A 57,671-nucleotide genomic window follows, 5' to 3' on the forward strand; every position below is an offset into this window, starting at 1 on the left:
ACCTAGAAAGAAACACAAAGTATCCCTCAATACGTGCAAAAAACAACCACCGCGGGGTGGAGCAGCCCGGTAGCTCGTCAGGCTCATAACCTGAAGGCCGCAGGTTCAAATCCTGCCCCCGCAACCAAATCTCGCAACAATATGAATACCTTACGCCCCGCCTTCGCGCGGGGCTTTCTGCGTTCCGCCACCCGTGGAAGCACTGTGGAAGCAAGAGGGGCCGAAACCCCTCGCGCCATTGCGAAACGCAGTGCTCGATCCTGCTGGCGCTCCTCTCTCGCGCCGCCGCGGTTCGCCGAACCTAGCCGTTGAGCACTAATGATCGCTGGAGAATAACCCGCTTCGCGCCTATTCATTCTTCATGGATGACGAGGAAGCGAATCTAGAAGCGGGCACAAAGGGCGCTGAAAGTGCGACTCTCGGGCGCACAATCAGCAGTAACCAGGATCTGCTGGCGGCGATCATGGATTTCTATGCCCGCAACCCGAACGTCATCGGTGGCGGCGATATTCTTGCCATCGCCGGGAGCACGCCCGCCGCCCGCGTCGGCATGGTTGCTGCGTCGCTCGCCGGCATTTTGATCGAGGGCGACGAGCGCGCGATCCAACGCGTCGTAGTGGTGACTCCGTCTGGAGGGGATGTCGCGCAGGCAGACGGTCTTGTCTGGAGCAGCTTTGTACAATCCTTCGAATCGCTCGCCCGCCGGCCGCTTAGGCAGGACGAGGAGGCGTGGTTCCGGGATCGCCTGATTGTCCATGCCGCTCCAACCGGACGTCACGCCAACCTACTAGAGCTGGTTGCCGGTCAGGTTGAAAGGACCGCACTGATCGTAGTCGAGGCGGCCGGATACCGCGACGACACGATCGCACCGTTCGTGCCCTCTGGTGCGCCGAACCCTCTAATCCCGGAAGACGTCTGGGTGCCGCAGGTGCATGCGCTCGCGGTTGCAGTCGCGCCCTTAGCCTTGGAGCGGAAGCTCTACGTCGTCCTCGATATTAATGAGAGCTGGCGGATCCGACCAGAGCTTGGCGACCTCCTGCTCTCAATCGACGCATTCGGCGTAGTGGGATCGACGGCGGACGAAAGCGCAGAGGCCGTCATTACGCAACGCATTGATGATTGGGAGCGGTGGGTCGCACGAGGTCAAGCTGGCCGAGCCCTTGCCGACGTTGACGCGCTTCCACCCGTAGCAGATTCACAGAAGCCATTTCTCAAGGTCCAGCTGCTCCACAAGGCAGGTCTTCGCCTTGAGGCGTTGACCATGATCCGGACCGAGTTCCTCGCGCGACCCGACCTTGATCCGTCTACCCGTGTGCGGCTCGGCCGTATCGCCGAGGATGCTGGCGCAACGCGCCTCGCTGGCGAGCTCATTGGGTCTTGCATCGATGCGTTGGAGAGTCGTGAGGACCTCGAAGCCGCGCTCAGCACGTTCGAGCATTGCGACCAAGACCTTGCGGACCGCATCGCGGCACGGCTCGAGGCTCGGTTTCCTAATGCCCAAGGCGTCCGCCGCCATCAGCGTCAGCAACTTCTTCGTGCCCGCGATCACGCGGGTATCGCTGAGTTGCTGCGCGACGACAACCCTCCGCGATCCGCCTTCCATGCGCGCCTTGCCAAGGCGTTCGCTGGCAAAGGTGTCCCAGACTATGTCGAGCTCATCCGCTCTGGCGAGACGGCGCAGGTATCGGAAGACTACCGTCTGGCGAGCGTGCAGGACGCACTGGCGCGCGGACTTATCGTGCATGCCTTTGGCCTTATCGGCGCCATCCCTAAGTCCGATGCACAGGCTCATCGTTGGGAAGGGCTCGCGCTCCAGGTGCTCGAAGGGGGGTTCCTCTTGGCTGGGCCGGACGGCGAACCTGCCGCCGGTATCGACACAACTAAGGAGTTGCTTTCTCAGCTGATCGGGCGCCTCGCCGCCGATCCGATGAACGCGGGTCTGCGCTACGGCCTCATTGAGGTGCTCAAGCCAGAGGTCGCCGGCACGACGGGGCTGGCTCTGATAGCCAAGCTCGTCCTCGACCTTGCAGGTAGGCCCGTCGCCGTCGAAAAGAGCGCACTAGAGGTCTCGGCGAGCATGGACTGGCTGTTGGCGCACAAGCCATTCCTCCACCGCGCGCTCAACTGGCTCCAATCCGAGCAACCAATCATCATCGGTAAGCTGGCGCTGCCGACGGAGCTTTTAACCGAGAGCGCCGATGAGGCGATCTCGGCTCTGTCATCCTATATCGAGCGGGCGCCGATCTCTAATGACAGCGATATCCACGCACTACAGCTCTATCTCGTACTTGCAGCTGCCATCGCGCCGCATGCCGCAGACCCCGACATTGACCTCAGGCTCTACCGCCTGGCCGCTGGCAAGATCGCGACCAGCAACTTTGCGCAGACAGGCCGCGATCTCGTAGAGGCAGCGCTTCAGGCGGGAGTGGCGACGCCTAGACGCCGACGCTTGGCCTGGTTTGCCGTGGCTGACACCTATCATCGGACGCGTGATCATCTAACCGCGCTGGTGGCGCTTGCCTGCGCCTTTGCGGCGGACAATCGCGCTGACGAGGAGGAGCTCTGGCAGGAGGTCTACGGATTGACCCGCCTTCTTCGCGACATCGGCTTGCTAGACGCGGCGCTTACCATGGTCGACACCGGACGTGAACTGCTCGAGCGGATGGAGCTCGCCGAGGCATATGGCCATCGGCTTGAACTCCTGAGCCTACAGGTGCGACTGTCCCGACGGGACCGTGATGACCCAGCTGAGCTCGCGACCATGCTCGCCGAGGCCACCGCAATCGGGCGCGCTGTTCTTGATCGGCGCGACCAGACCGCGCCTAGCGGCATTGTCTTGGGGCAGCTCATCCGCGACGCGCGCGAGCGGGGCATCGAGGTGCCTCACGAGGCAGATGAGGTCTTCGCCGAACTCAACAAGTGGGCAGGTGGGGCTCTTGCAGCGATGATCGCCGCTACCGCCGCGCAGGTACCCACGCCCGCTCAACTTGCCGGTCTTGTCGCAGCCATGCCTCCAGCACGTTATGCGGAGGACGTTGGCTATGACATGGGGAATATCGCCACCCTCGCGCAGCGGTGCCTTGCGGATGAGGCAGTACTACATGTGGCTGAGGACGCGAGCTTCGTTTTGGAGCTTCTCGCAGACCGAGGAACAGCGCTTCCCAACTGGGACGAGGCGGCCGCACCACCAGCGCTTCTGGAGCAGGGCCAGCCGGCCGCAATCGCGCGCTCAATCTCTGCGGACGGGGTCGATGTCCTGCAGTTGGGTTTCGATGCCACGGGTCGATTGATCCGTCTCGCTACAAGCAATGGCGATCTGGGCAAGCCGACTGTGGAGGATGGCGACAAGTTCTCTCGCCCCGCGTTCCAGGCTGGTCTCAATCCTTCCCGTTTCGCTACGGCGTTGATGAAAGCCCAAACCTCTTCTACCGCACTACGGAATGTCTGCAGTTGGGATGGTCAGCCGCGCGCCCGACGATTGTCGCAGCATCGAGCGAGCTTCAGGCATTCCCGCCCACGATCCTCTATGACGGGACGGAGTTCTTGGGCCGAAAGGTTGCGTTAACCGCTGTACCATCTCTCGCCTGGCTGAGCGGGGCGCGCGAACGCGCCCATAAAGGCGATGGCCGCCGCGTCGCATGGATATCGACTGCGGAAGGCGAGGACGGGCGCTCCACCCTGACGCTGCTCGCGCAGCGCCTCGACGGACCGTTCACCGATCATGGCTTCGCGGTTGATAATGGTGGCGTCCTGCCAGAGCGCTTCGCCGGCGCTTCTATGGCGGTCCTGACGGCGCATGGTGGCGTTCACCCGGATGGACGCTTCTTCCAGTTGGTCTCCGACGAAGGCGTCCTCAAGGTCTCGGCGGCGGACCTTGCCGCGGCCGTTCGCAACGTGGGCGTCGTGGTCCTTTTCATCTGTAGCGGCGGCCGTGCGGACAAACATCCGATGGCCAACACCACCCTGGGCCTCGCTAAGCAGGTCCTCGACCGTGGCTGCAGTGCCGTGATCGCCTCGCCATGGCCGCTCGACTCTCAAGTGCCACCTCACTGGCTCGAGGCATTTCTCGCGCGGTGGGAGGGCGGCGACCGCTTGATGGACGCAGCTTTTGCGGCGAACCAAGTGGTCGACAAACGCTTTGCCCTGGATCCCGCGCGCGGTCTCGCGATGATGACCTACGGCGACGGACTTTTGACGAAGCCCTAAATGCCACTCTCGGCCAAAGTGTTACGATCAGCAGGCCGGAGGCGCTGGAGCGGGCGGTTCCGCATGCCGCAGCGAGGTTGAGTTCAATGGTTCCGACCGTGGCAGTGCTTGAACTTCTTTCCTGATCCACAGGGGCAGCGTTCATTGCCTCCAGTTTTTTTTCCGCCTGAACGCATAGCCGACGCTGCAACGGGCTCTGCTCCACCCATCTGCTTCGCGGCCTTAGCAAGAGAGCCTTGCGGAGGTAGCCGCTGCGGAGGGGGCCCATACCTCCGGAGATCTGCGATCAGCTCCCGCTGGCTCTCCAGTTCCTTTCGAACGAGGGGAGAAAGACCGGCCTTATAGGGCTCGAGACGGGCCATTTCAGCTTCAGCGTCGGAGAAGCGTCTGCAGTAGGCGAGTACGACCGCGTAATGAGAACGCACCGTGATCATGTAGTCGGCCGGCTTCCACTGGCTGAGTTGAGGCAGGATAATGGTGTCCATTATTTGCAACGCGCCTTGGAAGTCGCGCATGCTGATGAACTGATCGACAAGATCCTGCCCCACACGGAACAGGGATTCTGGTGCACGCGCCAAGTCGTAGAACTTCAGAGCATGGATGCGGGCGAGCGGTGAGGGCCTTCCCATGGCGTCGCTGGCTTTGGCGAGCACGTCGAGAGCGTCAGCGAGATGCTTGATATCGTCGACGTCTGTTCCCTCTTTCGTCATGCGCGCCAATTCTGGCGCATTATTCCCCATCACCTTGGCCGGTGTCAGGCCAATGAGCTCGTAATATTCTCGAATGACCGTTTGAACCCGTTTGGACGCAGCCTCCGGATCGCCCAGAGCGAGTTCGGCGCAAGCGACATTGTAACGAAATACGCGCTGATGACCCGGAGGAAGAGCCTCAACGATGGGGGTGAGCTCCGAAATCAGCCGCATCGCGACGCGACTGTCGCCGTCGCTGGCTAGGAAGTTCATCCGCTTCATGCCCACGCGAAGCCGTTCCTCAGCTCCCAGATCGTGGGCCGTGATCAAAGCGTCCATTCGGTCCAACCAGAATGCGGCCCGGTCGGAACCAGCTCTGATGTCAGCGAATGCCAGTGCATCGAGCGCCTTCATCTGCTGATCGGGAGGAATGGTGTCGTCCTGTGCACCGTGTACGAGGAAAGCTTCGACTTCGGGCCAGACACCCATTTCGTGGAAGAGCTCGTCGGTCCCCAACTCGACCAGAATATCTAGGCGCCCAACCTCACCGGTAAGCCGGAGAAAGAGGGATAGCTTTGCCGGGTGCCAGCTCTCCAGGAGGCTCTTCTGAACTACACTTCGCAGCGACTCCTGTCGCGCTTTCATGCTCTCAGCGCCCCGGAGAAGCAGCCGTCCCTTGCCTACGACGCGTGCTGCATCGTGGAGCTTGATCCGGTTGTCAGCGAAGACTTGGAGCAATCCGCGACCCATCAAGTGCCGGAGAGCGGCGTCGAAGACTGCCGGATTGGCATCTCCCGCTGCAGCAAGATAGGAGCGCACTTCCTCGCGTCTGAGTGGCGCATCGCATATGCTGAGTAACTCGGCGACGCCAGCCACTGCCACGGGCAACCGTTCGAAGATCCGTCCGAGAATGAGATCTTGCGCGATCTCCCTCGTGTGTGCTGAACGCGCGAGATCCGCACCCAGCCGCTTCAACGAACCATCGTAGTCCGATTTTGCAACCGAGATGGCGTTGAGAACGAATAGTGGTAGGCCGCCAGTGAGATCGATTAGCCGCTGGCAATCCGCGGCATCACCGTGGCAACCTTCACTATGGGCGGCGGCCGCCACCGTGTCGGGGGCCCATCCCAACAGGGACTCGCGCGGAACTCCCAGAATTGCCTCGAGGGTGGAGACTTCTCCTTCAGGACGTCCCAGAAGCACAAAACGTATTTCCCGGCCGGCCTCGATGACGCCCAAAATATCATCCGCCCGCAAATGGTGAACATTGTCGAGGGCGACGGTGACGGCTCTGCCCTGCTCGGCCAGACGACGAGACAAAACCCGGAGGATCTCTCGCCCGGAGGCGCCAGGGAGGAAAATCTCTCCAAGGCGGTAACCCGTTTCAAACATCCGACCCGCGACCTCGCGTGCGACCGCATTGGCGAGGGCAGAACCGGGTGTATCGGCGACGTCGAGGTAGACCAACGGTTCTAGGGCGTGCTGGGCTGACTGAGCCAGCCACGAGGTCTTGCCGGCCCCCGAGTAGCCGACGATCAATCGGACCCTCTCCCCAGTCAGCAGTTCTGGTTCCTGCTCCTGAACCCGGTAGGGAGATGGAGGTAGAGGCAGGTCCTGCAACTGCAGAACCATTTGCTCGAACAGGCTAGGAAGCTCTCCAACCTGAAAGGCATGGTCTAGGGCCTTATCTTCTCCGGTTGCCGCAAGCGATACGAGACCCGCCAGCTTCCAAACGAGCGTTTCCGGAGCGAGCGTTGCGAAAGGCAGGCCTTCCGCCATCTGGTAGGCCGCTTCAGCCGCTTCGAGAAGCGATGCTTGGGGAGCCGGAAGGATGCGGTCGTCGGGATCAGCCGCTGGCCAATCAATCCGCACATCGACCGGCCAATCGGCCGCGGCGAGCTTGGCGGCGAGTGGGCCGTTCGGTGCCGCGTTGCTGACGATCAGGAACGCGGCGTCTCCGTCGCGCTCTCCCCTTTCGTGAGCCGAGCGCAGTTCGCCAAAGCGCGTCAGGGCTTCCTCAATATCGTTCCATGCGAGCGGCTTTTTCCGGTGCTTCACCTGGATGTAGATGCAGCGCCCATCAAGTTGCACCTCGACATCTTCGTCGTTCTCAACCTCGACCCGCTGAACTGACAATGACGTTGCCGATAAGAGGCACTGCACTGTGTAGAGATGTTGAAACAGGAAGCCGCGATGCACGGCTTCGATACGAACGAGCTGGGCTGGATCCAGAACGTTGGCTCGATTCTGCGCCGCCGAGGTCAAATACAAGGTCTCCGGCTATCCGAGCGCTGTAGTCGACTGAATCCCCAGTCCATGAGGTTCTCTCGACCCGGAAGTGCAGATGACCGATGCGGTCCCCATATTATTAACCGTCATAGTATCTCCGTCAAAGTGGTTCCGTCCCGCGACTGAGGATGCTCAAGTAGTCGCTGTAGACATACATCCGGCCACGCTGCTTTCCCGTCACCTCCCGCACGATCCCGAGATCCTCGAGGTGTTGGATCGACTTCGCAATTGTCGGGGGCGAGATGCTCAGCCGCTGCGCCGCTGCGGGAATGCCGATGATCGGCTTCTGCTGAAGCAGCTGGTGCACCCGAAGGGCGGATGCGGCCGGGCGCCCGAGATCCTCGATCCGGTGCCGATCGGCTTCGAACAGCGCGAGGATCTCGCGCGCCGCCTCTGATGCCTGCAGAGCCGTCTCGGCGATGCCGTCTAGGAAGAACTCCAGCCATGTCTCCCAGTCGCCGTTCTCACGGACCTGCTGCAGCAGGTTGTAGTACTGGCGGCGATGCGTCTTGAAATAGAGACTGAGATAGAGGATCGGCTCCTTCAGGATGCCCTGCGTGCAGAGCAGGAACGTGATCAGCAGCCGACCGAGACGACCGTTTCCATCGAGAAACGGATGAATGGTCTCGAACTGCACGTGGACCAGCCCGGCCTTAATGAGGGTCGGCATTTCTGGCGTGTCGGCATGGATGAACGCTTCCAGGTCCGACATGAGGTCGAGGACGTGCTCGGGCGGTGGCGGGACGAAGAGGGCATTGCCTGGTCGCGTGCCACCGATCCAGTTCTGTGACCGTCGGAAGTCGCCTGGTTGCTTCGTGCTACCGCGGCCCTTTTCAAGAAGGATGGCGTGGATCTCCCGGATCAGGCGCAGGGAAAGCGGAAAGCCTTCGCGGATCCTGTCGAGGCCATGGTTCATGGCGGCGACGTAGTTGGAAACCTCCTGCACGTCGTCGAGCGGGACGCCCGGCGCTTCCTCACTCTCGAAGAGCAGCAGGTCGGAAAGCGACGACTGCGTGCCCTCGATCTGCGACGACAGCAGCGCCTCCTTGCGGACGTACATGTAAAGAAAGAGCGGGGTGTCGGGCAGGATGGAGGTCACGCCATCGAGTCGCCCGATCGCACGGTTCGCGCGCTCGAGGTGACGGTAGAGCCGTTCCATCCTGACTGGCGGAGACGGCGGCAAGGGTGGGGGCACGAACGCCTCTGCGCGCTCCCCCGCGGTCGAGATCGCTACAAGCTGTCCTAGGCGCGATGGCTCCGCTGCTAACGCCATGGTTGAAAAAGGATCCTTTCCTTGGCAGAGTGATTGCGAAAGGATAGCCCAAAATCCTTTCTTGGCCTTGTTTCTAACGGAAGGTTCCTTGGTTTGTCGAGCGCTCATTCCCCCAGTCCGCACCGGGTCCGGTTCGGGCGCACCCTCTAAGCCGGTGGCGCGATGGGACATCAGCGCCTCGGCAAACTCCCCACCCACCGATACCTGCCGGACATCGTCAGGTATCTGGTGACCGGTGGCGCACCCACCGCGCCGCTGGTGGAGCAGGTGACCGAAGTCAGTCGGGACGCGCTGAAGCGCGCGCTGAGGGACCCTGTCTTCGTGGAAGCGCTGTGGCTGCTCATCAGGTTGCCGCAGGCCGCCGCGTCGAAGGATTTCGGGGCGGCGCTCGCCGAGATTGGCATGGGAGCGCATCCGCCGACTTCGGGTGCCGAGCTGATGGTGGCCTACAACAATGCATTGGAGCGCGTGCAAAGGCGTGCCCATGCGGGATCAACGGACCTTGGCGACATCGCCCGCCAGGCGGGAGCTGCCGCGCTCGCCGAGGCCGTGGAGGCGGGCATGCCGATGTGGTCCCCAACCGCTGCCGATGTGCAGGCTTCGGTGGCGGCGCTGAGGTCACCGGAGAAATTCGGCGCCCTGGCCCACCATTTCCACGCGAACATCGTGGAACGCGTCATCCACTATTACGTCGATCGAAACTTGCACAAGCTCGTTGGCGCCGATCGCGTCGCGCGGTCTGTCCATGATCTCGCGACCTACAATTCCGCGATACGCCGTCACTGCATCGAGGCTGCGCTGATCATGCGCGCCTTCGCCAGGGACTGGCTTGGCAAGAACCAGTACCGAGACGGCAAGGACATATCGAGGGATGATGCCCGCCGCTTCTCGGCCTTCGCCGTTGAGAAGATTGGGAACGAACTCAAGAACAGGAAGAGGTCAAATTGAAACGGTGCCTGATCGAATGCGGCGTGCCGCAGGCATCCGAGGCTGATGCGCTCGCGATGAACGTCAGCGAGCCGGGCAAGAACGTCAATCTGAGGATCGACTACATCAGCCGCTCGATGATCGGAAACATTCCCGACCTGTTGATCGACCTCCTCGAAGTGGCGGCCTATGTGTACTGCGCCGATCAGCGCATTGCACGTGGGTCCGCCATGCTCACGAACTTCGGGGAAGACTGGCGCCGCAGTTTGACCTTCTCGATTCCCGTACGTCAACCTGAGGTCTGGCAGCGTGCAGATGTGCAGGAGCTCCTCCTCGATACGCTCGGGTTCTTGTCCGACGACAGCTATGAGATCAGTTTCCGCAAAGCGGAAGCGCCGGTGCAGCCGCGAGAGCTGTATTTTCCGGAGCTTCGCGACGCCTTCCAGGAAAACGATGAGGTGGCGCTCTTCTCCGGCGGTGTCGATTCCTATGCCGGCGCTGTCAACGACATCGTCACTCTCGGCAAGTCGGTAACCCTCGTCGGTCATTACTCGTCAACGAAAGTACGAAACGTTCAGGAAGAGCTTATCCGCGATCTGAGACAGCGCGGGTATGAAAGGCGGGTCTCCTACGTTCCCGTCTGGGTCTCGAATGAGGTCGCCAAGCCCGTCGAGTTCACCCAGCGGACCCGCTCGTTCCTGTTTGCCTGTCTCGGTCTCGTCGTGGCGCAGATGTCGGGCAAGAACGGGTTCAGCTTCTATGAGAATGGGGTTGTCAGCATCAACCCGCCCCTGGCGGGCGACGTGGTCGGCGGCCGGGCAACGCGTACGACGCATCCTAAGGTTCTCCGCGGGTTGGAGGCGCTGTTTTCGACCTTGCTCGACAGTGAGATTGAGATCCGCACTCCGCTTCAATGGCTGACCAAGAAAGAGGTCACACAGAAGATCGCCGATGCGGGCGTTGCAGACATGCTTGCCGCCACGGTGAGTTGCACGCGACCGCGCAGCTGGACGGTCAAGCAGAAGCACTGCGGGCTCTGTTCGCAGTGCATCGACAGGCGGTTTGCCATCTTGGCTGCAGGACTGGGACAGTATGAACCGTCGCAGAACTACAAGCGCGACCTCCTCCTCGGGGATCGCAGCGCGGACGATGAGTTGCGAATGGCTCTGAGCTATGTCGCGTTCTTTCGAGACGTCGCCGCGATGCCGAAGGCGCGTTTTCTTTCTGGGTTCCAGCAGGTCATTTCCGCGCTCGATCACTTTCCTGATCTGTCAGTCGACGAGGCAGGATCACGCCTGTTCGAGCTGTTTCAGCGGCATGCGCGCTCGGTAGAAGAAGTCATTGCCAAGGCGCTCATCGAGCATGGCGACCGGCTTTACAGGGGCGAGGTTCCGCCTGGTTCGCTTCTGGCGACTTGCTTCACTCGAGACCATGTCGTGATCGCGCCGGAGTCTGACTATGATCGGCAGGCCACCGATTTCGTCGACAAGCTCAGTGCTCCCATTCTCGAGTTCGCGGTGGATCACGATGCCGAGCAGGTGCTCTTCCATGGCGGGTATCTTCTCGAAGGTGCGAACTACCGCTTCGTGAACGCGCTGGTCGAGAATTTTCGGAAGGCCAAGCGGACGCGCTCGGAGGTCCAGTTCATGCCACCTCACGATGTGGCGGACAAAATCGGCGTATCCGAGCAGTCGATGCGCCAGCAACTGCGCAGGTTGCGAGACGCGCTCGACCCGCTGGCGGTGATGCTCGGGATCCCGCTGGATCAGGACAGTTTCATCGAGACCAAGGATCGCGCTGGCTACCGCCTCAACCCGGCATGCCGCGAGATCGCCCTCGGCGACATTCAGCCCGCGAATCCGGCTGCGTCACAGGAATAACGACCCGACGTCACAGGCCGCCGCGCACAACGTCACAATCTGCCAAGCGAAGCCCCGTTTTTCGCGGCTTTTTTCTTGTCTGCACGTCACAAGAAAGCCCGGGCGTGATCATTTCCCGCATGGTCCCAGGTCTCGCTGAGGAAGTCGCTGAGATCGGCCCAGACCTCCTCGCGGGCCGTGTCGCCCGCCAACACGACATGATCGACCAGCCAGTTCGTCGCGGCGGCGCGGGCGGTGCCGGCGGCGGTGCGGGCGCCGAGGTTCTGCGCAAGCACCCCGCGCTGCTTCGCCGGGTCGGTCTGGCTGTCCCACTGCGCATCGGCCTTGAGCGGGTCGATCGTGCCGTCCGCCTCGACGCTGATCCGGCCGCTGGCAATCGCCTTGCGCACCGCCATGTCGCTCACGCCGCGCATCGACGCGTATCTGCGGCGCGAGACGCCCATGGTCAGCTGTTCCTCAAAGCAGAAAATCCGCTAATCAATGCGGATGTAGGTGGAAAGTAGACGTGCTGCTGGCAGATCAGGGTGATCGAGATCCTCCGGCTACTCGTCTATTCCAAGGAGCGCCCTCAGCTGATCAACCTTTAGCCATGGCCTGATAGTATGGATGGCACGATGGCAGGTCGGACAAACCATTTTCAGATCTGACGGCTTAGTTTTCACACAATGTTCGGGGTTGGCCAGCCCTACATCGTGATGCGCTTCGATAATGCGATCCCGCAGCATTTCACTTCCGAAATATTCCGCCGGTTCGAAATCGCACGCTTCGCAAAAAAGACGTCCATGCTTGTGAATAAACTGCTCCTTAGCCTGTTTTACTACAACCCGGGATCGCTCACGCGATCTATGCAGCCTTTCTATTAGAAACCCTTCCGGGAAGCTCGGCTCCTCCTCCTGTTCGACAGATGAAACTGTGTCAGGAAGTAGAACCCGCCCCTTGAGGGCGATATACTGTTCTTTAGTCATCTTCAGCGGCAGGAAGCGCGGAGTGGTGACCTTGTAGATATCTGACGGCATCGGTACAGGTTGTGCGAGGATATATAGGTCCTGAGGCGCAAGTGAAACGCAGTAGTCGACAACCTCCTTCCTCAGCAGCTTAGAAAGTTGCGCAACGGATTTGCCGCCATATCGCGTTCCGAGACTTCTGACTTCGTTGAGCGCAAATAGCTCTTGAGCGCGCCTCCGGACAACCGACTCCGGCAGATCTGACACACCAAAGCTGGCGTTCTCAACGAAGCCGATAATCATCGGGTCGGGCCTAGCATGTACGCCAAGGACAAAGTTGAAAAGTCCGTTATCAAATCCCGCTGGAGTTTCTCTGAGATACAGATGGTAGCGCCCATCCACCCAAACATCCTTGGAGAAATTCCAATCCTCGTGTGCGAGACCTTCCTTGCCGAGGTAATCCTCGCCCCCCATACGTCCGCCATGGGGCCGAGTCCAGCCGAGTTCATTACCGGCCATCCGGATATATCTGAAGTTGCTCATGCTGGTCCCTCTGTTGTTCGTTGCAGCTGAGCTACCGACGCCATGCTCGTCAAGAGTAAGCGCGTCCATGTCGGACTGCATGCCAGGGAACTGAACTATCGAGCGATCCAATACTTGGAGTTCGAACTGTTCAGGTTCAACGAGGGGTCGCTGATTCAGTCAGGCGGGTACCGTTCGTCCGCCAGTGACTACCTCAAACACACGCCCATCCCTTTCCGGCACCGCCACCCCGCCTGTCAGGTTCTGCCATCGTGCCACGGCCACATCGACATAGGCGGGGTTCAGCTCGATCCCGTAGCAGACCCGACCGGTGTTCTCGGCGGCGATCAGCGTGGTGCCCGAGCCCATGAACGGCTCGTAAATTGCCTGCCCGGGGCTCGAGTTGTTCAGGATCGGCCGGCGCATGCATTCAACCGGCTTCTGCGTGCCGTGCGTGGTTTCGGCATCCTGATCCTTGTTGGCGATGTGCCAGAGGGTCGTCTGTTTGCGATCGCCGGCCCAGTGGCCCTTGCCGCCCTTGCGCACGGCGTACCAGCAGGGCTCGTGCTGCCAGTGGTAATCGCCGCGGCTGAGGACCAGCCGGTCCTTGGCCCAGATGATCTGCGAACGGACATTGAAGCCGCAGGCGATCAGGCTGTCGGCGACGGTGGTGGCATGCAGAGCACCGTGCCAGACATAGGCCACATCACCCGGAAACAGTGACCAAGCCTCGCGCCAATCGGCCCGATCGTCGTTCAGCACCTTGCCAGTTCGCTTGGTGGCGGAGGCGCCGGATTGATTGCGCCATGCCGGATCGTATTCCACGCCATAGGGCGGATCTGTGACCATCAGCATCGGCTTCACGCCGGCCAGCAGCTTCTCGACATCGGTGGCGACGGTCGAGTCGCCGCAGAGCAGGCGGTGGCTCCCCATGATCCAGACGTCGCCGGGGCGCGAGACCGGTTCGATTGGCGGTTCTGGCACCTCGTCTTCACCCTCGACCGCGCCATCGTCGCTGTCGCCGAGATCGCCCAGCAGCTCGTCCAATTCAGCTTCGGAAAAGCCGATGATGTCGAGATCGAAGTCGATGTCGCGCAGGCCTTCCAGCTCGAGGCGCAGCAGTTCCTCGTCCCAGCCGGCATTCTCAGCAATCTTGTTGTCGGCGATGACCAGCGCGCGGCGCTGCGCCTCGGTCAGGTGGTCGAGGACGATCACCGGGACGTCGGCCAGCCCGAGCTTCTGCGCCGCCATCAGCCGCCCATGGCCCGCGATGATGACGTCGTCGCCGCCGATCAGGATCGGGTTGGTGAAGCCGAACGCGGCAATTGAGGCGGCGATCTGCGCAATCTGGTCGTCGGAATGGGTGCGCGCATTGCGGGCGTAGGGAACGAGCCGCGGGGCGGGCATCATCTCGATCTGCAAGGCACGTCCTCCGTTCCCGCCCCTTCGGGTCATGAAAAACGCCGGGCGGTGGGACGCCCGGCGGCAGTGATCTGGCGGTCCGCGAACCTGCGAACCCAAAGGTGCGAACCCGGGGCGCGAACCCAGAATTTTGCCCTGACGCTAGAGGCTTAGCGTGCCTCTGCCCCCCCCGGATAGCGTTGCCGTTGCGGAGGAGCCAGAGCCGGGGGGAGGGGCGGCGGGCCGCGTTCCTGTCCCGATCTTATGGGCAATATGGCCTGTTTCGGCGGTACTTGTCGCGCCCGATGTTCGACCCATTCGCACCCTCACGGCGGCTCTTTCGCGGCCTCGCCGCGCGCCTTTGCGCCCGCCGCATCCCCGGTCGTTTTGGTGCTGTGCGGGCGGGCGCTGCTTTTCCTTTGCCTGTTCAACCGGTTGGCAATGGTCACCAGCGCCGCCGTCCAGCGCCGCCAGGCGGTGGACCGGACGCAGCCGACATGACGGCAGATGGTCTGCCAGCGATGCCCCTCGGCCCGCATCCAGACGATACGGCGGTTGTCGGCGGCATGCTGTTCGGACACGCCCCCGATCAGCGCCAGCCATTCCAGCGCCTCCTCCATGCGCTGGATCTCGCGGGCATTGGGGATCACCCGCATCGTTGCCTGCTCATAGCCATAGGCGTGTTTCGCCTCGTAGACGTAGTCCGGCCAGGAACGGCCATAGCCACGCGCCCCCGAATCGGGCGGGTTCGGCAGGCGCTTCAGCGTCAGCGCAGCTTCCTCGAAGCGGTCCTCGATCTCTCTGGGCGTGATCATGGCTGCTCCTTCATGGCCGGGACGGGGACTCCGCGCCGGGCGAGGCGCTCGACGCTCACCAGCCCGGCCGCCAGCAGGGCTTGCGCCATGGCATTGCTTATGGCGCTGGGCGGCAGGTAGCGATTGCCGTTCACCCAATCGGCATAAAAGCGCAGCTGTGGGCTTGCGCTGGTCTTCTCTGCGCCTTGCGGCCTTGCCGGTTGGCGAAGGCGTTGCTGATGGGCCGCGTGCACCGCATCGCTGAAGTAGGCCCAGGTCCGGATCGGGCTGATCCGGATATGGGTGGTCCGCGCCCGGATCACCGGCAGGATGTCAGCATCAAAGTCGATACCGTCCTGCAGCCAATCCGTGATCACCTGAACGGTCTTGATGATCTCGGCGCGTGAGGCGGGGCAGAGGCCGGGGCCGGGGCCGGCTGCGGCCAGGCAGCGGGCCTGCGGATCAGAGTTATCCACAGCTCGACCTTTGGGCGGTGGCGTAGTAGTAAGGTTCATAGGATGGTTTGGGTGAATCTGATTCACGGGTTGGGGTGAATCACCTTCACGGGTTACCCGTGCACCAGATTCACGGGGTGAACCCTGTTCACGGGTTGCAGTGGAGTTATCCACAGGCTGTCCTCGTGTCGAGGGCAGGTTATCCACAGCCTGCGGAACGATGGCATATTCGACCGTGAAGCCGTGTTTACAGTCGCGCTGGCCTGCCTCCAGAACCAACCCGTCACGGATCAGTTCCTGAATGGCGAGTTGTACCGCGCGCCGTGAAAGTTCCAGATCGCGGGCGATATTGGCCTTCGAGGTCCAGATGCCGCTGCCATTATCGGCAGCCTTGTCGGCCATGTAGAGCAGCACCGATTTGCGCGTGGCCGAGCCGACGGTGCGACGTTGCACCGAAGCCGAGATCAGATTGCTCATCCGGGCCTCCGTCGCTCTGCAAGCCGGGTGCGAAACCCGTGCGCTTTCAGCGCGTCCAGCGCATCCTCTGGCGAGCGCACCAGCGCCCATGCCAGCCCTGTGCCGCATCGCGAAACGCACTCTGCGCCGGGCTGAGGCGACCGCGCAGGCTTTTCACCTCCAGAAACAGCACCCGCCCTCCCTCGAGGATCTCCTCGATCGCGCGGGTCTCGAAGGCCGTGGGCGCGATGAAGCGCAGCACCGCGTCCCAATTGATCGCCGAGATCATCGCACTGAACAGCAGGCCGATCAGCATGGCGAGCATGATCAGCGCGAGCGCGAGCGCGAGCGCGAACACAATCCCCCAGATCAGCGCCACCCCGGGCTTGTCGTCGTGACCCCTCATCGCCCGGCCCGCCCACGGCCGGCGGTCTTGCGGGTCTCCTGCTCGAGCAGCCAGTCGCGCACCGCACCGCGCCGGTAGAGCACCTTGCGGCCGATGCGGATGCAGGGCGGGCCGATGCGCCGGGTCTCCCAGCGCTTCAGCGTATCGGAACTGACGCCGTTGATGCCGGCCAGCTCGCGCCGCGGCATCCAGTCGTCGAGAAGCCCCTGGGCGCTCTCGGATGTGATCATCGCCTGATCGATCATGGTACGGTCCTTTCCCCGTGATTGCAGGGCAAGCGAGAGCACGGGCGCGGGACCGGCGGCGCGGCGCGGACCGGCGCGGGAGGCGCCGCAATCGTGCCGGTCCCATTTTTCATGGGGTTTGCGGCACATTTGCGGGCGGGATCGGGGGCGAGCGGCGCGGTGCCACCGCGTGCGCGCCGGCCCTGATCGCCGAGGGTGCACGCTTCGGAGTAGTCAACCTGTGCGTGTGAGTGTGCCAGAGGCATCGGCCTGAAAGGCAAGCCTTTCAGGAACATCAACAATTCAGGAAATAATCGATGTCTTTACCGAAACGGGCGCTATTCACGCTGTCCGAAGCTGCTGCACGCTGGGGCTGCCAGGTTGCCGATATTGCCGAATGGGCACTGTCGGGCCATCTGGAAATCATGACGGTGATTCCGCTCACGCGCTTTGGTGACGCGGTTCTCTCAGACCGGGTGGTGATTGCGCCCGGCGATATCATGGCGGTGTTTCGCCGCTGCGGGACTGGCCCGCACCAGGGGATCATCCGTCGCGCCCGTGCGCTGGGCAGCAGTGAGTGGCGGAATGTTTCGCCGCCGGAATCCGGGTTGGCGATTACACGCGATGACCTGGTGCTGTCCGCCGCCTGCGTGGCGCGGTTCGAGGAGGAGCATGGCGTCTTCCGCCGGGTCAATCCCAATGCGAGTAAGGGCCACGATTGGGAGGGCTTTTACGGCGCCCTGATCCTGCATCTCTTCCAGCGCGGCCTGCCCGAAAAGCAGGCTGATCTCGTAGGCGAGATGCAGGACTGGTTCATCGCCAACAGCACGGATGGTGATGCGCCCGAAGAAAGCACCATCCGCAAGCGGGTCAGCCCGATCTTGCGGATGCTGCACGCGGAGGCGTGACCTCCTCGGCCGAGGCGGCGGAATGCACGAGCCTCGGCCGTATCCGCATCATGTTGGCCACCGCATCGACGCTGGCGCGCAGTGCCGAATCCATCAGATGCGCGTAGCGCATGGTGGTGCTGGACTGCGAATGGCCCAGCAGCTTGCCGATCATCTCGAGCGAAGCACCGCCGCTGACCAAGAGTGAGGCAAAGGTGTGCCGCAGATCATGGATGCGCACCCCGGGCAGCCCGGCCTGATCCTGAATGCCCCTCCAGAAGCGGCGGATTTCCTGAACCGGCTGGTCCTTGTCCGCGACATCACCGGGAAACAGCCAGTCGCAACCGACCGGCACGGCGGAAAGCCTTGTCCGCACCAGTGCCGCCGTGTCGGCCGAGATCGGCACCCTGTGGATCCGGCGCTGCTTGGTGTGGCCGCCGGCTTGACCCATGCGCAGCGCTCCAGATCGAAATGCTCGAACCGGGCCATGCGCACCTCGCCCAGCCGTGCCCCGGTCAGCATGCACATGCGGATGATGCCGGCGGCGCGCTGGTCTTCGGCGGCGCCCAGCGCATCGCCGAGCCGGGTGATCTCCTCCATGGAGAGATACCGCTCGCGCTCCACCTCGACCCGGCGGCGGAAGCCCACCGCCGGATTGTCGGGCCGCATCTTCCACTGGACGGCGAGGTTGAACAGCTTGCGCAGCATCTCGCCGGCACGGTTGGCGCGCACCGGGGTGGGGCGAGGGAACTTCAGCGGCTCACGCCGCTTGATCTTCGGTTTCTTCTTCGCGGGCCGCGATCGCCCTTGTGCAATCAGGTTCAGCACCCGCTCGACATCGGCAGCGTCGATGTCCGCCACCAGCCGGTGCTTCCAATGCGGCCCGATCAGCTTCTTCAGCATGGATTCCTGATCGGCGGCGTTGCGTGGGGCCAGATGGCTGGCATGTTCGCGCAGGTACCGCTCCACGAGATCCGGAAAGCGCGGCGCCTCGCGGGTCTCCTCGCGCTCGGCCAGCGGGTCCAGCCCGGCATCGACATCGCGGCGCAGAGCCTTGGCCCGCTCGCGCGCGGCGGTGACGTTCCATTCCGGCCAGCGCCCGATGGTCAGCCGCCGCTGTCGCCCGGTGGCTCGGTAGTCGAACATGAAGCTGCGGCTGCCCGATGCGTAGATGCAGATCGACAGCCCCAGCACGTCGGTGTCAAAAATCTGCCATGCCTTCGGGCGCGTCCCGGCCGCCCGGACCAGCTTCTCGGTTAATCTCTCTCGGCTTTTCAATGGATTGATCCTCGTCGTGCAGTCCGACACATGCGTAGATACGCCGGCTTATCAACAAGATGATTCACCAACCGGAATACAGGCGCGGACCGGCGCGGGAAGGGCAGGGAAGGGCGCCGGTCAGGTGCTTGGGGGCTGTCCAGCTGGCCATCCGCGCGTTGGCGGCGATCTCATATGGATTCAACTGCAACGGGCGGATAGGGTGAGCGGAAAGCCGCTTAAGCTGGCAACAGGGAACCACTCTCGGACAACATCTCACGGTCGAGCGTCAGGTCCGCCACGATCTTCTTCAGCCGTGCGTTCTCGTCCTCGAGCTGCTTCAAACGCTTCATCTCGGTCGGCAGAAGTCCGGCATACTTTTTCCTCCAGTTGAAATAGGTCGCCTGGCTGATCCCCGCTTTGCGGCAGATCTCCGCAACCGGCGTTCCGTCTTCGCCCTGCTTGATAATGAACGCCTTCTGCGCGTCCGAGAAATTGCTCGCCTTCATCCGATTCCGCTCCTCTCCCAGCCAGGAAAAGCGTAGCGGAAAACTCCAGCTTCAAACGGTCCAGTTTGCGGGGATCAGATCAAGGTTGGGCAGACTCTACATCACAGCGAGGGAACTTTCGGGGGGCAGGTCAGGTCTATCCCCGCGAGCGCGGGGGAGCCCAACTCCACCACTGGGCCAACGCCTGGGGAATGGGTCTATCCCCGCGAGCACGGGGGAGCCTGCGGCGGAACGTGGCGCAGGTGGACGGGGCGGGGTCTATCCCCGCGAGCACGGGGGAGCCCCGCGCTTGGCCCCCTGACCGTCGCGGCCGGGGGGTCTATCCCCGCGAGCACGGGGGAGCCCGACCATCCGCATTTCGTCGCCGTGCCAATAGGGGTCTATCCCCGCGAGCACGGGGGAGCCGGCCTCGGCCTGCGTTTTGGCGACGCGCTGGTGGGTCTATCCCCGCGAGCACGGGGGAGCCGACCTGACCCGCGGCCGCTTCCAGGAAGCCTGGGGTCTATCCCCGCGAGCACGGGGGAGCCCGGGCCGGTCGGTCTCATCCAGCGTGGTGAGGGGGTCTATCCCCGCGAGCACGGGGGAGCCCCTGAGCGACAGCGTCGGAGCCGCCGAGCCACGGGTCTATCCCCGCGAGCACGGGGGAGCCCGGGCCGGTCGGTCTCATCCAGCGTGGTGAGGGGGTCTATCCCCGCGAGCACGGGGGAGCCGGCCCCTCGTAGGCCACCACCTGCCCCGCGCTGGGTCTATCCCCGCGAGCACGGGGGAGCCCTCCGATTTGATGGATGCAGGCCCAGCCTGCGGGGTCTATCCCCGCGAGCACGGGGGAGCCGGACGATGTGCCGACCCTGACCGCCTTGGAGGGGGTCTATCCCCGCGAGCACGGGGGAGCCCTTTGCCGAATTGCGGGTCGGTCGCGCTGGTGGGGTCTATCCCCGCGAGCACGGGGGAGCCGCCCCCATCGTCACGCCAAGAGCATCCTGGACGGGTCTATCCCCGCGAGCACGGGGGAGCCCGAAAACGCTGGCCGGTCCAGTTGATCATCACGGGTCTATCCCCGCGAGCACGGGGGAGCCTTGTGTTCCGCACGAATGCGGCGCGCATCGCAGGGTCTATCCCCGCGAGCACGGGGGAGCCCTGGTGTCAGTATCGGCGTAATGAATCCAACGAGGGTCTATCCCCGCGAGCACGGGGGAGCCGCCCCCATCGTCACGCCAAGAGCATCCTGGACGGGTCTATCCCCGCGAGCACGGGGGAGCCCTGGTGTCAGTATCGGCGTAATGAATCCAACGAGGGTCTATCCCCGCGAGCACGGGGGAGCCGCGGTCAATCCGATGCTGCCGCAGGCGCTTGAGGGTCTATCCCCGCGAGCACGGGGGAGCCTCTATGATCCGGCAACTGCCGCGATCACCACCGGGTCTATCCCCGCGAGCACGGGGGAGCCCATCAATCCGGCCTCTCACGCGGTCGAAATTGGGGTCTATCCCCGCGAGCACGGGGGAGCCGCCTCGGCCCCGTCGATAAACACCCGCGTGCCGGGTCTATCCCCGCGAGCACGGGGGAGCCCGCGCCTGTTTTTTTCCGCGCAATGGCAGGTGGGGTCTATCCCCGCGAGCACGGGGGAGCCTGCTCAACCACCGTTCCGCTGACCCGGAAGCCGGGTCTATCCCCGCGAGCACGGGGGAGCCCCATGAATATCGCCTCCTTATTGCGCGACGAAGGGTCTATCCCCGCGAGCACGGGGGAGCCCGCTGACCGCTCATCCCACCATCCCGCCGGGCGGGTCTATCCCCGCGAGCACGGGGGAGCCTAGCCAAGCTGGACGGCGAAAGCGTCCGCACGGGGTCTATCCCCGCGAGCACGGGGGAGCCTCTGAGTAGCAATACCTGCCTGCGTCGTGGCCGGGTCTATCCCCGCGAGCACGGGGGAGCCGCCGGGCATTGCAAGATCGAGCCGCGAGTAGAGGGTCTATCCCCGCGAGCACGGGGGAGCCCACACCGTCAACCGGGGCGATATCATCGTCTGGGGTCTATCCCCGCGAGCACGGGGGAGCCTCCGCAGCGCCTTGTGAAACCCGGTCCAGAGCGGGTCTATCCCCGCGAGCACGGGGGAGCCCACGGCCGGAAATCGAAAAAGGCGCCTGGTCTGGGTCTATCCCCGCGAGCACGGGGGAGCCCCGCACGTCCGACAGGATCGCCGGCGGCAGCGGGGTCTATCCCCGCGAGCACGGGGGAGCCTGCGTTAGATAGGGGTTCCCCATGACTGATAGGGGTCTATCCCCGCGAGCACGGGGGAGCCCGACCATCCGAATTTCGTCGCCGTGCCAGTAGGGGTCTATCCCCGCGAGCACGGGGGAGCCGCGCCGACGAACATTTCCACAGACGCCCGATCGGGTCTATCCCCGCGAGCACGGGGGAGCCGGAAAGCTGCATTTTCTCAGGCTGCTCCTGCTGGGTCTATCCCCGCGAGCACGGGGGAGCCATTGCGCGGCCACACCCTCGCGAGCTCGGCGCGGGTCTATCCCCGCGAGCACGGGGGAGCCCGAATGTGAGGAGGTAGCGTGATGCCATGTCAGGGTCTATCCCCGCGAGCACGGGGGAGCCCCCAGTGTTTTCCCATGCCGGGGGTGACCGGGGGGTCTATCCCCGCGAGCACGGGGGAGCCGCTCAGAGAGACGCCAGCCTCACCCGCGGCAAGGGTCTATCCCCGCGAGCACGGGGGAGCCCTGCAGGGCCGCATGAATGAAGGTCCGCAACAGGGTCTATCCCCGCGAGCACGGGGGAGCCCTTTAGGCGCTCAAACCAATCGTCTGCCATGGGGGTCTATCCCCGCGAGCACGGGGGAGCCAGCCCATTGCCCGAGGCGGGCTGTCGCGAAGGGGGTCTATCCCCGCGAGCACGGGGGAGCCCGGGCGAAGTCTGCAAGATCGCCTTGCGGGAAAGGTCTATCCCCGCGAGCACGGGGGAGCCAAGCATAAGTACGGGTAGGAGAGGCTGGGATCGGGTCTATCCCCGCGAGCACGGGGGAGCCTCGGCACCGCCCCCGGATCTTCAAATATCGGGGGGTCTATCTCCGCGAGCACGGGGGAGCCTCCATAGCAAACCCAATTACATCAGCCCCGCAGGGTCTATCCCCGCGAGCACGGGGGAGCCGGGGACTGCAACGCCGCATAGAGTCTGGCAGCGGGTCTATCCCCGCGAGCACGGGGGAGCCCTATGACAAACCAGTCTCCGGTCCCGAACGCGGGGTCTATCCCCGCGAGCACGGGGGAGCCCGACCCCGGTCGTATGCCTGATAGATCACACCGGGTCTATCCCCGCGAGCACGGGGGAGCCGTGACGAGGCTGTAGGCGTCCAGCGGGCGCAGGGGTCTATCCCCGCGAGCACGGGGGAGCCTCCAACTTTGTCTAAACGCCATCAGATGTGTGGGGTCTATCCCCGCGAGCACGGGGGAGCCGAGATGTGCCCCCCTATGCTGTAGTTGGAGGCGGGTCTATCCCCGCGAGCACGGGGGAGCCTCAGCGCGGTGCGGCGATTCTGCGTCATGACCGGGTCTATCCCCGCGAGCACGGGGGAGCCCACCTGCGCAAATACGCGCTGATCCGCTGCCGGGGTCTATCCCCGCGAGCACGGGGGAGCCCGTGGGGTCAACACCCATCGAGGCAAGCCGGCGGGTCTATCCCCGCGAGCACGGGGGAGCCTCGTCTCCGATCGCGCCGCAGGGCTGGACGAAGGGTCTATCCCCGCGAGCACGGGGGAGCCTTGGCGGCGGCGGCCGTCAGGTAAAAGGCGGCGGGTCTATCCCCGCGAGCACGGGGGAGCCCGCGCAGGGGCGTCATGGTGGTGTCGTTGTTCGGGTCTATCCCCGCGAGCACGGGGGAGCCTCGGTCGTCGTTCCGGTGACTTCGAACGCCTTGGGTCTATCCCCGCGAGCACGGGGGAGCCTATTCCTCGGTGATCGTCACGCCCAGAAGCGGGGGTCTATCCCCGCGAGCACGGGGGAGCCTCAGCCATTGGTCACTCCATCAGGCTTTGAGGGGGTCTATCCCCGCGAGCACGGGGGAGCCTGCACCCGCCGCAACGTCGGGCAGACCCGACAGGGTCTATCCCCGCGAGCACGGGGGAGCCAGAGCGGCAGTCTCCAAAATTGCGCGTCCGGGGGGTCTATCCCCGCGAGCACGGGGGAGCCTTCATCGTCTATCTCCTGTCCGCCTTCACGCTGGGTCTATCCCCGCGAGCACGGGGGAGCCGCGCGCTGTCGGGAGTTGCTCGGGCGCTTGGCGGGTCTATCCCCGCGAGCACGGGGGAGCCGCTACCCGGCCGGTCAAGGCCGCGCTCGATCCGGGTCTATCCCCGCGAGCACGGGGGAGCCTCTAGCGCTTAATGGTTTGTTTTTACGTCGATGTCAAAGAGCGGGCAGGCGAGTGGATTTAATCCTGCTTTCGTTTAGCGAGTAGAACGCCGTCCGCGTCAACGATCGTCCGGGGCGGCTCACCGAGGTTCTCAATACGAAGGTGGCCTGCTGCCCTAGTGTCGCGCCACACGAGTGTGAGCGAGCCTCGACCGAGGGCTTCCCACCATTCCGTCATGACGTTCCAGACCCGCGTCCGGACGGCAGCAGACATTTCAGGCGCCACGTAGACGCCCGGTGCGATCTCGAGCATGACAGAGGTCAAGAAGCCCCGGTAGCGCATTTCGACGTCACGGGTGACAATGATCGTCAAGGGCATCAGAGGCTCCTGCCTTCGAAAAGGGCCTTGATGCGCTCGATCATCTCGGGAATCACACCTTGTCTGGCCAAGGCTTCACCTGTCATGCGGCGGGTCACCCGTTCAATATTCTCGGAGGGGCGTTCGTCCACAAGCTTCGCCGCCTTGAACGCGCAGGGGATGGTGAGACTGTCGCGATAGAGATCTGCCACGTCCAGGACGAAGCTCTGGCCCGGGTCTTCGTGGATGAAGCCCAATTGCGGGATCGTCGCGGTGGCACATACGGCGATGGCTGCCGCGGCCTCGACGGCACTTGATGCGTGGTTCAGCGCCTGATTGGGCAAGTCGGCCGCCATCGGATTGCCCCGGTCATAGCGGCGGCCATTCCATCTCACCCCGATCCGCTGGGCATGAAGGGCATAGGTCTCCTTCATCCGCGCCCCTTCGATGCCGCGCAGGACATTCAGGTCGGCATGGGGAAAGACTTCTCCCAAACGAAGGGCATACATCCGACGTGCGGTCATGACACGAAGATCGTCATCCGCCCAGATCCGCGCCTGAAGCCGGGCCAGGCCAGACCGGTCAGGGATCATCGGCGGAGCCGTATAGAGCCGCACCCCGTCTTCCCCCACCGCTGCGAGGGCTGTGCGTGCATGGGCGAGCAGGCGCAGGGCGTCATGGCTCACGGTTGACCCGGGCCCCAGCAGGATGATCGACACGCCCTGCAGCGGTATGGCGTAGTCGCCGGGATCCAGCGCATCGGCGAGTGTTCGTTCTCCTTGCAGAAATGCCAACGTGCCGTCGCGCGCTGAAAGCGCTCCGCGCGCGAGATAAAGGCATCCCGCCCGATCGGCATGGGGCACCTTGGCGCTGTCAATCCCCAGCCGTCCCTTGAGCATCACGGCATCCTCTGCGCCGGACGCAACAGGATCATTCCGTAGCCGTAGCTGCGATGTCTTCCGACACCGCGCGCCAGGAGATCCGCAAACGCCGCAGGATCAGAGATCGTCAGGGTGCCGTGCAGCACGGCGTCCGGCCCGTCGAGCCGTTTGCGATCGCGCTGAATACGCAACCGCTGGAAGCTGGCGAGGCGGGTTGCCGCGAGATCAAGGCTGGCGGCGGGCGTCAAGCGTTCCGCAAGCCAGTCGACATAAACCTTCTCGCGCGAGTTCTCCTTGCCCCGGAGGGCCGATGACAGAAAAGCGTCGATCTCGGCCCCCTTGCGGAAACTGACCTCGACGCCGTTCTCGTTGCGCCCTGTCAGCGCCGATGCGAGCCGAACGACCGGACGCAAACGCAGGTCGAAACCCAGCCGCTGTCCTGCCGCCCAGTGATACGCCGGGCGCGGCAGGCTGCGAAGGCGATCAAGTGCGATAACTTCGGCATGACCGGGCATCAGGCTGGTCAGCGCCTGCTGCCGTAGGGCCTCTGCATCCAGGCGGGCATAGGCGTAGATCGTGCCATGCTGCGCCCGGGGTGCCACCATGAGACGAAAGGGCTGCAGCACGGCCGGTCCGAACGTCTCTCCCAGCAGATGGTGCAGGGTAGACCCCTCATCGAAGGAGCCAGGTTTGCGCGCGCCGGCCCAGAGATGCAGCGCACGGAGCGAGAGGGGGAGTTCCACCAGATGCAGGCTCATGGCAACCGTCCTTCGCACACGCGCCGACTGCCGCCATGAAGGCCGGTGACCCAGTTACGCAGATCTGCCAGATCGCTGCCCGGTGCATCAAAGGTCATGGGCCACAACGCCCGGCCCGGCAGAGCAAGCGCCTTCAAGGCACCGAGTGCGTCTTCGGCCTCGACCCAACCGGCAAAAAGCGGACTGCTCGGAAGACACGGTTTGCGGCCGATGAAGAGCGGCCGGGCCGGGCGTTCCAAAGCAGCTGCCAGTGCGTCGAGATCGGGCCCCTCGCCCGGTGTCAGCCGCGCGACAACCCGGCAGTCGTGATCCGCGAGATAGTCACGTCGGCGGCGATGCGGACTGTCATAGGTCGCCCCTGCCCGTTCGTCCGGGCGTCCCCATGTTGTCCAGCCACGGTCATTCGCCTCGAGCTTGGCGTTCTGGGTGTCGGTCAACAGCCGGCCTTGCGCGACGATCAGCGCGCCGAAGACCAGTCGATCTTGAAGTGCCTGATGCAACGAACCCTGTTCCCGCCGCCACCCGATCGCATTGGCAAAGAGGCCCGTCAAGGCAGAGGCCGAGGGGAAATCCCGCGTCGGTCCGACATGGTCGATCGCGATACCGCCAAAGGCCATCAACGGCGCGTCGAGACGCAGATGGAGCCAGCGTTGCATCATGCCACCGGCTCGGCCAGCTGAGAGGGCAGACCTTTGGCGAAAGCGGCAAGATCGGCGAGCGTGCCACGCTCGGCGCCGGGCACTTCGGCATTGGCCAGGGACATCACCCGCCGGGTTTCGCCGGTGGCATAGGCATGATCGAGGGCGTCGAGATGTTCTGCCAACTGCGCCACCGCTACAGCAGTGCTTGCTGCGCACGGGGTGCGGAACGCCTCGGCCAGGGAGCGTGGCTGGCGATCACCGGCCTCTACCAGCAGGAAGGACGCCCGCGAATAGGGCGCGGTCGAGCCGAGTTTTGCACCAGGAGAGACTTCGGCGATCAGGTAAAGCAGGTTGTGCAACACGTCGCCGGCAAGCTGCGCATCGCCGCCGAGATTCTCGAGAAGGCCGGGCAGATCGACCACGACATAGCCATAGAAGAGGCCAGAGGTCAGCTCAGTCTCCTGAATGGTGTCGGCGCCTGTATCCTCATCCCGGGCCAGATCGTCGGCGGCAATGAAATAGTCGCTCTCGGCCTCTTCGGCATGAACCGTGAAGGCATGGGCAACATGGACGGGGGCGTCAATATTGGCCTTTGGGTCCGACGTCACCATGCGACCGAAAAGTGCACCCGTCAGGCCACCGGGCAGCTTGGCGCCTTCTCCCAGCGCTTTCAGATTCGCCTTGTGGGACTTGTGCCAATCCTTCGCCAGTTCGCCTGCGGCCTTTGCATCGCCGGCGGCCTCGGCCGCCAGCCGTTGCGCTTCCGCCTTGAGGTAATTTACCTCTGCCAAGCCCAGAAGCAGGGTCTGACGCGATTTCTTGTCGCCGCCCTTGTCGCCATAAACCGCGGTCAACATCGCTTCTCGGATCGGCTTCAGAACGACCTCGTCGATGTCTGTAGCCCAGTCGGCAAAGACCTTCCGGTCAATTGTCTCGCGCGAGCGATAGGCCGCGTCCGCGCCGTCAATTCGGTGCAGGCTGTGCGGATCGTCTGCCAGCCGCCAATGCCGCTTGAGGCATTGCGAGGATACCCGCGTGCGCAGGCTACCCCCATAGGGCAGCCGTTTTGCCAGTCCGGAATCGTCGCGGTTCAGAAGGGCGGCGGTATAGGGCGCAAGGAAATGGATTTGCAGGAAACGCGGATCAGCCATCTTGATGTTCCTTGAGGGTCGAATGATCGAGGTGTTGGTAATAGCTGCGCGCGAGGCGGCTGGTGTCTGCGGGCCAAAGGATGGCGCGGGCGAGGTCGATGACATCGAGCCGCTCCACCTTGCGAGCCATCATCCGGATTGCACGTTCGAGAGCGTCCGCGCGGGCAGGACCGCGGGCGGCCAAAAGCCGGGCGAAACGTTGCTCACTCAGCCCTGCCTCGGCCAGGGCGGCGCCAAGCGGGTGCTTGTCGGAATGGACCGATGTGTCTCGGCTGGCGGGTGTCATCAACGCGACAAGCCGCGTGAACTGGCGCCAGGCCTCCTCGTGGTCGCGGCCGATCCCCAGCCGCGCCGTCTGCCGCCAGAACAGCGCCGAGCCCGCAGGGCCCATACGCCGCGCCTCGGCCTTTTCGCCCGGGTCCGCGGCAGCAAGGGCGGCTGTGATCGCCAATGCCCGGCGGGCGGTTTCGTTCTCAGGCTTGAGCATCGGTCACCTCATGGTGCTTGAGATCGGCATCAGGATTTGCCCCAAGGTTAGCCATCGCGACATGCAGGCGGCGTTCCAGCGCCTGCCGTCCCCGCGCCTCGGCGCGTGGCCGCATGAGCGAGGCGCAGGGCATGGCTGGCAGCGCCCGGAAAAACTCATCCCGTGCAATTCCGGCGAGCGTCTCAAGGAACTTGCGTCGTAGGGGGGTGAAGCCGGCGTCCGTCGTCACTTCCATCCGCGCCCAGAGTTCCGGAAAGAACAGCTCGTCAGCCTGACGGCGCAGTGCCGCGCGGGCGGGCTGGGTCCGCCCGTAGTGGGGTTTTGCCACCTTCTCACGCGCACCCCCGGCCGCCACCGTTGCAAGGCCATTACGAAGTGCGAGATCCACGGATGCGATATCTGCCATGACGCCGTTTGCCAGGGCCACCGGTCTCTCGCCGAACATTTCTCGCACCATGGCCTTTGGCACCGGCACGATGCGGGACTTGAAACCGTCCGTCTTGGAGTTGCCGCGTGCGAAGGCTTCTGCCACCAGAAGCATTGGTTCTGATGCTTCGTCCGCGTGCTCGACCGCCAACCTGGGTTTGGCCCATTCTCCTTTTTCGCTGAAGAGGAGGCGAACAAGGAGGTCATGAGTCCAGTCCTGATCGCCAAGCGTCAGGCTCTTGCCCTCGGTGATATGCAACGGCGCCCAAGGATCACCGGTGTTTCCCTTGGCGTCCTTGGCGGCGATGCGTGCGGCCTTTGTGGTGCTGCGTTCGGCCCGTATGCGTTCGCCCGCCAGTATCAGACGGACGCGACGACAGACTTCTATGAACATCGCGTCCAGCTCGGAGAGTTCGAACGAGCGGCCTTCCGGCCAAGGCTCTACCCAGAGCAGGGTCTTGCCGCCGATACCTTTGCGCGATGTCAGCAACCGACGCACATCGCGCGCCCACCACGCCGAGGGGTCGATCTGTGTCGCCCCTGCGCGCGCGGGCGCCAGCCCCAGCAGCACTCTTGACGATGAACCGCCGTTCATCCGGGCTATGCCATAGTTTCCGGCACCGCCGAAACCTTCCATTGTCTGCAAGCTCACCAGTGCGAAGATCCAGTCCTGCGGCGCCGCCTGTCGGGCGATCTCGCGCTTCATGTCGTGGTTGCGGGACGTGATCAGCATGTCCAGAGCATCGGGCGTGGCAACGTCGGACCACTTCAGCCCGCCCGGATCGGCAGGTTGCAGGAAGGCGGGGCGGGCGCGGTCCTGGCCGATCAGATGCCACGGTTCGTCATCCGGAAAACCCGGCGTCAAGGCCCGCAGCGCCGCGCGCCAGCTGTCCTCATCCTGCGGCAGATCGCGCCGCCCGACCGCATCAAGCGCCATGACGGAGAGCTGCACCAGAAACATGTGCCACGCCGGGCGTTGATGTGGCCGCAGGGCGGGAAAGACCTGAACCTCACCGCGCGCCATGGAGGCGAGAAGTCCCGGAAGGCTGTGCCAGCCTGCGTCGGTCTGGATAAGCGGTTCGTGAAGCAGATCAAGTGCCATTGCCACCTCGTTGTCGCAGTCCTTCGGGACCATAGATCAGCACCATGTCAGAAACGGTCACCGTCATCGGTGGACCTTGATCCACGCTGACCGGTTCATCGCCCGTCAGTCCACGAGACCACTGCGCCGGCAATGCCAGCCGGTGAACGGGCGCGCCGAAAGCGCCAACTGTGCCTGCGGGGAGCGACAGGATCACGCCCTCTTCCCCAAGTCGTGTGCGGATCTTTTCATCATCGGGAAAGCATTCCAGCGGCGCGCTGCGGTCCAGAATACACAGATCCGCCGTGCGCATCTCTGCCAGGGCCTTGCCGGTCACGCGCTGGCGATAGGCTTGCCAGCCCCGCTCTTCCGCAAGCCTGTCCAGTGCCTCAGGATGTGTCGCCGCCTCAACCAGCGAGCGGTTCATCACCGGGATCTGCCAGACGGGATGCAACGTGATCTGCTCTAGCGTGGCGGCCAGCCCCGGCACATCGACATAGACGCCCGACAGGCTCGGCCCATTCGCAAAAGCACCCAGTCCGTTTTCGGCCGCGCGCGTCAAGGCGTCCAGCCCGCCAGGAGGGCACAGCACAACAGCCCGTGCCGCGGCAAAGCCATCCGGCCGGGCGCGCGTGTGGCGATGCAGCCGTCCGATGCGCTGCAACAACACATCCATCGGGCAGAGGTCCGTGATCAGCAGGTCGGCGCAGAGGTCCAGTGACTGTTCCAGCGTCTGCGTGCCGATGACGATGCGCCCGCCCAACGGGCTGTCCTTGCCGATCGCCTGCTCAACGGCCCGGTCCAGCAGCGCCCGATCCTCGGCTGCAAAACGGCTGTGATGGAGTGTCGGGATACCCGCAATCTGCAGCAACCAACCGGGCGCCCGTTCCCGGCAGGCGGCGAAGGTTTCCTGCGCACGGGCCACAGTGTTACGGATCACAAGCACCCGCGCGCCATGTGCTGACGCCTGAATTGCAAGATCGGCGGCATCGCTGCCTGACCATCCTGAATGGGCGTCGATCCGCACGGTCTTGCCGCCGCCCGGTTCCGATTGGATGGGGTGCAGCCCCCCGGAGGTCCAGACTGCCGGATAAGGAAGGCTTGCATCCTTTTCCAGATTGCCTGCCATCTCGTTTCGCCACCTTCGGCGTGCAGCAGCTCCCAGCGTCGCCGACATGAGAAGGACATGGCCACCAAGCCCCAGATGACTGCGCACAATGGCAAGCTGCGTTTCGGTCATGTAGGGGTCCGAGGCGTGCACCTCGTCTATGACCAGCAACGCGCGAGACAGGGCCGCGCCCCGCAGGTGCGCGAATTTCACCTGCAGCCCGGCAAGCGCCACCTGATCGACCGTCCCGACAGCGACACGCGCTGTCAGATACCGTGCTGCATGTTCGGCGGCCCAGCGTGCAGGCCTGACCTGCGTATCGTCCCAGACGACTTCGAAATCGGGAAGGCGCGTGCCTTTCGCCTCGCCTGCGAGGATCTGGCCGGGGATGGCAAGCACGGCCTCGGGGTGCACCGCGAACATTCGAGTCAGGGCATCGTTTACCCGGCCATGCAGCTGCCGCGCGGCGGCGCGGGTCGGGACCGCAAAGTAAAGCGCGTCCACCTCACCCGCCTCAAGGAGCTTTGCAAACCGCCAGAGCGCGGCCTCGGTCTTGCCTGAACCGGTCTCGGCCTCAAGCAGCACGAGGTGCTCCGTTGTTGGCAAGGCGCCCACCGCTCTCTGCGCGGGCCGTGGCTCGGTGTGATCTGATATCAGGTGCCACGCCGCGGGTTCTCGCAGGGTGGCGCTTTCGACCAGCTCAATTTCGGCAACTCTATTTTCGGCGCGATCCAGAGCTGTTTGCCAGTATGACGGTCTGAACTCTGCCTCGAAGGGAAATCCACGGCGATCGGATGCCACCCAGTCAGCCAGGTTCAGCAGTCCGCAAAAAAAATGCAGGAATGTCGGCTCAGGCGGCGGCGGGCAGGATGTCGTGATTTCGGGAAACCAGTTCAGCATGGCGCGGCCCAACACAGTTTCCTCTGCCTGCCAGTCGTAGCCCGGCAGCAATGGAAATGCCGAAAGGGCCTCACCTTCGCGTGGTCGCGGGACGGGGCGACCGTGGTGAGCAAACAGCGCCATCAACCAGTCAGCTATTCCGGGCCAGCGCGCGAGGTGCGTTACGGCACCTGCAAGCGCGTCCGCTCGTGGAAGGCCGGTCCAATGCCAGCCACATTGCAGATGGCCACGCAAAGCGAGACCGTGGTTTTCCGGCCAGCCCTTTGCCTGAAATCCCGGAGCGAGTTTTCCGATGTCATGCAAAAAGACCAATGCGGCAAGGCAGCGCGTTTCGGCTTCGGTAATCGGGTGGCCAAAGGCTGCTTCTGCGCGTGCGCGCCACACCCGTTGGCGCATAATGACGAGGAACACGGCTGCAACGTCGGCGGAGTGATGTGCGAGGTGGTGGGTTTCCGCGCCATTAGCTGCAGATTTGCCCCAAGCGCTACGACGGGTATCCGGGAAGTCTTCGCGGGCCATAAATCCACCAAGAGTTAACAGTTCAACTCTGGCGCGCATCGGCTCGCTGGATCAAGCATTATTGATGTAATCACCCGACAAACATGATTCCGGGGAATACCATGGAAGGACCCTGCTCTAACCGCGACCCTCATCCTGCATCAGATGGTGGACTTGTCGTCGGTCAGAGCAGCCGCGCGTGAGGAGAGCTTCTGAAATTGACGCGATTGGGTTCGTCGCAGACTTCGTCCAACAGATGCAGTGCTAACAGGGCGATGCGCCCTCGCTTCTGGCGGAGCAAGGCTAGACGAGATGCCCCACCTATCTCCGACTATTTCCGAAAGATGGTCCGCACCGCCGTCTGAGCCTGAGAAATCACGCCGTTGTCTGTATGGCCCGAGCTTCGCTTATCTGCGCATCAGCATTGTCGTCTTTTTAGTGCGGCCTGCAACCAAAGTCGCTCGTTGCGCTTAAAGTCCTTCAAACAGTGCCAAGAGCACTGGATTTCCTCCTGTCTGACAGGCTATTGTCGGAACCCATGTCTCGCGCAGGTGACCAGATTTTGTTGCTTCCGTTTCCTGTTGCACGCCGAGGAATTAGTCTGTCTCGACCACGGGTGCGAAACATGATTCAGTCAGGAACGAAGTTCACAGAGGCCACGCATCGGCAGCTTAAGCTGCAGAAGCACAGCGTCCGCCGTGCGCCTTGTGGCCGTCTACTGCGCCACTCTCGGGTCGCCAGCCACCAACTTTAGTTTGAGGCTGGAGCGCGCTGCTGCCTTTTCGGCCTTTGCTGTTTCCAGCCCTTGCCTCACCTTGCTTCCAGTTGCCGGCCCGCGCCATGCCGAACTTGCGCCACTCTCTCCCGGCCTGTCTCCCTCTTAGAAAAGGTCTGGTGATGACTAAACCGTCTGGCGCTTGCGCTACCTTGTGCATCTCCCTGCCTTGCGCCCTCATGGCCTCGAAAGCCGCAATTCCCGCAGCTCCCAGCATCGGATGTAAGCGGTCTGATGGCGACGCTTGTGATCGATGGGCAGCGTCCCGAGCCGAAACACTTACTGCATCCCGCGCTCGGGAAAGCGGCAGGCCAAGGTCGGTTCTGGAGTGACCGACCTGACCTCTCGTTCCCGTAGGCTGGCCCGTCCAGGCGCTGGAGCGGTCAACCGAAGCGGAGGTTCCAGTGCCGGATGGCTTCGGGCACTCGAGGCGACCCCATGTTCTAGCGCTGTGCCTTCTAGGACTTCCATATCGCGCGGTGGGTCGCGCACGAGCCATTCCTCCTCCCTGGGTTGAAGGTCGGGAGGCTTCATATTGTGCAAACGTCGCGCGGCCCGCTGTTGCTGGGCTGCAAGGTTGCGGCCACTTGATCTCCTGTCGGGCAGCGTTGTCTGTCCTGTTCGACAGACGTTTCCGCGCCGCGTGCGGCAGGGGCTCCCGTGCGAGCCATTCCCCGGAATTGACACACAACCCTGACGCTTCCGTCACGGGTCCTGACACCTGCGGCAACGGTTCACGCAGACGATAACCCTTGGCATACACGTGGCACGAGTCGTCGTGTGGCAGATCCTCGACCGGCAAATCATCGGAGGCGAACAGTTCGTGAATGAAAGGATGTGCGACGTGAATAATACTGTCCCCAGCTGCAACGTCCCTGAAGCGCGATTCGCCAATCGAACCTTCACCATCCTCGAACTGTTGTTCGCTCGCTAGCATCATCTGGTCCACGGCATCGGCGTCAATGTCGTTGCGCAGCGTATCGAATGGCTCTGCAGCGACCTCATCCCACAGATGCAGCATTTCCCGCGCGCGCCGGAGAGGGTCGCGTAAGGAGCCCATTCTCCACGGCTTCGTCTCATTTCGGCGCTCGCTGATGAGGTTCCAGCATCCCGCTGCGTTCAGATCTTCCACCAGTTGTCGTAGTGTCATGCTTTGACAATGCGGATGCCGCTCAAGATGATCGGCGATCCTCATCACCTTGGTGTTTCCGCGCAGCGCGTTCGCGATCGCACCCATGCGTTGCGCCACCGGAAGGTTTGTGCGGTTTCCGAGCCGTTTTCCGCTTTGCCTTGCCCGATCCAGGCTCGCACGAGTCGCGCCCTGGATTGCTTCGGCATGCGTCTGTGCCGTCACAACACCCCTGTGTAACTCTTCAGGTGTCACCTGCCGCCCGATTTCGATGCAGTAGATCGGAGGGCATTCCTCGCCAAGATACTGCAACAGACGCAGGTCGCGGCCGAGGCGGGAGAAATCCTTCACCAAGATGGCGCCATCGATCTCCCGCGCCCGACAGAGGGCTGCCTGCAGATCAGCGCGCCGGATGAGGCTGTCGTCGCCATAGCCCGACCCAGTATCGCCGTAAATCGCAAGAAGCTCGCCACCCATATCTGCAACAAAGCCGCGGATCGCGTCCGCCTGATGCTCGTGACCACGACCGTCCCGCTCCTGTCTCAGTGTCGAAACACGGGTGTAGCCGAGGAAGCGAGGGAGGCGAAGGAGCATGGCTGACGCCGCGAGGACATACAGTAAACATCATCTCACACTCTGCAACGGACGGCAATGAGATGCTGAAGGTCAAGGGCGGCGCAAGAGCGACTCCGCGCGCCGGCACTCCAGAGGTGTCGGGTTCTGAACAGAATGCCAAGATCACGAACCTGTGAAGTCATCCAGATGATCCCCCGCTATAACCCACCTGAAGTTCACCCCCCGAGTTGCCGATGTTTGACGTCCCCTTGCCTGATCTGCAAAAGATGCACCGAATGGCTGCGGCTCTGGTGCTTGCTGATCCGGTTTTTCTTCCGCTGTTCGAGCGCATCGAACGTGAGCTTGCCAGACAAGAGATGGCTGGCGCCACCCTCCGGCGCGCGCAGCAGGTGGTGGAACATTACAAGGCTATCGCCTGAACAGCCCGCTGCAGATGCGCAAGATCTGCACCCTTGCCATGGCGCTCCCGATCAAGTGTGTGTCCGAAGAGGTCGCGGCGGATCCGATCATCCACCTCGGCTGCCAGCATACGGTCTTCGAACGCGTGACGCAGTGAGTAGAGGCTGTGCTCGGGCGTCTCCAGCAAGCGGTTTTCGCGCAGGAACTTGTTCACGGCGCCGCTCAGACCCGCCTTGTCCCGGTATCGCGGGAAGCCTGCCGGAAAAGCCCTGAGTGCCTTGAGGCTCACTCCGCAGAGAGGGATGATGCGGCGTGCATAGGCGCTCTTGAGCTGGCGTCCCTCCGGCTCGATGGAAATGTGTGGTATGTCGTGCGACAGCCGGATACGTGCTTCCGAGAGATTGGCGATCTCTGACGGCCGGGCGCCAGTGTTGACCATCACGAGCAGGATGCCCCGCGCCTCCGGGTTCATCCCGTCTAATGCCCCGGGCGCCAGAAGCTTGTCCTTGATCCAGGGAACTGAGAAGGGCGGCCGTTGGCGCTTCTCTCCTTCCTTCAGCGCGAGGTCCGAGAGCGGCAGGGCCAGCCCCAGTCGCTTGAGCCGGTTCACCGTCCGAAGGATATCGCTCAGGTGGATGATGTCCTTGTTCGCCGAGTTGGCGGTTAGCGCCTCGGTCTCGATCCGTTCAATCCACCAGTCCCGGAACTCGAGCATGTCATCCGCAGTGATCTCGTCGATCGGCTTGTCTCCGACGATGGCGATGAAGTTCTTCACGGCTTTGATGCGCGGGTTCTTCCAGCGCCGGACCTGATCCTCTGACTTGCCCAGGATCTTCTCGCGCCCCAGTGACCAATACAGTTCCAGCGCGCGCGAGACGGCGATACCAGGTTCCTTCGCGCCCCCCAGAAGCGCCCTGGCCTCAGCCATGTCTGGCGCGGCTTTCGGGTCGTTGAAGCCCCCAACGCTGGCGAACCTGTCCCGCAGGTCACGCAGCGGAAGCTCCGCGACCTGCTCGGCCCGCAGATAGCGGAAGCCCTTCGCGGCGGCGAGGTCGCGCGCAGCGGCAAAGCGCTGCTCCGCATCGCCGTTATCGCCGGCAAGCTTCGCCTCCCACGCATCGACCATCTGCTGCCACACTGTCGCGGCCTTGGTATCTGCGACCGCTCGACTGTCAGTGTGGAGGCTGACCCAGACGAACTTGCGTGGCTCCACGCCTTCGTAACGTTTGGGCACCCGCTTGTAGAGCGAAAGGATACCCTTGGCAGAAGCTGAGCGAGCCTTGATAGCCATTCAACGATCCCCGTGCGCATGCTGAAGCTTGCACGATGTATGGCATATTGTAGTGCAAAATGTATAGCGGCTCATTGAGTAAAGACACGGCCAGCGCGCTTAATGTCAATGAAACAAGGATAGTCGTCTCTGCTCTATCGGGCGAAACTGGCGGAGAGAGAGGGATTCGAACCCTCGAGACGGTTTCCCGCCTACACACTTTCCAGGCGTGCGCCTTCGACCACTCGGCCACCTCTCCACAGCGAGAAGTGTCTATCCTGACCCGAACAGGTTGCGCAAGGGGGGGCGGCGATAATATGCGCGAGGAGAATGGCCCGTCTGCCTCACATGGGGCTTTTGTGGACCGAATGATCAGGCACCTTTTTCTCGTGCCCGAGCCGGCATAACCGGCGCCAGGCGAGATCGCGTTGAACTTCCTGACAAGGATGCCGCTCTGACCGCAGCCCCATGACATAGCCGATCAGAAGCATCCGGATCATGAGCTTCGGATCGAACGAAGGCGGTCCGGCGTGGCTGAAGAAGCCGCGCACCGGGCTGCTCATCCAGCGCATGAAGGAAGGCGGCGATGGTTGAATTGGCCAGGGCAGCTGCCCGAAGGGGATGGCAGCGTTTGCATGCGCGGTGGCCCACCTCGATGCATTCCCCGATCGTGGCGAAGAAGGTGCAGTTTTCCGCCTTCGGCCTTCGCGCGTGGCAGGTCAGCCGGCAGAACACGCCAGGGGAGAGACGCAAGACGAAGGCTTGCCCGTCGAAGAGTCGGCGCGGGCCAGAAACGCGGCATAGAGGGCTGGCGGTCAGGAAGATCAAACAATATGCAGCGACTCTATCCTGATGATGCGCCGCGTCGCCGCTTTTCGGGTGTCTATTCTACTTTTCACCAGAAACAACGGCAGCTTCGTCGCGCAAAGCCGAAGCCAGTGTGCCGCGGCGGCGTCTGCATGGAGGGGCCAAAGCGGCAGATGCTGGGTTTTGCGTGCAGGTCAGTTCCCATGCTGGTCTTCTCGCCCAGGCTCACTTTGGTCGTTTGAAAACAGCGCAACCTTGTTGCCATACGGGTCGCGAAGGTAGCCGACATAAAAGTGCGGGCCATACAACGCCCGGAAGCCAGGCTGCCCCTCGTCGGAGCCGCCTGCGGCCAGCGCAGCGCCATGAAGGACACGGACCTGCTTTTGCGATAGCGCCTGAAACGCAACCATGACGCCATTTCCTGCCGATGCAGATTGCCCGTCGAAGGGCAACTTGACGTAGAAATCCGGCTGAAGGGGGCGCTGTCCTGGCTCGACGGGCAAGATGTAGCTCAAGTCCCCATGGTATGTTTCAAGCCTATAGCCAAGTGCTGGGAGGAACGCCGAGTAAAAACGCTCTGCCTTCGAAATATTGTCGGCTCCAACAGTAACGTATGCGATCATGATGTGGGTTCCCTCCAATAGTCCTTGCGATGACGGCAGGGTTGCCATGCGGTGAAAGATTACCCTAGTCGCAAGCAATCGTCAGTGTCCCTGCTCTGCCCCTGAGAACCGGATCGTTTAAGCTGGAGTTCTCGGCTTAGCTTTCCTGGCTGGGGAAGGAGCTGAGAACGATGAAGGCTTCGATATTCACCGAAGCACAGAAGGCGTTCATTCTGAAGCAGGTCGAGAAAGGCACGCCAGTTGCCGAGATCTGCCGCAAGGCCGGTATCGGGCAGTCAAGCTACTTTGCCTGAAAGAAGAAGTATGGCGACCTGTTGCCTGACGCGATGCGGCGGCTGAAGCGGATCGTGAAGCAGAGGTCCTGGGCCGATCAACAGCCGAGTGCCGGTCTGGACGACTGATGTTCGACCGATTGACGCGCGTGGTTCCGGAGCTGCAGAGAGCCACTCTCGACAGGGTGACAGGGCGGCACCGCAACACCGGAGCCGATGCCTTCCCGGTAATCGGCGCAGGTGAAGGATCGAGATCCCAATCCCTGTCCTCGCCATCCGAAACCACGGGTGACGAAAAGCCGGCGAAGGGCTGGTTTCAGATCCGCAGCCTGTTGCAAAGGGAGGGTTCAGCGAGACCCCGGCGGCAACAGGGTCGTGCCGCGGGTGCTGTAGTCGTTAATCGGGAAGTCGTGACAGGGTTCTTTGCCGCCGCGCGGCGACCTCGGACAGGAAGGATGGATGCTCGCGCCGGAAGCGCTCGGCGAACTCTGCGTTCTTCTGTGTGCCGAGCTTGGCATGTGACAAGGCGCCTGGCGGGTGGTTCAGCGGCGGCAGGCCAAGATGGCCCGTTATCTCGTCCAGTGTTGGCCCCGGTCCTTGAGTGGTGATCTGTTCGTAACACAGCCGCCTCGGGGCCAGATCATAGGCCTCGAACCAGTCTTCGCAGGCTTCCTCGGCCACGAGGATGTGCAACAGCCATTGCTTGATCAGCTTGGCGTCATAATCGAAGCCGCGTTCGGCCTCTTGCAGGCGCTGGGCATCGAGGCCCGGCGTATGGGCGACACTGGTCGTGACCATCTTGGCAAGCGATACCGCCTGCGCGACAATGTCCTTGCGCGTCAGCCAGAAGCTCGTGACATCTGGAAAGAAGCGGTGGAAGCCCTCATAGCTTCCGAACACCGCATTCATCTGATGGGCGGTAATCTCGACCCCATAGATGCCCCCTGTATTGAAGCGCCGCAGCAGAAGCGCGATGTAGTCTTCCATCGTTGCGGCGCCGAGGGCCTGGGCGATCCTCGGGATGAAATTCGGGTTGAAGGCTTCATTTGCCGCGCTGAGCTGCCCGGTGCGGGAAATGACCTCGGTCAGCCAGGAACTGCCGGACCGGGGCGTGAAGTGGATGACATAGGTCCTGGTCGCGGCGGGTTGGCGCATCAGCTGCGCCTTCCGGTTTTCGTCGACCGTCACATCGTGAAAGAAACGGGCGGTCACCCTGCAAGTCCTCGGTCGATGATTGTCTGCACGTCGCCTTGCCTCGTGATCCTGCCCATCCTGGGGGCAGGGGCAGAAACTAGGCCCGGCAGAAAGGATGGTCAACCCGAGGCTAGAACCGGCGTCGGGCGCGAAGTGCGGCTGTGATCGTTCCGTCGTCCAGATAATCAAGCTCGCCGCCGATGGGCACACCCTGGGCAAGCGAGGTGAGCGTCGCGCCGGTGCCTGCGAGTGCCTCGGCAATGTAATGCGCAGTGGTCTGGCCATCGACCGTCGCATTCAGGGCAAGGATGACCTCGGTTATGCCCTCCTCACGCACCCTGCGCAGAAGCTGGGGGATCCGCAACTCATCCGGTCCGATCGCGTCCAGTGCTGACAGTGTTCCGCCCAGAACGTGATAGCGCCCGCGAAATCCCCCCGCTCGCTCCATCGCCCACAGGTCGGCCACATCCTCGACCACGCACAGTTCGCCCGTGGCACGTTCCGGGTTGCTGCAGATGGGGCAGATTTCAGAGGTGGAGACATTGCCGCAGGCCAGGCAGTCCCGCGCAGTTTCCGCCACAAGACGCAGCGCATCGGCCAAGGGCAACATCAGTGCCCCGCGTTTGCGCAGAAGGTGCAGCACCGCGCGCCGGGCCGACCGGGGACCAAGCCCCGGCAGCCGCGCCAGCGTCTCGATGAGCGCCTCGATCTCGCGCGGAGAATCGGACACGTCAGAACGGCAGGTTCATGCCGGGTGGCAGGCCGAGCCCTTCGGACAGTTGGCGCATTTCCTGCTGGGCGCGCTCGGTCGCCTTGGCCTGGGCATCCTTGACTGCGGCGAGGATCAGGTCCTCGACCACCTCCTTGTCATCAGCGTTGAAGATCGACGGATCAATGGACAGGCCGGTCAGCTCACCCTTGGCGGTGGCCATCGCCTTGACAAGGCCCGCGCCGCTTTCACCGGTGACGGTGATCTTCGCCAGATCATCCTGAAGCGCGGCCATCTTGCCCTGCATGTCCTGCGCGGCCTTCATCATCTTGGCCATGTCGCCAAGTCCACCCAATCCCTTGATCATCTTGCTACTCCTGTTCGAAAGGGTCCCATTCGTCCTCGACTTCGGGCAGGGCCTCGGTGGCGGCCTGCGCGGCCCGCGCGTCGGGGGTGCGGATATCGGTGATGCGGGCCTGCGGGAAGGCCTGAAGCACGGCCTGAACCAGCGGGTGCTGGCGGGCCTCGGCTTCCATGGCAAGTCGCTCGGCATCGCGGCTTTCGGCGATGGTCGCCCCGCCCCCTTCGTTCACAAGCGTGATGGCCCAGCGGTGCTGTGTCAGCGACTGCAGCCGCTGCGCAAGCCGGGCGGCCAGATCGGGCGGTGCCTCGGCCGTGGGCTGGAACTCGATCCGGCCGGGGCTGTAGCGCGCAAGGCGCAGGTGGGTTTCGACCTCGACCAACAGCTTCATGTCGCGGCTGTCACGGATCAGGGCGACGACATGTTCGAAGCTCGGATAACCGGCAAGTCCGGCCTGCGGGGCGAGCGCGCGGGCCGTGGCAGCCCCGTGCATCGTGGCGCCGCGACCGACGGCCGGTCCGCCGCCGCCCATGGGGGCCTGTGGTGCTGGGGGCTGCGCGCCGCCGCCGCCCCCAGACGGCGGGGGCGGCAGAGTCTGCAGCCTGCGGACCAGTTCCTCGGGCGAAGGCAGTTCGGCGACGTGGGTCAGGCGGATGATCGCCATCTCGGCGGCCATCATGGCGTTCGGCGCCTGCGCGACCTCTTCCAGCGCCTTGAGCAGCATCTGCCACATCCGGGTCAGAACCCGCATCGGCAGCGCCTCGGCCATCTTGAGGCCGCGGCTGCGTTCGTCCGGCGGAACTGTAGGATCTTCCGCTGCCTGCGGCGTGATCTTGATGACGCTGATCCAGTGCGTGACCTCGGCCAGATCGCGCAAGACGGCCATCGGATCGGCGCCGTCGGCATATTGTGCAGAAAGCTCGGCCAGCGCCTCGGCGGCCGCGCCCTGCATGATGAGGTCGAAAAGATCAAGCACGCGGCCACGATCTGCCAACCCCAGCATGGCGCGCACCTGATCGGCGGTGGTTTCGCCCGCGCCATGGGCAATCGCCTGATCCATCAGGCTCATGGCATCGCGGACGGATCCTTCGGCGGCGCGGGTGATCAGCGCCAGCGCATCGGGCGCGATCTGCGCGCCCTCCAGCCCGGCCACGCGCGCCAGATGGGCCATCATCACCTCGGGCTCGATCCGGCGCAGATCGAAGCGCTGGCAACGCGACAGAACGGTGACGGGCACCTTGCGGATTTCGGTCGTGGCGAAGATGAACTTCACATGCGCCGGCGGTTCTTCAAGCGTCTTGAGCAGCGCGTTGAACGCGTTGTTCGACAGCATGTGAACTTCGTCGATGATGTAGATCTTGTAGCGCGCGCTGGCCGCCCGGTAATGCACCGAATCGATGATCTCGCGGATGTCGCCGACCCCGGTGCGCGAGGCGGCGTCCATCTCCATCACATCCACATGCCGCCCGTCGGTGATCGCCCGGCAATGTTCGCAGGTGCCGCATGGTTCGGTCGTGGGGGCGCCGGTGCCGTCGGGGCCGATGCAGTTCAGGCCCTTGGCGATGATCCGTGCGGTGGTGGTCTTGCCGACGCCCCGCACGCCGGTCATCACGAAGGCATGGGCGATCCGGTCGGCGGCAAAGGCGTTCTTCAGCGTGCGCACCATCGCTTCCTGGCCGATCAGATCGGCAAAGGTGGCGGGGCGGTACTTGCGGGCAAGAACCTGATAGGCGGCAGCGTCTGACATGGGCACCCTTTTCGTCTCGGCCCCAAGCTAATGCGGGGCGGACGGAATTGCCAGCGGGTTCGGGAATGGGGTGAGAGGCTGGACAACGACCCAAGCGGGGCTCGTTACGGCTGCTTCCTTCCGGACCTGACCGGGTTGGCGAGGCGCCTGCCCGCGCCAACCTCTCACCGCCCATATAGACGCCCGGGCCGGGCTTCGCAAGGGTCAGGTCGGGCTGCGTTCGGCCCAGCCGGCAAAGATCTTCTCCAGCAGCACCACGCCATAATACAGCACGATCCCGAGGAAGGCCAAGGCGATCAGCACGGCGAACATCAGCGGGTAGTCGGCGCTGATCCGGCCGCTGTCGAACAGATGTCCCAGACCCCGGCCATGGGGTTCGACGATTTCCATCAGGTTGGTGCCGATGAAGGCAAGCGTGACCGCGACTTTCAGCGCGCCAAAGAACTCGGGCAGGGTCTTGGGCAGGGCGATCTTCCAGAAGATCGTGAATCGTGATGCGCCCAGCGACCGCAGAATGTCGCGGTATTCCGGCTCCAGCGTCGAAAGCCCGATGGCCACCGAGACCGAGATGGGAAAGAACGAAATCAGAAACGCGATCAGCACCGTGTTGAAGTCATGCTGCCCGACGAACATCAGCGCGATCACGGGAACCACCGTGGCCTTGGGAATGGCGTTGAAGCCGACCAGAAGCGGATAAAGGGCATCGCGCATGGTGCGCGAGAAGCCCATGATCATGCCAAAGGCGGTTCCCACCACCACGGCAAGACCAAGGCCCACCATCGTGCGCCACAGCGTCTGCCAGCCGTATTCCAGGAACATGTGCCGGAAGCGCCAGAAAGCGGGCCAGACATCGGAAGGGGCGGCCATCTTGTAGCGGGGCCATTGCATGAACCAGACCAGCCATTCCCACGCGAGAAGGAAGATCAGGATCGCGGCAAGCGGCACGGCGACCTTGCGCCAGTTGCGGGCAATCATCGCGCGTCCTCCTGCGCTGCCGTCCTGACGGGCGCGCGGCCCTGGGCGATCTCGATCTGGTCGCGCAGCGTCGCAAGCCATTCCACCGATTGCGCAGAGTAGAGCATGCCGAGCGGGCGTGGCCCGGGCAGGGGAATGTCCAGCCGGTACTGCGCCCGCGCCGGGCGCCCCGACAGAACCAGAACCTGATCGGCAAGATAGACGCTTTCCCGAAGGTCATGGGTGATGAGCAGCGCCGTGAAGGGTTCTTCCGCGCGCAGCTTGTGCATCAGCTGCCACAGATCCTCACGGGTAAAGGCATCAAGCGCCCCGAACGGTTCGTCCATGATCAGGATCTCGGGCTTGTGCACGATGGCGCGGCACAGGGACGCCCGCTGGCGCATCCCGCCGGAGAGTTCGGACGGACGCTTGTCCTCGAACCCCTCAAGCCCGACCAGCGCAAGCAGGTCCCGCGCGCGCGCTTCCTTCTGCGCGCGCGGCATCCGCGGCGCCACGATCTCCAGCGGCAGGATCACGTTCTGCAGGATGGTGCGCCATTCAAGAAGCACCGGGTTCTGAAAGGCCATGCCCACGGTCGCGCGCGGCGATTTCACCAGTTCGCCATGCAGCCAGACCTCGCCGCTGTCGGGGCGCATCAGCCCCGCGATCAGCCGGGTCAGCGTGGACTTGCCACACCCCGAGGGCCCGACCACGGCGCAGAACGTGCCCTCGGCGATCGAGACATTCAGATCGTCCAGAACCGGAAGTGGCCCTGCGGCGGTGGCGTAGGCGTGAGTAACGCCTTTTATTTCAATGAGATTGGTCATGAGGTCTTTCACAAGCATGCCCCCTCCCGGTGGCCGGGAAGGGGCGGGGCGGACGGGCGCTTATTCGAAGCTCAGGCTACCGTCGTCGGGCAGATAGGCGTCGGTGAAATACAGGCTCGCCTCGGGTTCGTTCTGGAACTCGTAGGTTTCACGGATCTGCTCGATCGAGCGGGCGAAACGGTCGCTGTCGATGTTGCCAAGCCCGTTCTCGCGCACCCAGTCGGTGATGATGTTCTGATCCAGTGCCATCTGCAGCCGCTCCAGCTCCAGTTCTGTATCGGCGGCGGGGTTGCGTTCGACCAGCATCGCGATGCCGGCTTCTGGATCGGCCACCACATCCTTCAGGCCGCGTGCAACCGCGCGCAGGAAGCCGGTCACGGCTTGCGGGTTGGCCTCGGCAAAGTCAGTGTTGACGATGATCGCATTGCCGTAAAGCTCAAGCCCGTGGTCGGCCATCAGGATGACCGACAGATCATCGGCGGGCACGCCAAGCCGGGTCAGGTTCAGGAACGAGGTGAAGGAGAACCCTGTGATAGCATCGACACGGTTTTCCGCCAGCATCGGTTCGCGGGTCGGGAAGCCGACCGGCTCGATCGTGATGTTGTCGACGTTGATCCCGTTTGCGCTGGCAAAAGCCGGGAACTGCGCCCATGCGCCGTCGGGCGGCGGCGCGCCAAGGATCTTGCCTTCCAGATCCTCCGGTCCTTCGACGCCGCGGCTGATCCGGCCCACGATTGCGAAGGCGGGCTTGTCATACATCATCATGACGGCCGTGACGGGTGCGCCCGGGTTCTGGTCAAGGAACTTGATGAGGCTTGCCATATCGGCAAAGCCCACCGGATAGGCGCCAGTCGCAACTTTGGGGATCGCGTCCAGGCTACCTTGGCCGGCGGTGATCTCGACCTCGATGCCTTCCGCCGCGAAATGGCCGTTGTCGATCGCGGCGAAATAGGGCGCAGCGGGGCCCTCGAACCGCCAGTCGAGCGTGAAGGGCATTGAAACGGTCTGGGCGTAGGCCGGAGCGCCAAGGGCAAGCGCCGCAAGCGCGACAGTGAAAGTGCGGTGCAACACGGAAAGTGCCTCCTTCTTGATACAGGCGGACCCTGCTTCAGCCTGGGTATTTCAGGGAGAGGATTAACGCGATTCTCGCCGCGTGATGACATCTCGCCGCAGGCTGATGCTTATTACTCAAGCATGCTGTGCATGAAAGCTCAGAAAGCAGGCATTCAAGAGTCACAGATGCAGGCGAACTTCGGCAAAGCCATCGTCATTTTCGCCCAGATATTCAGCAACCAGGGGCAGTTCCCCAAGATGGTGCACAGCTTGTGGGCTGGTGCGGAAGGTCACCGTCGCGCCAGGCATCGGCCGGAATCGCCAGACCTTCGGTGCCGCCGGTGCAAGAGGGCCCCTTGCGGTGACATGACCACGCAGGATATCCCGCACCGGACGGCGCGAACTGTAGATCACTTCGGCATCGTTCAGGATCCCACCGCTGCCAGCCGCCCGGTAATCGTTGGTTGCAACGATGAATTGCTCTGACGGGGACACCAGCCGGCCCCTGTAGCGCAGGTTCGTGATCCGGCCCGTGCCGGCGCCGGGCGCTTCCTGATCGTCGAGCGGTGGTCGGCTCAGGTCGATGTCATAGGTCAGGCCCAGGATCGTGTCGAAGTTGTAGCAGGGAAAATCCGGCTCGATCAGGGGTATATCGCGTGCCCCCGGGCTGATGGTGCGAAAGAAGGCGGCGCTGCGTTCAAGCCAGCGGCGAAGGCCCGCGCCGGTGACCCGCACGGCCTGCAAGGTGTTGGGATAGGTGTAGATATCCGAAAGACTACGCAGCGCGAGTGTTCCGGGCGAAATATGGCTGAAGTAACCGGGGCCGCTGCGGCCGCCGGCCTTGAAGGTTGATACAGCCGAGAGAACCGGAAGCAGGGCCAGTTCGGTATCTGCCAGCGCGGCCTCCACGTCCTCCCTTTGGGCCTCTCCGACAAGGCCAAGCGCCGGCGTCGCCATGACGGATGCAAAATAGCTGTGCAGCGGCACCTTGAGCAAGCCCACGGGTTCCCGGATGTAGGCAAGTGTCCCGGCGTGGGCCGGCGCCGCGGCCGCAACCACGGCCGGGTGCTGCGCAAGAGGGGGGTGTTGCGGTGCCTGTCTGACGGGCGCGACCCGCACCAGATAATCGGCGATCCGCCATCCGCACCGCAGACGTTCCAGCACCAGATCGATCACCCCGACATGCGACCCCCCTGAACCGGCCATCACGGCGGGCTTGCCGGCAAGCGTTCCAAGCTCTGCATCGACGCCGGCAACCCCCGCAAAGCAGGGGGAGGGAAAGGTGAGATGACTGTGACCGATCAGCAGCGCATCGATTCCCGCCACAGCAGCAAGGGGAAGGGCGGCGTCTTCGGCGCGATGTTCCGGCTGATCGGCTGCGATGCCGGAGTGGCAGAGGGCCAGAACGATATCCGCCCCCGCACGCTTCATCTCAGGAACCCAGAATCGGGCCGACTGGACGATGTCGCGGGTCACGATGCATCCCTGAAGCTGCGCCTTGTCCCACGTGTCGATCTGCGGCGGTGCAAAGCCGATCACCCCGATGCGCAGGGGGTGGGGCCGCCCCGCCTCATCCAGAACCTGCCGATCCAGAATCCTGTAGGGAGCGACAAGGGGTATATCCTCTGACGGGGTTACCCCGGCATGCGTCAGCACGTTGGCGCAGACCAGCGGGAAGGCAGCCTCGGCAAGTGCTGCCTGCAGGAAGGGAAGCCCATAGTTGAATTCGTGATTGCCCAACGTGGCGGCGTCATAGCCGATGGCGTTCATCGCCGCGATGGCTGGATGGATCTCTCCCGGGCGGGGTCCGACGTTCTGGGCAACATAATCGCCCATCGGCGTGCCTTGCAGAAAGTCGCCGTTGTCGAACAGGAGGCTGTTCGACACCTCCTTGCGCAACTGCGCGATCAGCGTTGCAGCCTGTGCCAGGCTGAAGCTGTCATGGGGCCGGTTGGTATAGTAATCGAACGGCAGCAGATTGAGATGCAGGTCCGTGGTCTCCAGCACGCGAAGCTGCACAAGCGGGGCGTCGGATCGCCCTGAGATGAGGGAACGGTTCGTCACGGTCTTCTGCACCCGAGTGAATCCGGTCGTCTGGAACGGCTCCACATTATCGGGCGCGCAGCCTCTTTTGCCATCAAGACAAAAGCCACTGACAATAAACACAACCAAAAGTTGCAAAATGGAAACGCTTGCGGGCGGCGCCAGACACACGCTAGGGACAGGTGAGGTTCGGAGGGCGACATGCGACAGGCGGAAACGGTGACCTTTGGCGGCGCGGGATCCGATCGTCACAGCGGGCTGCGCGCCGATCCTGCCCGGGTTGCCGCCTTGCTGGCGGATCCGGCAGCGCGGGTTCTGCCCCTGTGGCGCGGCAAGCCTCTGGTCGCGGGGCCAGCGCGCGATCACCTTGGCTGGTTGCAGCCGGGCTGCGAGGCGCTGGATCTGGCCGACCCGCCGGTGCTGCTGGGCCTTTCTCCCGAAGGACCGCGCTTTGCGGCCGACCTGTCGCGCTGGCAACCTGCGGAAACCGATGCCGCGGCACTTGCCGCCTTCTTTGACCCCAGCGAGCAATATCATCCCGCGCTGCCCACCGACCACCTGTTCGCCGAGTTGCGCGGCGTCATGACCCGGCTTTCGCCGGCCGAAGCGGAGTATGCGGCGACGGCGCGCGCCATCCTAGGCTGGCACCGCACCCACGGTTTTTGCGCAGCCTGCGGCGCGCCGACCGAACTGACGATGGCGGGCTGGCAGCGCCGCTGCCCGTCATGCGGCGCCCACCACTTTCCGCGCACCGATCCGGTGGTGATCATGCTGGTCACGCGGGGCAACTCGGTTCTTCTGGGCCGGTCGCCGGGATGGCCGGAGCGCATGTATTCGCTCCTTGCCGGCTTCATGGAGCCAGGCGAGACGATCGAAGCCGCCGTCCGCCGCGAGGTTCGGGAAGAAACCGGCGTGCAGGTCGGGGCAGTCAGCTACCTTGCCAGCCAACCCTGGCCGTTCCCCGCGTCGCTCATGATCGGTTGCCGCGGCATCGCGCTGAGTGAAGCGCTCGCGCTGGATCCGGTCGAGATCGAGGATGCGCTGTGGTTGCCGCGGGAAGAGCTTGCCACAGTCTTTGCCGATGCCCATCCCGCCATCGCCGCGCCGCGCCGCGGCGCCATCGCGCATTTCCTGTTGCGCAACTGGCTTGCAGACCGTCTTGACTGACGGCAAAGCTGAACAACGTTCGAACAGCAAAGGGTAGGCGATGGACTTTGTGACCACTGAGGATCTGGAGGCGCCGATCGCCTCTGTCTTTTCGGCGCTGACCGATTTCGATGCCTTCGAGAAGATGGCCGCCCGGCGCGGTGTCCAGACCCGCCGGACAGATGGGCTGCCCGGGGCCGGCGCAGGAATGGCGTGGCAGCTTGATTTTCGCTACCGCGGCAAGCCGCGCCGCATGACGCTGCTGCTTGCAGATCATCAGCCGCCCGAGCAGATGCGGCTCACGGGCGATTCCCGGGCTGTGGCCGGGGAACTGCTGATCGAGTTGATCGAGCTTGCGCGAAACCGGACCCGTGTGCGCGTGGTCCTTCAGGTCGCGCCGAAGACGATTCCGGCAAAGCTGCTGGTGCAGTCGCTGCGCCTGGCGCGGGCGCGGGTAAATGAGCGCTACGAGGCGCGGGTGCGCAGTTTCCTGAAGGATCTGGAGACGCGGCTGCAGCGCGCCTGACCGGGTTCAGTGGCGGCGCGGGTCGGCGGGATACACCCCGAGGATGCTGAGCGAGGAGGTGAAATACCCCAGCTCATCCAGCGCGCGCTGCACGCTCTCGTCTTCAGGATGGCCCTCGACCTCGGCAAAGAATTGCGTCGCCGTGAAGGAACCGCCCACCATGTAGCTTTCCAGCTTGGTCATGTTGACGCCGTTGGTGGCAAAGCCGCCCATGGCCTTGTAAAGCGCGGCCGGAATGTTGCGGACACGGAACACGAACGAGGTCATCATTCCGGAACTGCCACGCCGGGACATGTCGGCCTCGCGCGACATCACGAAGAACCGGGTGGTGTTGTTCGACTGGTCCTCGATATGGCGCGCCAGCACATCAAGGCCGTAGATCTCGCCCGCCAGTTCCGACGCAAGCGCGGCAAGGGCCGGATCGGCTTTTTCGGCAACGGCGCGGGCCGAACCGGCAGTGTCTGCCCCGGTGATGCCATGGATGCCATGGGCGCGCAGGAAATCGCGGCACTGGCCCAGAAGCACCGTATGGCTCATGGCATGGGTGATACGTTCAAGGGGGGTGCCCGGCAGCGCAAGAAGGTTGATATGGACCCTCACGAAGGCTTCGTCGACGATATGAAGCCCGGATGACGGCAGAAGCTGGTGGATATCGGCAACACGTCCATAGGTGCTGTTCTCGACCGGCAGCATCCCCAGATCGGCGGTCCTGTTGCGCACGGCCTCGATCACATCTTCGAAGGTCCGGCAGGGAAGTACATCATGGTCGGGGCGAGCCTGGCGGCAGGCTTCGTGCGAATAGGCGCCCGGCTCTCCCTGAAACGCGATGATTTTCGTCATTTTCGTCCCTCCGGCGTCATGCGCGCGGCATTTGCGCGATTGGTCGCGGTAACTACACCTTGAAAACCGTCGGGGGAAGCGGATAGATACAGCCAACTCCGGCCAAGCCATGGGACGCGACATGTTCGACACGATGACCTTCACCAAGACCATGGGCGCACTCTGCGGCGCTCTCCTCATCTTTCTGCTGGGGAAATGGGCGGCAGAGGAACTTTATCACACCGATGGTCCGCACAGCGCGCGTGAACAGGCCTATGTGATCGATACCGGCGCCGACGCTGATACCGATGTCGGCGACGTGGCAGAAGTCGATTTCTCCCTGCTGCTGGCCGAAGCTGATCCGTCGCGGGGTGAGCGTCTGTGGCGCCAGTGCGCGGCCTGCCATTCGCTTGAAGACGGCCGCAATGGCACTGGCCCGCATCTTTACGGGATCGTCGGTCGTGGCAAGGGAGACGTCGAAGGCTATGGCTTCTCGGACGTCTTCGCCGACAACCCGGATATCTGGACTCCGGAAAACCTGAATGCCTTCCTTGAAAACCCGCGCGGCTATGCGCCTGGCACCAAGATGGCCTATGCAGGCATGCGGGCAGTCGAAGATCGTGCGGCGCTGATCGCCTATCTTGACACGGTTGATGAGTGATCTTGCGGTCACTGCACCTTGGAACCGCCCCTCGGGGCGGTTTTTTCTTGTCTCGGGCAAGCCTTGCGCCGGACAAACCTTGTCCGGATCACGGATAATCGACTTGAATGCGGCAAGTTCCGCGCTTTAGCCTTGTGGCCTGAAACCTTGGCAGGAGGACCGCGAATGCCCCGACCGCTCCCACGCAGCCGCGCCCATGTCGTCCGGATGGCGCCCGCGCGCCTGGCCCTGGCGATGTTGACGTCGTTGATGGTGCTTCTGGGTTGGGCCACGATGCTGCATGCACAGGATCTTCAGCCGATCCCGATCGAAGCCGATGCGGACGGGATCATTCGCACCCACGGCTATTCCTACTACGGAACCCTGCACTATCCCGCTGATTTTCAGCATTTTTCCTATGTGAACCCTGATGCTCCGAAAGGGGGAGAGTTCTCTACCTGGGCGTCCGGCACCTTCGATTCGATGAACCCCTATGCACAGCGCGGCAGCGCCGGGGCCTATGCCCAGATGGTTTACGAAAGCCTGCTGGGCGAAGAGCCAGCCGGCGGGGCGGCCCCGGCAGATGTCTATGGCGAATACTACGGATTGCTGGCGGAGAGCCTGGAATACCCCGAGGGCCGCGAATGGGTGATCTTCCACATGCGCCCCGAGGCACGTTTTTCCGACGGCACGCCGGTAACTGCGCATGATGTGGTGTTCAGCCACAATCTGTTTCTGGATCAGGGGCTGGCCTCGTATGCCGCAGCGGTCCGTCAGGTGATCCTCTCGGCCGAGGCGCTGGACGATCACACTGTCAAGTTCACCTTTGCCGATGGTATACCCCGCCGCAGCCTGATCGAGCAGGTCGGCTTCGTCACCGTCTTTCCGCAAAAATGGTTCGAGGAAACCGGAGCGCGCCTGGATGAGCCACGTCTGGATGCTCCGCCCGGATCAGGCCCCTATATGCTGGACAGCTACGACATCAACCGGCGGATCGTCTATCGCCGGAACCCCGATTACTGGGGCGCGGATCTGCCGATCAACCGCGGGCGTCACAATTTCGATCGCATTCGCATCGAGTATTTTGCTGACGATACGGCCGCATTCGAAGCCTTCAAGATCGGCGATTATACCTTCCGGGCCGAAACGAATTCGCGGCAGTGGGCCACGGGCTACGGTTTTCCGGCGGCGCGGCAGGGCCATGTCGTGCGTGAAGTCCTGCCGAACGGCACACCGCCCAATGCCTCTGGCCTGATCTTCAACCTCGGGCGCGAGATCTTCGCCGACAAGCGTGTGCGCGAGGCGATCTCGCTGGCCTATAACTTCGAATGGTCGAACGCGACCTATCAGCACGGCCTTTTCAAGCAGCGCAATTCATTCTCGCAGGGTTCCCCGCTCGAGGCGCAGGGCGTCCCCGAGGGGGAGGAGCTGGCCTTTCTGCAGGCGCTGGGTGATCTGGTGCCGCCGGAACTTCTGAGCGAACCTGCCGTCATGGCGCATCAGTCCTCGGTGGGTGGGCTGGCCGATCGCGGCAACCTGCGGCGCGCAGGGCGGTTGCTGGATGAAGCCGGCTGGGAAGTGGGCAGTGACGGCATTCGTCGCAACAGCGCCGGGCAACCACTGCGGATCGAGTTTCCGCTGAACTCCTCAAGCTCTCCTGTGGCCGAGGCGATCGTCAGCAGCTTTGGCCAGAACCTGCGCAGCCTTGGTGTTGATCTGCGCATGGTCAAGATGGACCCGGCGCAATACACCCTTCGTACCCGCGACCGGAACTATGACATGGTTCTTGCCGCCTACCGGTCGTTCCTGGATGCGGGCACGGGCCTCTGGCAATCCTTCGGATCGCGCGAAGCAGATGTGGCCAGCAGTTTCAACCCGGCGCATCTGGCAAGCCCGTTGGTGGATCGCGTGATCGAGCTTGCCCTCGAAACGACCACGACCGAGGAGCGCGACGTGGCGATGCGGGTTCTTGACCGTGTTCTGCGGTTCGAACGCATCATGGTCCCGCTCTGGTATACCGACGAATCCTGGGTCGCCTACTGGGACATCTACGAACGCCCCGAAACGCTTCCGCCCTATTCCGATGGCGAGATGGATTTCTGGTGGGTCAACCCCGACAAGGTTCAGGCGTTGCGCGCCGCCGGCGCCCTGCGGTAACGGTCACAGAGCATGGGAACATATATCCTTCGCAGGCTCGCGCTCGTGATCCCGACACTGATCGGGATCATGATCATCAATTTCACCCTGGTCCAGTTCGTTCCTGGCGGCCCGGTCGAACAGATGATCGCCCGGATCGAAGGGCAGGGCGATGTGTTCGGCGGCTTTGCCGGCGCGGGCAGCGACATGCGGATCGAGGCGGCGGGGGGGAGCGACGCCTATCTGGGCTCGCGCGGCCTTCCTCCCGAATTCATCGCCGAGCTTGAACGTCAGTTCGGGTTTGACCGGCCGCCGCTGGAGCGGTTCCTGAAGATGATGTGGGATTATATGCGCCTTGATTTCGGCCAGAGCTATTTCCGGTCGATCAGTGTGATCGACCTTGTTCTGGAGAAGATGCCGGTGTCGATCTCGCTTGGGCTCTGGTCGACGCTGATCGCCTATATGGTGTCGATCCCGCTGGGGATCCGCAAGGCGGTGCGGGACGGGTCGCGCTTTGATACCTGGACCAGCGGTGCGATCATCGCAGGCTATGCCATTCCGGGTTTTCTGTTCGCCATCCTGCTTCTGGTGCTGTTTGCCGGCGGGTCCTACTGGCGGATCTTCCCCTTGCGGGGCCTGACCTCGGACAACTGGCATGATCTGACTCTGGTGGGCAAGGTTCTTGATTACCTCTGGCATATCACCCTGCCGGTTCTGGCGACGACGATCTCGTCCTTCGCGACCTTGACGCTTCTGACCAAGAACAGTTTTCTGGACGAGGTGAAGAAGCAATATGTCATGACCGCACGTGCCAAGGGGCTTGCCGAGCGCCGTGTGCTTTACGGCCATGTGTTCCGCAATGCGATGCTGATCGTCATTGCCGGCTTTCCGGCGGTGTTCGTCGGCGTCTTCTTCGGCAGCAGCCTGATCATCGAGACGATCTTCTCGCTTGACGGGTTGGGGCGGCTGGGGTTCGAGGCGGCGGTCGCGCGGGATTATCCGGTGATCTTCGGCACGCTGTTCGTTCTGGGCCTGATCGGGCTTGTGGTCGGCATCCTGTCGGACCTCATGTATGTCTGGATCGATCCCCGTATCGACTTTGAGACGCGCAACACGTGATGCAGCTTTCCCCCCTCAATCAGCGCCGCTGGCGCAATTTTCGTGCGAACCGCCGTGCCTTCTGGTCGCTTGTGGTCTTTGCCATCCTGTTCGGAACGTCGCTCTTCGCCGAGTTTCTGGCCAATGACCGGCCGCTGCTGGTCAAGTATCGCGGCGAGTTCTATACGCCGGTGTTCAACTTCTATCCCGAGACCACCTTTGGCGGCGATTTCCGCACCGAGGCTGTCTATCGCGACCCCGAGGTGCAGTGCCTGATCCGCACCGGCGGGGCCGAACTGTGCATCGATGATCCAGCAGCCGCGCTGGCCGAGGCCGAAACCGGCAGCATCGAGGGCGTGCCGGTGGTCGAAGGTTGGATGATCTGGCCGCCGATCCCCTATTCGTACAACACCGTCAACGATATTCAGGGCGCGGCCCCTTCGGCCCCTGATGGAAACCACTGGCTTGGCACCGATGACACGGCCCGCGACGTGCTGGCGCGGGTCATCTACGGGTTCCGTCTGTCGGTGATGTTCGCGCTGATCGTGACGGCGCTGACCTCGGTCATCGGCATCGCGGCGGGCGCGATCCAGGGTTACTTCGGGGGCCTGACGGACCTTCTGTTTCAGCGCGTGATCGAGATCTGGGGCGCGACCCCGAGCCTTTACATCATCATCATCGTCGCCGCGATCTTCCAGATGAACTTCTGGCTGCTGGTCGGCCTGATGACACTTTTCGGCTGGACCGCCCTTGTGGGCGTGGTGCGTGCCGAGTTCCTGCGGGCGCGAAACTTCGAATATGTGCGGGCCGCGCGCGCGCTTGGTGTTTCCAACGCCGCCATCATGTTCCGCCACGTCCTGCCCAATGCCATGGTCGCGACGCTGACCATGCTGCCCTTCATCGTCACCGGCACCATCGGTTCGCTTGCCGCGCTGGATTTCCTTGGCTTCGGCCTGCCGTCCTCGGCACCCAGCCTGGGCGAGATGACCCTGCAGGCCAAGCAGAACCTGCAGGCGCCGTGGCTGGCCTTCACCGCCTTCTTCACCTTCGCGGTCATGCTGTCGCTGCTGGTGTTCATCTTTGAAGGCGTGCGGGATGCCTTTGATCCAAGAAAGACCTTCCGATGACCCCTGTGCTTGAGGTGCGCGATCTGACGATCCGGTTTCGTCAGGACGGCCAGGTGACCGAGGCCGCGCGGAACCTGTCCTTCACCGTCGCCAAGGGGGAAACCGTCGCGCTGGTGGGTGAAAGCGGCTCGGGCAAGTCGATTACGGCGCTTTCGACGGTATCGCTTCTGCCCGATGCGGCCGAGGTCAGCGGTTCGGTCACCTATCTGGGACAGGAGATGATCGGCGCCTCCGAGGAAAAGCTGCGCCAGGTTCGCGGCAATGACATCAGCTTCATCTTTCAGGAGCCGATGACGAGCCTCAACCCGCTGCACACGATCGAACGTCAGATGCGCGAAAGCCTTTCGCTGCATCAGGGTCTGAATGGTTCGGCCGCACGGGCGCGCACGATCGAACTGCTGGAACAGGTGGGTATCCGCGACGCCGAAAGCCGACTGGATGCCTATCCGCACCAGCTTTCGGGTGGGCAGCGGCAGCGTGTGATGATCGCCATGGCACTTGCCAACGGGCCCGAGCTTCTGGTGGCGGACGAGCCGACGACCGCGCTTGACGTGACCATCCAGGCGCAGATCCTTGAACTTCTCGCCGATCTCAAGCGCAGCGTGGGGATGAGCATGCTGTTCATTACCCATGACCTGGGCATCGTGCGCCGGATTGCCGACAGGGTCTGCGTGATGAAGGCGGGCGAGATCGTGGAACAGGGCACGGTTGCCCAGATCTTCGGGGCGCCCGCGCATCCCTATACGCAGAAGCTTCTGGCGGCCGAGCCGCGCGGGCGGCCCGATCCGGTGCCCGCCGAGGCACCCGAAATTCTCCGCACCGAGCGGCTGCGGGTCTGGTTTCCGATCACGCGTGGCTTCCTTCGCCGAACCGTGGGTCATGTGAAGGCGGTGAACGCGGCCTCGATCAGCGTCCGCGCCGGGGAAACGTTGGGCGTGGTGGGCGAAAGCGGTTCGGGCAAGACGACGCTCGGGCTTGCGATTCTGCGGTTGATCCGGTCGGAGGGGCCGGTTCTGGTGCTGGGACGGGATGTGCAGGGATGGCAGTCGCGCCAGTTGCGGCACCTGCGCAAGGACATGCAGATTGTCTTTCAGGATCCGTTCGGGAGCTTGTCGCCGCGCATGACGGTGCAGGAAATCATCGCCGAGGGCCTTGCGGTTCACGGTGTGCCCCGCGGGCAGACGGCCCGGCAGATGGTTGCCGAGATCATGGAAGAGGTCGGATTGGATCCGGGCATGATGTCGCGCTATCCCCATGAATTCTCGGGCGGGCAGCGGCAGCGGATCGCGATCGCGCGGGCCATGATCCTGCGCCCGAAGCTTGTCATTCTGGACGAGCCGACCTCGGCGCTGGACATGACCGTGCAGGTGCAGATCGTGGAACTGCTGCGCGACCTGCAGCGGCGCCATGGCCTGGGCTATGTGTTCATCAGCCATGACCTGAGGGTGGTGCGCGCGCTTGCCCACAAGGTGATCGTCATGCGCGCCGGCGACGTGGTCGAGGCGGGCGAGGGCGACCAGATCTTTGATGCCCCACAGACAGAATACACCCGTGCGCTGATGGCGGCGGCGTTCGAGTTGAAGGCGCTCGACGTGTGAGGATCCTGCTGGTCCACCAGAATTTTCCGGGCCAGTTTCTGCATCTTGCGCCCGCGCTGCGCGACCGTGGCCATGAGGTTCTGGCGCTGACCGCATTTGGCAACAAGCGTCCCTCACCGGTTCCCGTGAATTTCTATCGCTTCGATCCGCCGCCGCTTGACCCGGGGGCCTGCCGGCTTGGCCGCAGCTATACCGAAATGACGGACAGGGCGACAGCGGTCGCCCGCGCGGCGCTCGTGCTGCGGGATCGTCACGGGTACGAGCCTGACGTGATCTTCGGTCATTGCGGCTGGGGCGAGACGCTGTTCCTGCGCGAGGTCTGGCCTCGGGCGCGGCTGCTGGTCTATGCGGAATTCTACCACGGCACGGAAGGGCGCGACACGTTCTTCGACCCCGAGTTCAGCCCGCGCAGCTTTGCCGGGGCGCTGGGCGTTGTCGCGCGCACGGCGGCATACGCCCAGGCACTGGCCCAGGCGGATGCAGCCCTTTCGCCGACACATTGGCAGGCCAGCACCTTTCCCGAAAGCTTCCGGCCCAAGATCAGCGTGATCCACGACGGTGTGGATACTGTCGCGCTGCGCCCGGATCCCGCAGCCAGGTACCGGCTGCCCGATCTTGGCGCGCAGCTTCACGCCGGGCAGGAAATCCTGACCTATGTTGCGCGCAACCTTGAACCCTATCGCGGCTTTCCCCAGTTCATGCGCGCGCTGCCGGCCGTGCTACAGGCCCGCCCCGACGCGCAGGTGTTGATCGTCGGCGGCAATGACACAAGCTATGGCAGGCCGCCAGAAGCCGGCGGCAGCTGGAAGGACGTGATGCTGCACGAAGTCGGCGGAAAGCTTGATCTGCACCGCGTGCATTTTCTGGGGCGCGTCCCCTACCAGGCATATGTGCGCATCCTGCAGATTTCGCGCGTGCACTGCTACCTGACGGTTCCGTTCGTGCTGTCCTGGTCGCTGATCGAGGCGATGAGCATGGGCGCGATGATCGTCGCCTCGGACACGGCCCCGGTGCGCGAAGTGATCCATGACGGCAAGACCGGGCGGCTGGTCGATTTCTTTGACACCGGCGGCCTCTCGGCGGCCCTGATCCGGGAACTGTCGGATCCGGGGGGGCAGGAACCGCTGCGGGCCGCAGCGCGCGATCTTGCGGTGCGCGACTATGACTTTCGCAGCGCCTGTCTGCCCCGGCTGATCGACTTTGTCGAAATCGCCGGCCGCTGAGGCTCAGATCGCCGAGGAATGCTGCGCCTTGGTCTGGTCATAGGCGTCAAAGCAGCGGGCGATCATCCGCGTCAGGGGCTGCCCCTCGTGCGGAATGCGCAGGCCGGTGGCGTCAAGCACCGCCATCCCCGGGAACTGCGCGGCAGCTTCGGCCAGCATGGCGTCCAGCTTGTCCGGCGCGACGCCGTAGCTTTCGATCATTTCCTGGCGCGAGATCGCGAAATCGCACATCAGCGCCTCGATCATCCGCGCGCGCAGCAGGTCCTCGCCGGCGAAGGCATGGCCGCGCCCGGTGGCGAAGGATCCTGCCCGGATCTGGCGCAGATATTCGGATGTCGCGGCCTTGTTCTGTGCGTAACCCTGCGGGAACCGTGAAATGCTCGAGGCGCCAAGGCCGATCAGCACCGGGGCGGTGTCATCAGTATAGCCCTGGAAATTGCGCCGCAGGCGGCCGGTGCGCGCGGCGATTGCCAGGCCGTCATCCGGCCGCGCGAAGTGGTCGATCCCGATTTCGGCATAACCGTCCCATGCAAACAGCCTGCGCGCGGTTTCGAAAAGGTGGAGCCGCTCTTCAGGGGTCGGCATGGCATCTGACGGGATCATCGTCTGGCGCCGTGCCATCCAGGGGACATGGGCATACCCGTAAAGGGCTACCCGATCGGGGGACAGTGCCAGCAGTTTCTGCACCGAATCAGTGATGCGGCGCTGGGTCTGATGCGGAAGGCCATACAGAATGTCGGCATTCAGACTGGTGATGCCACGGGCGCGGATCGCCTCGACCGCAGCGGCGGTGACGTCGAAGCTCTGCTCTCGGCCGATCGTTTTCTGGATCAGCGGGTCGAAATCCTGCACCCCGATCG

44 protein-coding genes, 2 tRNA genes, 1 other RNA gene, 5 pseudogenes and 1 CRISPR repeat array (1 of these 53 running past the window's edge) are annotated in these 57,671 nt (G+C 63.5%); of the genes and pseudogenes, 16 read left to right on the forward strand and 36 right to left on the reverse strand.

What is annotated here, in order from left to right; genetic code table 11:
- The first annotated feature begins 50 nt into the window (after window positions 1–50).
- The 3 genes from ACFQXB_RS16345 (at window position 51) to ACFQXB_RS16355 (ending at window position 4,206) form a co-directional block, all read left to right on the forward strand.
- Window positions 51–127: transfer RNA gene (locus ACFQXB_RS16345), tRNA-Met, on the forward strand.
- Window positions 128–361: 234 nt separating this feature from the next.
- The gene (locus ACFQXB_RS16350; protein WP_377405996.1) at window positions 362–3,565 is read left to right on the forward strand and encodes a hypothetical protein; all 3,204 of its coding nucleotides are present in this window, start codon (window positions 362–364) and stop codon (window positions 3,563–3,565) included.
- Entirely contained in the window at window positions 3,544–4,206 is a 663-nt protein-coding gene (locus ACFQXB_RS16355) for a hypothetical protein (RefSeq protein WP_377405997.1), read from the forward strand. The genes ACFQXB_RS16350 and ACFQXB_RS16355 overlap by 22 nt, the downstream gene beginning before the upstream one ends.
- A gap of 83 nt (window positions 4,207–4,289) precedes the next feature.
- Here ACFQXB_RS16355 and ACFQXB_RS16360 read toward each other — a convergent pair whose 3' ends face one another.
- Window positions 4,290–7,166 (reverse strand): SEC-C metal-binding domain-containing protein, encoded by a 2,877-nt coding sequence (locus ACFQXB_RS16360; RefSeq protein ID WP_377405999.1) that lies wholly within the window; start codon window positions 7,164–7,166, stop codon window positions 4,290–4,292.
- A 118-nt stretch (window positions 7,167–7,284) separates the two neighbouring features.
- Window positions 7,285–8,343, reverse strand: a complete 1,059-nt coding sequence (locus tag ACFQXB_RS16365) for a Fic family protein (RefSeq protein ID WP_377406001.1) — start codon at window positions 8,341–8,343, stop codon at window positions 7,285–7,287.
- A 276-nt stretch (window positions 8,344–8,619) separates the two neighbouring features.
- On the opposite strand from ACFQXB_RS16365, the gene ACFQXB_RS16370 reads away from it, so the two are divergent.
- Window positions 8,620–9,405 (forward strand): hypothetical protein, encoded by a 786-nt coding sequence (locus ACFQXB_RS16370; protein ID WP_377406003.1) that lies wholly within the window; start codon window positions 8,620–8,622, stop codon window positions 9,403–9,405.
- Window positions 9,402–11,264 carry a 7-cyano-7-deazaguanine synthase gene (locus ACFQXB_RS16375; RefSeq protein ID WP_377406004.1) on the forward strand — a complete coding sequence of 621 codons (1,863 nt, stop codon included), beginning with the start codon at window positions 9,402–9,404 and terminating at the stop codon, window positions 11,262–11,264. The genes ACFQXB_RS16370 and ACFQXB_RS16375 overlap by 4 nt, the downstream gene beginning before the upstream one ends.
- 86 nt (window positions 11,265–11,350) lie before the next feature.
- Here the strand turns inward: ACFQXB_RS16375 and ACFQXB_RS16380 are convergent, their stop codons facing one another.
- The 7 genes from ACFQXB_RS16380 to ACFQXB_RS16410 form a co-directional block, all read right to left on the reverse strand.
- The gene (locus ACFQXB_RS16380; protein ID WP_377406006.1) at window positions 11,351–11,707 is read right to left on the reverse strand and encodes a terminase gpA endonuclease subunit; all 357 of its coding nucleotides are present in this window, start codon (window positions 11,705–11,707) and stop codon (window positions 11,351–11,353) included.
- Between the two features lie 99 nt (window positions 11,708–11,806).
- Window positions 11,807–12,751, reverse strand: a complete 945-nt coding sequence (locus tag ACFQXB_RS16385) for an HNH endonuclease (protein WP_377406008.1) — start codon at window positions 12,749–12,751, stop codon at window positions 11,807–11,809.
- A 159-nt stretch (window positions 12,752–12,910) separates the two neighbouring features.
- Window positions 12,911–14,185 (reverse strand): site-specific DNA-methyltransferase, encoded by a 1,275-nt coding sequence (locus ACFQXB_RS16390; protein ID WP_377406161.1) that lies wholly within the window; start codon window positions 14,183–14,185, stop codon window positions 12,911–12,913.
- 272 nt (window positions 14,186–14,457) lie between these two features.
- On the reverse strand, window positions 14,458–14,946 hold the full coding sequence (locus tag ACFQXB_RS16395; protein WP_377406009.1) for a DUF6362 family protein: 489 nt from the start codon (window positions 14,944–14,946) through the stop codon (window positions 14,458–14,460).
- Window positions 14,943–15,857: a helix-turn-helix domain-containing protein gene (locus tag ACFQXB_RS16400; RefSeq protein ID WP_377406011.1), complete on the reverse strand. Its 915-nt coding sequence runs from the start codon at window positions 15,855–15,857 to the stop codon at window positions 14,943–14,945. Before ACFQXB_RS16400 ends, ACFQXB_RS16395 begins: the two co-directional genes overlap by 4 nt.
- Before the next feature lie 46 nt (window positions 15,858–15,903).
- Complete coding sequence (locus tag ACFQXB_RS16405) at window positions 15,904–16,215, reverse strand: hypothetical protein (protein WP_377406013.1); 312 nt, start codon at window positions 16,213–16,215, stop codon at window positions 15,904–15,906.
- Window positions 16,216–16,238: 23 nt separating this feature from the next.
- The gene (locus ACFQXB_RS16410) at window positions 16,239–16,487 is read right to left on the reverse strand and encodes a helix-turn-helix transcriptional regulator (protein WP_377406015.1); all 249 of its coding nucleotides are present in this window, start codon (window positions 16,485–16,487) and stop codon (window positions 16,239–16,241) included.
- 296 nt (window positions 16,488–16,783) lie between these two features.
- Between ACFQXB_RS16410 and ACFQXB_RS16415 the strand changes: the two genes are divergently transcribed.
- Entirely contained in the window at window positions 16,784–17,374 is a 591-nt protein-coding gene (locus ACFQXB_RS16415; RefSeq protein WP_377406017.1) for a hypothetical protein, read from the forward strand.
- On the opposite strand, the pseudogene ACFQXB_RS16420 reads toward ACFQXB_RS16415, so the two are convergent.
- From ACFQXB_RS16420 to ACFQXB_RS16470, 11 genes and pseudogenes are all read right to left on the reverse strand, one after another.
- A pseudogene (locus ACFQXB_RS16420) lies at window positions 17,337–18,631 on the reverse strand (tyrosine-type recombinase/integrase). The gene ACFQXB_RS16415 and the pseudogene ACFQXB_RS16420 overlap by 38 nt on opposite strands.
- Before the next feature lie 242 nt (window positions 18,632–18,873).
- Window positions 18,874–19,119 (reverse strand): annotated as a pseudogene (locus ACFQXB_RS16425) (transposase); the annotation flags it as partial.
- Between the two features lie 132 nt (window positions 19,120–19,251).
- Window positions 19,252–23,491: direct repeats of the CRISPR family, unit length 29 nt; unit sequence GGGTCTATCCCCGCGAGCACGGGGGAGCC.
- 58 nt (window positions 23,492–23,549) lie between these two features.
- Complete coding sequence (gene cas2e, locus ACFQXB_RS16430; RefSeq protein ID WP_377406019.1) at window positions 23,550–23,849, reverse strand: type I-E CRISPR-associated endoribonuclease Cas2e; 300 nt, start codon at window positions 23,847–23,849, stop codon at window positions 23,550–23,552.
- A complete protein-coding gene (cas1e, locus tag ACFQXB_RS16435; protein WP_377406021.1) occupies window positions 23,849–24,727 on the reverse strand; it encodes a type I-E CRISPR-associated endonuclease Cas1e in 879 nt (292 codons plus the stop codon). The genes cas2e and cas1e overlap by 1 nt, the downstream gene beginning before the upstream one ends.
- Window positions 24,727–25,467, reverse strand: a complete 741-nt coding sequence (locus tag ACFQXB_RS16440) for a type I-E CRISPR-associated protein Cas6/Cse3/CasE (RefSeq protein ID WP_377406024.1) — start codon at window positions 25,465–25,467, stop codon at window positions 24,727–24,729. Before ACFQXB_RS16440 ends, cas1e begins: the two co-directional genes overlap by 1 nt.
- A complete protein-coding gene (gene cas5e, locus ACFQXB_RS16445; protein ID WP_377406026.1) occupies window positions 25,464–26,123 on the reverse strand; it encodes a type I-E CRISPR-associated protein Cas5/CasD in 660 nt (219 codons plus the stop codon). Before cas5e ends, ACFQXB_RS16440 begins: the two co-directional genes overlap by 4 nt.
- Entirely contained in the window at window positions 26,123–27,259 is a 1,137-nt protein-coding gene (gene cas7e, locus ACFQXB_RS16450; RefSeq protein WP_377406028.1) for a type I-E CRISPR-associated protein Cas7/Cse4/CasC, read from the reverse strand. The genes cas5e and cas7e overlap by 1 nt, the downstream gene beginning before the upstream one ends.
- The gene (gene casB, locus ACFQXB_RS16455; protein WP_377406030.1) at window positions 27,252–27,746 is read right to left on the reverse strand and encodes a type I-E CRISPR-associated protein Cse2/CasB; all 495 of its coding nucleotides are present in this window, start codon (window positions 27,744–27,746) and stop codon (window positions 27,252–27,254) included. The genes cas7e and casB overlap by 8 nt, the downstream gene beginning before the upstream one ends.
- Window positions 27,733–29,274 (reverse strand): hypothetical protein, encoded by a 1,542-nt coding sequence (locus ACFQXB_RS16460; protein ID WP_377406032.1) that lies wholly within the window; start codon window positions 29,272–29,274, stop codon window positions 27,733–27,735. Before ACFQXB_RS16460 ends, casB begins: the two co-directional genes overlap by 14 nt.
- On the reverse strand, window positions 29,264–31,819 hold the full coding sequence (cas3, locus tag ACFQXB_RS16465) for a CRISPR-associated helicase Cas3' (RefSeq protein WP_377406034.1): 2,556 nt from the start codon (window positions 31,817–31,819) through the stop codon (window positions 29,264–29,266). The genes ACFQXB_RS16460 and cas3 overlap by 11 nt, the downstream gene beginning before the upstream one ends.
- Window positions 31,820–32,430: 611 nt before the next feature.
- Window positions 32,431–34,257 carry a recombinase family protein gene (locus ACFQXB_RS16470; protein WP_377406036.1) on the reverse strand — a complete coding sequence of 609 codons (1,827 nt, stop codon included), beginning with the start codon at window positions 34,255–34,257 and terminating at the stop codon, window positions 32,431–32,433.
- Window positions 34,258–34,472: 215 nt separating this feature from the next.
- Between ACFQXB_RS16470 and ACFQXB_RS16475 the strand changes: the two genes are divergently transcribed.
- Entirely contained in the window at window positions 34,473–34,658 is a 186-nt protein-coding gene (locus ACFQXB_RS16475; protein ID WP_377406038.1) for a hypothetical protein, read from the forward strand.
- Here the strand turns inward: ACFQXB_RS16475 and ACFQXB_RS16480 are convergent.
- The 5 genes and pseudogenes from ACFQXB_RS16480 to ACFQXB_RS16500 all read right to left on the reverse strand — a co-directional run bounded on the left by ACFQXB_RS16480 (window position 34,640) and on the right by ACFQXB_RS16500 (window position 37,338).
- Window positions 34,640–35,929, reverse strand: coding sequence for an integrase (locus ACFQXB_RS16480; protein WP_377406040.1), 1,290 nt, complete (start codon window positions 35,927–35,929; stop codon window positions 34,640–34,642). The two genes, ACFQXB_RS16475 and ACFQXB_RS16480, sit on opposite strands and share 19 nt — an antisense overlap.
- A 148-nt stretch (window positions 35,930–36,077) precedes the next feature.
- Window positions 36,078–36,167 (reverse strand) — tRNA-Ser (locus ACFQXB_RS16485).
- A 106-nt stretch (window positions 36,168–36,273) separates the two neighbouring features.
- Window positions 36,274–36,453, reverse strand: a pseudogene (locus tag ACFQXB_RS16490) (transposase); the annotation flags it as partial.
- Window positions 36,454–36,586: 133 nt separating this feature from the next.
- Window positions 36,587–36,643 (reverse strand): annotated as a pseudogene (locus ACFQXB_RS16495) (Ada metal-binding domain-containing protein); the annotation flags it as partial.
- A gap of 266 nt (window positions 36,644–36,909) precedes the next feature.
- Window positions 36,910–37,338, reverse strand: a complete 429-nt coding sequence (locus ACFQXB_RS16500; protein WP_377406042.1) for a VOC family protein — start codon at window positions 37,336–37,338, stop codon at window positions 36,910–36,912.
- A gap of 170 nt (window positions 37,339–37,508) precedes the next feature.
- Here ACFQXB_RS16500 and ACFQXB_RS16505 point away from each other — a divergent pair.
- Window positions 37,509–37,628 (forward strand): annotated as a pseudogene (locus ACFQXB_RS16505) (transposase); the annotation flags it as partial.
- Between the two features lie 378 nt (window positions 37,629–38,006).
- Here ACFQXB_RS16505 and ACFQXB_RS16510 read toward each other — a convergent pair.
- The 9 genes from ACFQXB_RS16510 to ACFQXB_RS16550 form a co-directional block, all read right to left on the reverse strand.
- Complete coding sequence (locus ACFQXB_RS16510; RefSeq protein ID WP_377406044.1) at window positions 38,007–38,822, reverse strand: Stf0 family sulfotransferase; 816 nt, start codon at window positions 38,820–38,822, stop codon at window positions 38,007–38,009.
- 112 nt (window positions 38,823–38,934) lie between these two features.
- Window positions 38,935–39,534 carry a recombination mediator RecR gene (gene recR / locus ACFQXB_RS16515; RefSeq protein ID WP_377406046.1) on the reverse strand — a complete coding sequence of 200 codons (600 nt, stop codon included), beginning with the start codon at window positions 39,532–39,534 and terminating at the stop codon, window positions 38,935–38,937.
- 1 nt (window position 39,535) lies between these two features.
- On the reverse strand, window positions 39,536–39,880 hold the full coding sequence (locus ACFQXB_RS16520) for a YbaB/EbfC family nucleoid-associated protein (protein ID WP_377406048.1): 345 nt from the start codon (window positions 39,878–39,880) through the stop codon (window positions 39,536–39,538).
- Between the two features lie 4 nt (window positions 39,881–39,884).
- Window positions 39,885–41,621, reverse strand: a complete 1,737-nt coding sequence (locus ACFQXB_RS16525; RefSeq protein ID WP_377406050.1) for a DNA polymerase III subunit gamma/tau — start codon at window positions 41,619–41,621, stop codon at window positions 39,885–39,887.
- A gap of 69 nt (window positions 41,622–41,690) precedes the next feature.
- Window positions 41,691–41,787, reverse strand: an RNA gene (ffs, locus tag ACFQXB_RS16530) — signal recognition particle sRNA small type.
- Window positions 41,788–41,825: 38 nt separating this feature from the next.
- Window positions 41,826–42,596: an ABC transporter permease gene (locus tag ACFQXB_RS16535; RefSeq protein ID WP_377406052.1), complete on the reverse strand. Its 771-nt coding sequence runs from the start codon at window positions 42,594–42,596 to the stop codon at window positions 41,826–41,828.
- A complete protein-coding gene (locus tag ACFQXB_RS16540) occupies window positions 42,593–43,402 on the reverse strand; it encodes an ABC transporter ATP-binding protein (protein WP_377406054.1) in 810 nt (269 codons plus the stop codon). Before ACFQXB_RS16540 ends, ACFQXB_RS16535 begins: the two co-directional genes overlap by 4 nt.
- A 60-nt stretch (window positions 43,403–43,462) precedes the next feature.
- Window positions 43,463–44,473, reverse strand: a complete 1,011-nt coding sequence (locus tag ACFQXB_RS16545) for an ABC transporter substrate-binding protein (RefSeq protein WP_377406056.1) — start codon at window positions 44,471–44,473, stop codon at window positions 43,463–43,465.
- A gap of 162 nt (window positions 44,474–44,635) precedes the next feature.
- A complete protein-coding gene (locus tag ACFQXB_RS16550; protein WP_377406058.1) occupies window positions 44,636–46,519 on the reverse strand; it encodes a bifunctional 2',3'-cyclic-nucleotide 2'-phosphodiesterase/3'-nucleotidase in 1,884 nt (627 codons plus the stop codon).
- Between the two features lie 180 nt (window positions 46,520–46,699).
- Between ACFQXB_RS16550 and nudC the strand changes: the two genes are divergently transcribed.
- Window positions 46,700–47,665 carry an NAD(+) diphosphatase gene (gene nudC, locus ACFQXB_RS16555; protein ID WP_377406060.1) on the forward strand — a complete coding sequence of 322 codons (966 nt, stop codon included), beginning with the start codon at window positions 46,700–46,702 and terminating at the stop codon, window positions 47,663–47,665.
- A 40-nt stretch (window positions 47,666–47,705) separates the two neighbouring features.
- The gene (locus ACFQXB_RS16560; RefSeq protein WP_377406061.1) at window positions 47,706–48,170 is read left to right on the forward strand and encodes an SRPBCC family protein; all 465 of its coding nucleotides are present in this window, start codon (window positions 47,706–47,708) and stop codon (window positions 48,168–48,170) included.
- A 6-nt stretch (window positions 48,171–48,176) separates the two neighbouring features.
- Here ACFQXB_RS16560 and ACFQXB_RS16565 read toward each other — a convergent pair whose 3' ends face one another.
- The gene (locus tag ACFQXB_RS16565) at window positions 48,177–49,010 is read right to left on the reverse strand and encodes a prephenate dehydratase (RefSeq protein WP_377406063.1); all 834 of its coding nucleotides are present in this window, start codon (window positions 49,008–49,010) and stop codon (window positions 48,177–48,179) included.
- A 121-nt stretch (window positions 49,011–49,131) separates the two neighbouring features.
- Between ACFQXB_RS16565 and ACFQXB_RS16570 the strand changes: the two genes are divergently transcribed.
- The 6 genes from ACFQXB_RS16570 to ACFQXB_RS16595 all read left to right on the forward strand — a co-directional run bounded on the left by ACFQXB_RS16570 (window position 49,132) and on the right by ACFQXB_RS16595 (window position 56,811).
- Entirely contained in the window at window positions 49,132–49,650 is a 519-nt protein-coding gene (locus tag ACFQXB_RS16570; protein WP_377406065.1) for a c-type cytochrome, read from the forward strand.
- Between the two features lie 165 nt (window positions 49,651–49,815).
- Window positions 49,816–51,786 (forward strand): extracellular solute-binding protein, encoded by a 1,971-nt coding sequence (locus ACFQXB_RS16575; protein WP_377406066.1) that lies wholly within the window; start codon window positions 49,816–49,818, stop codon window positions 51,784–51,786.
- A gap of 12 nt (window positions 51,787–51,798) precedes the next feature.
- The gene (locus tag ACFQXB_RS16580; RefSeq protein WP_377406068.1) at window positions 51,799–52,884 is read left to right on the forward strand and encodes a microcin C ABC transporter permease YejB; all 1,086 of its coding nucleotides are present in this window, start codon (window positions 51,799–51,801) and stop codon (window positions 52,882–52,884) included.
- Window positions 52,884–53,990 carry an ABC transporter permease gene (locus ACFQXB_RS16585; protein ID WP_377406070.1) on the forward strand — a complete coding sequence of 369 codons (1,107 nt, stop codon included), beginning with the start codon at window positions 52,884–52,886 and terminating at the stop codon, window positions 53,988–53,990. The genes ACFQXB_RS16580 and ACFQXB_RS16585 overlap by 1 nt, the downstream gene beginning before the upstream one ends.
- Window positions 53,987–55,588 (forward strand): ABC transporter ATP-binding protein, encoded by a 1,602-nt coding sequence (locus ACFQXB_RS16590; RefSeq protein ID WP_377406072.1) that lies wholly within the window; start codon window positions 53,987–53,989, stop codon window positions 55,586–55,588. Before ACFQXB_RS16585 ends, ACFQXB_RS16590 begins: the two co-directional genes overlap by 4 nt.
- Entirely contained in the window at window positions 55,585–56,811 is a 1,227-nt protein-coding gene (locus ACFQXB_RS16595) for a glycosyltransferase (RefSeq protein WP_377406074.1), read from the forward strand. Before ACFQXB_RS16590 ends, ACFQXB_RS16595 begins: the two co-directional genes overlap by 4 nt.
- A 3-nt stretch (window positions 56,812–56,814) precedes the next feature.
- Here ACFQXB_RS16595 and hemN read toward each other — a convergent pair whose 3' ends face one another.
- Window positions 56,815–57,671, reverse strand: the 3' portion of a protein-coding gene (hemN, locus tag ACFQXB_RS16600) for an oxygen-independent coproporphyrinogen III oxidase (RefSeq protein ID WP_377406076.1). The gene runs 499 nt beyond the window's last position; the window shows 857 of its 1,356 coding nt (coding positions 500–1,356); its start codon lies off the right edge, out of view; the stop codon is at window positions 56,815–56,817.

Origin of the sequence: Halodurantibacterium daqingense (assembly GCF_042666235.1) — a bacterium.
In the GTDB taxonomy this organism is placed as follows: Bacteria; Pseudomonadota; Alphaproteobacteria; order Rhodobacterales; family Rhodobacteraceae; genus Halodurantibacterium; species Halodurantibacterium daqingensis.

Excerpts from the sequence above, each read along its gene's own strand:
- ACFQXB_RS16350 (WP_377405996.1), top strand. The coding sequence starts at position 362 with ATGGATGACGAGGAAGCGAATCTAGAAGCGGGCACAAAGGGCGCTGAA.
- ACFQXB_RS16365 (WP_377406001.1), bottom strand. The coding sequence starts at position 8,343 with ATGGAACGGCTCTACCGTCACCTCGAGCGCGCGAACCGTGCGATCGGG.
- ACFQXB_RS16370 (WP_377406003.1), top strand. The coding sequence starts at position 8,620 with ATGGGACATCAGCGCCTCGGCAAACTCCCCACCCACCGATACCTGCCG.
- ACFQXB_RS16380 (WP_377406006.1), bottom strand. The coding sequence starts at position 11,707 with ATGGGCGTCTCGCGCCGCAGATACGCGTCGATGCGCGGCGTGAGCGAC.
- ACFQXB_RS16385 (WP_377406008.1), bottom strand. The coding sequence starts at position 12,751 with ATGAGCAACTTCAGATATATCCGGATGGCCGGTAATGAACTCGGCTGG.
- ACFQXB_RS16390 (WP_377406161.1), bottom strand. The coding sequence starts at position 14,185 with ATGACCCGAAGGGGCGGGAACGGAGGACGTGCCTTGCAGATCGAGATG.
- ACFQXB_RS16395 (WP_377406009.1), bottom strand. The coding sequence starts at position 14,946 with ATGATCACGCCCAGAGAGATCGAGGACCGCTTCGAGGAAGCTGCGCTG.
- ACFQXB_RS16400 (WP_377406011.1), bottom strand. The coding sequence starts at position 15,857 with ATGAGCAATCTGATCTCGGCTTCGGTGCAACGTCGCACCGTCGGCTCG.
- ACFQXB_RS16410 (WP_377406015.1), bottom strand. The coding sequence starts at position 16,487 with ATGATCGATCAGGCGATGATCACATCCGAGAGCGCCCAGGGGCTTCTC.
- ACFQXB_RS16415 (WP_377406017.1), top strand. The coding sequence starts at position 16,784 with ATGTCTTTACCGAAACGGGCGCTATTCACGCTGTCCGAAGCTGCTGCA.
- cas2e (WP_377406019.1), bottom strand. The coding sequence starts at position 23,849 with ATGCCCTTGACGATCATTGTCACCCGTGACGTCGAAATGCGCTACCGG.
- cas1e (WP_377406021.1), bottom strand. The coding sequence starts at position 24,727 with ATGCTCAAGGGACGGCTGGGGATTGACAGCGCCAAGGTGCCCCATGCC.
- ACFQXB_RS16440 (WP_377406024.1), bottom strand. The coding sequence starts at position 25,467 with ATGAGCCTGCATCTGGTGGAACTCCCCCTCTCGCTCCGTGCGCTGCAT.
- cas5e (WP_377406026.1), bottom strand. The coding sequence starts at position 26,123 with ATGCAACGCTGGCTCCATCTGCGTCTCGACGCGCCGTTGATGGCCTTT.
- cas7e (WP_377406028.1), bottom strand. The coding sequence starts at position 27,259 with ATGGCTGATCCGCGTTTCCTGCAAATCCATTTCCTTGCGCCCTATACC.
- casB (WP_377406030.1), bottom strand. The coding sequence starts at position 27,746 with ATGCTCAAGCCTGAGAACGAAACCGCCCGCCGGGCATTGGCGATCACA.
- ACFQXB_RS16460 (WP_377406032.1), bottom strand. The coding sequence starts at position 29,274 with ATGGCACTTGATCTGCTTCACGAACCGCTTATCCAGACCGACGCAGGC.
- cas3 (WP_377406034.1), bottom strand. The coding sequence starts at position 31,819 with ATGCGCGCCAGAGTTGAACTGTTAACTCTTGGTGGATTTATGGCCCGC.
- ACFQXB_RS16470 (WP_377406036.1), bottom strand. The coding sequence starts at position 34,257 with ATGCTCCTTCGCCTCCCTCGCTTCCTCGGCTACACCCGTGTTTCGACA.
- ACFQXB_RS16475 (WP_377406038.1), top strand. The coding sequence starts at position 34,473 with ATGTTTGACGTCCCCTTGCCTGATCTGCAAAAGATGCACCGAATGGCT.
- ACFQXB_RS16480 (WP_377406040.1), bottom strand. The coding sequence starts at position 35,929 with ATGGCTATCAAGGCTCGCTCAGCTTCTGCCAAGGGTATCCTTTCGCTC.
- ACFQXB_RS16500 (WP_377406042.1), bottom strand. The coding sequence starts at position 37,338 with ATGATCGCATACGTTACTGTTGGAGCCGACAATATTTCGAAGGCAGAG.
- ACFQXB_RS16520 (WP_377406048.1), bottom strand. The coding sequence starts at position 39,880 with ATGATCAAGGGATTGGGTGGACTTGGCGACATGGCCAAGATGATGAAG.
- ACFQXB_RS16525 (WP_377406050.1), bottom strand. The coding sequence starts at position 41,621 with ATGTCAGACGCTGCCGCCTATCAGGTTCTTGCCCGCAAGTACCGCCCC.
- ACFQXB_RS16535 (WP_377406052.1), bottom strand. The coding sequence starts at position 42,596 with ATGATTGCCCGCAACTGGCGCAAGGTCGCCGTGCCGCTTGCCGCGATC.
- ACFQXB_RS16540 (WP_377406054.1), bottom strand. The coding sequence starts at position 43,402 with ATGACCAATCTCATTGAAATAAAAGGCGTTACTCACGCCTACGCCACC.
- nudC (WP_377406060.1), top strand. The coding sequence starts at position 46,700 with ATGCGACAGGCGGAAACGGTGACCTTTGGCGGCGCGGGATCCGATCGT.
- ACFQXB_RS16560 (WP_377406061.1), top strand. The coding sequence starts at position 47,706 with ATGGACTTTGTGACCACTGAGGATCTGGAGGCGCCGATCGCCTCTGTC.
- ACFQXB_RS16565 (WP_377406063.1), bottom strand. The coding sequence starts at position 49,010 with ATGACGAAAATCATCGCGTTTCAGGGAGAGCCGGGCGCCTATTCGCAC.
- ACFQXB_RS16570 (WP_377406065.1), top strand. The coding sequence starts at position 49,132 with ATGTTCGACACGATGACCTTCACCAAGACCATGGGCGCACTCTGCGGC.
- ACFQXB_RS16575 (WP_377406066.1), top strand. The coding sequence starts at position 49,816 with ATGCCCCGACCGCTCCCACGCAGCCGCGCCCATGTCGTCCGGATGGCG.
- ACFQXB_RS16580 (WP_377406068.1), top strand. The coding sequence starts at position 51,799 with ATGGGAACATATATCCTTCGCAGGCTCGCGCTCGTGATCCCGACACTG.
- ACFQXB_RS16585 (WP_377406070.1), top strand. The coding sequence starts at position 52,884 with ATGCAGCTTTCCCCCCTCAATCAGCGCCGCTGGCGCAATTTTCGTGCG.
- ACFQXB_RS16590 (WP_377406072.1), top strand. The coding sequence starts at position 53,987 with ATGACCCCTGTGCTTGAGGTGCGCGATCTGACGATCCGGTTTCGTCAG.